46 protein-coding genes, 13 pseudogenes and 1 other annotated feature (1 of these 60 running past the window's edge) are annotated in these 57,671 nt (G+C 59.1%); of the genes and pseudogenes, 22 read left to right on the top strand and 37 right to left on the bottom strand.

Annotation, left to right across the window (positions count from 1 at the left end; translation table 11 throughout):
- Window positions 1–474: the 3' portion of an aldo/keto reductase gene (locus NKJ67_RS29500; protein WP_352584752.1), read on the top strand. 501 nt of this gene lie to the left of the window's left edge; only the last 474 of its 975 coding nucleotides appear in the window; its start codon lies off the left edge, out of view; it ends in the stop codon at window positions 472–474.
- Between the two features lie 113 nt (window positions 475–587).
- Window positions 588–2,009, top strand: coding sequence for an aldehyde dehydrogenase family protein (locus NKJ67_RS29495; protein ID WP_352584750.1), 1,422 nt, complete (start codon window positions 588–590; stop codon window positions 2,007–2,009).
- 849 nt (window positions 2,010–2,858) lie between these two features.
- Here the strand turns inward: NKJ67_RS29495 and NKJ67_RS29490 are convergent.
- The 7 genes from NKJ67_RS29490 to NKJ67_RS29460 all read right to left on the bottom strand — a co-directional run bounded on the left by NKJ67_RS29490 (window position 2,859) and on the right by NKJ67_RS29460 (window position 11,866).
- On the bottom strand, window positions 2,859–4,289 hold the full coding sequence (locus NKJ67_RS29490; protein ID WP_352584820.1) for a M20 family metallopeptidase: 1,431 nt from the start codon (window positions 4,287–4,289) through the stop codon (window positions 2,859–2,861).
- A 695-nt stretch (window positions 4,290–4,984) separates the two neighbouring features.
- Window positions 4,985–6,622, bottom strand: coding sequence for an ABC transporter ATP-binding protein (locus tag NKJ67_RS29485; protein ID WP_352584748.1), 1,638 nt, complete (start codon window positions 6,620–6,622; stop codon window positions 4,985–4,987).
- Window positions 6,615–7,439 (bottom strand): ABC transporter permease, encoded by an 825-nt coding sequence (locus NKJ67_RS29480; RefSeq protein WP_352584747.1) that lies wholly within the window; start codon window positions 7,437–7,439, stop codon window positions 6,615–6,617. The genes NKJ67_RS29485 and NKJ67_RS29480 overlap by 8 nt, the downstream gene beginning before the upstream one ends.
- An 8-nt stretch (window positions 7,440–7,447) precedes the next feature.
- Entirely contained in the window at window positions 7,448–8,398 is a 951-nt protein-coding gene (locus NKJ67_RS29475) for an ABC transporter permease (protein WP_352584745.1), read from the bottom strand.
- Window positions 8,399–8,410: 12 nt separating this feature from the next.
- Entirely contained in the window at window positions 8,411–9,991 is a 1,581-nt protein-coding gene (locus tag NKJ67_RS29470; RefSeq protein WP_352584744.1) for an ABC transporter substrate-binding protein, read from the bottom strand.
- Window positions 9,992–10,252: 261 nt separating this feature from the next.
- Window positions 10,253–10,711, bottom strand: a complete 459-nt coding sequence (locus NKJ67_RS29465; RefSeq protein ID WP_352584742.1) for a Rieske (2Fe-2S) protein — start codon at window positions 10,709–10,711, stop codon at window positions 10,253–10,255.
- 12 nt (window positions 10,712–10,723) lie between these two features.
- Window positions 10,724–11,866, bottom strand: a complete 1,143-nt coding sequence (locus NKJ67_RS29460) for an amidohydrolase family protein (protein ID WP_352584740.1) — start codon at window positions 11,864–11,866, stop codon at window positions 10,724–10,726.
- Window positions 11,867–12,098: 232 nt separating this feature from the next.
- Between NKJ67_RS29460 and NKJ67_RS29455 the strand changes: the two are divergent.
- Both NKJ67_RS29455 and NKJ67_RS29450 read left to right on the top strand, forming a co-directional pair.
- Window positions 12,099–12,400, top strand: a pseudogene (locus NKJ67_RS29455) (DDE-type integrase/transposase/recombinase); the annotation flags it as partial.
- 324 nt (window positions 12,401–12,724) lie between these two features.
- The gene (locus NKJ67_RS29450; RefSeq protein WP_352584738.1) at window positions 12,725–13,570 is read left to right on the top strand and encodes an HpcH/HpaI aldolase family protein; all 846 of its coding nucleotides are present in this window, start codon (window positions 12,725–12,727) and stop codon (window positions 13,568–13,570) included.
- 44 nt (window positions 13,571–13,614) lie between these two features.
- On the opposite strand, the gene NKJ67_RS29445 is transcribed toward NKJ67_RS29450, so the two are convergent.
- From NKJ67_RS29445 to NKJ67_RS29415, 7 genes are all read right to left on the bottom strand, one after another.
- Window positions 13,615–13,857, bottom strand: a complete 243-nt coding sequence (locus tag NKJ67_RS29445) for a DUF4158 domain-containing protein (protein WP_352584737.1) — start codon at window positions 13,855–13,857, stop codon at window positions 13,615–13,617.
- 544 nt (window positions 13,858–14,401) lie between these two features.
- Window positions 14,402–15,466 carry an ABC transporter ATP-binding protein gene (locus tag NKJ67_RS29440; RefSeq protein WP_352584735.1) on the bottom strand — a complete coding sequence of 355 codons (1,065 nt, stop codon included), beginning with the start codon at window positions 15,464–15,466 and terminating at the stop codon, window positions 14,402–14,404.
- A complete protein-coding gene (locus tag NKJ67_RS29435; protein WP_352584733.1) occupies window positions 15,463–16,473 on the bottom strand; it encodes an ABC transporter ATP-binding protein in 1,011 nt (336 codons plus the stop codon). Before NKJ67_RS29435 ends, NKJ67_RS29440 begins: the two co-directional genes overlap by 4 nt.
- Window positions 16,470–17,363, bottom strand: a complete 894-nt coding sequence (locus NKJ67_RS29430; RefSeq protein WP_352584731.1) for an ABC transporter permease — start codon at window positions 17,361–17,363, stop codon at window positions 16,470–16,472. The genes NKJ67_RS29435 and NKJ67_RS29430 overlap by 4 nt, the downstream gene beginning before the upstream one ends.
- A gap of 2 nt (window positions 17,364–17,365) precedes the next feature.
- Complete coding sequence (locus NKJ67_RS29425) at window positions 17,366–18,304, bottom strand: ABC transporter permease (protein WP_352584729.1); 939 nt, start codon at window positions 18,302–18,304, stop codon at window positions 17,366–17,368.
- A gap of 17 nt (window positions 18,305–18,321) precedes the next feature.
- Entirely contained in the window at window positions 18,322–19,905 is a 1,584-nt protein-coding gene (locus NKJ67_RS29420) for an ABC transporter substrate-binding protein (RefSeq protein WP_352584727.1), read from the bottom strand.
- A gap of 139 nt (window positions 19,906–20,044) precedes the next feature.
- Window positions 20,045–22,096 carry a CocE/NonD family hydrolase gene (locus NKJ67_RS29415; RefSeq protein ID WP_352584725.1) on the bottom strand — a complete coding sequence of 684 codons (2,052 nt, stop codon included), beginning with the start codon at window positions 22,094–22,096 and terminating at the stop codon, window positions 20,045–20,047.
- A 548-nt stretch (window positions 22,097–22,644) separates the two neighbouring features.
- On the opposite strand from NKJ67_RS29415, the pseudogene NKJ67_RS35240 reads away from it, so the two are divergent.
- Window positions 22,645–22,848, top strand: a pseudogene (locus NKJ67_RS35240) (transposase); the annotation flags it as partial.
- Window positions 22,849–23,131: 283 nt separating this feature from the next.
- Here NKJ67_RS35240 and NKJ67_RS35235 read toward each other — a convergent pair.
- From NKJ67_RS35235 to NKJ67_RS29390, 5 genes and pseudogenes are all read right to left on the bottom strand, one after another.
- A pseudogene (locus NKJ67_RS35235) lies at window positions 23,132–23,286 on the bottom strand (IS110 family transposase); the annotation flags it as partial.
- Between the two features lie 73 nt (window positions 23,287–23,359).
- Window positions 23,360–23,842, bottom strand: coding sequence for a group II intron maturase-specific domain-containing protein (locus tag NKJ67_RS29405; protein ID WP_352584721.1), 483 nt, complete (start codon window positions 23,840–23,842; stop codon window positions 23,360–23,362).
- On the bottom strand, window positions 23,814–24,806 hold the full coding sequence (locus NKJ67_RS29400; RefSeq protein ID WP_352584719.1) for a reverse transcriptase N-terminal domain-containing protein: 993 nt from the start codon (window positions 24,804–24,806) through the stop codon (window positions 23,814–23,816). Before NKJ67_RS29400 ends, NKJ67_RS29405 begins: the two co-directional genes overlap by 29 nt.
- Before the next feature lie 245 nt (window positions 24,807–25,051).
- Window positions 25,052–25,297 (bottom strand): hypothetical protein, encoded by a 246-nt coding sequence (locus tag NKJ67_RS35230; protein WP_502905246.1) that lies wholly within the window; start codon window positions 25,295–25,297, stop codon window positions 25,052–25,054.
- Window positions 25,298–25,643: 346 nt separating this feature from the next.
- Complete coding sequence (locus NKJ67_RS29390; RefSeq protein ID WP_352584717.1) at window positions 25,644–25,829, bottom strand: hypothetical protein; 186 nt, start codon at window positions 25,827–25,829, stop codon at window positions 25,644–25,646.
- 69 nt (window positions 25,830–25,898) lie between these two features.
- On the opposite strand from NKJ67_RS29390, the gene NKJ67_RS29385 reads away from it, so the two are divergent.
- Entirely contained in the window at window positions 25,899–26,051 is a 153-nt protein-coding gene (locus NKJ67_RS29385) for a hypothetical protein (protein WP_352584715.1), read from the top strand.
- A gap of 13 nt (window positions 26,052–26,064) precedes the next feature.
- Here the strand turns inward: NKJ67_RS29385 and NKJ67_RS29380 are convergent, their stop codons facing one another.
- On the bottom strand, window positions 26,065–26,208 hold the full coding sequence (locus NKJ67_RS29380) for a hypothetical protein (protein WP_352584713.1): 144 nt from the start codon (window positions 26,206–26,208) through the stop codon (window positions 26,065–26,067).
- A 258-nt stretch (window positions 26,209–26,466) separates the two neighbouring features.
- Here NKJ67_RS29380 and alr point away from each other — a divergent pair, with 258 nt between their 5' ends.
- The gene (alr, locus tag NKJ67_RS29375; protein WP_352584711.1) at window positions 26,467–27,624 is read left to right on the top strand and encodes an alanine racemase; all 1,158 of its coding nucleotides are present in this window, start codon (window positions 26,467–26,469) and stop codon (window positions 27,622–27,624) included.
- Between the two features lie 110 nt (window positions 27,625–27,734).
- On the opposite strand, the gene tnpC is transcribed toward alr, so the two are convergent.
- From tnpC to NKJ67_RS29360, 3 genes are all read right to left on the bottom strand, one after another.
- Entirely contained in the window at window positions 27,735–29,321 is a 1,587-nt protein-coding gene (gene tnpC / locus NKJ67_RS29370) for an IS66 family transposase (RefSeq protein WP_352584709.1), read from the bottom strand.
- Window positions 29,322–29,388: 67 nt separating this feature from the next.
- On the bottom strand, window positions 29,389–29,742 hold the full coding sequence (gene tnpB, locus NKJ67_RS29365; protein ID WP_352584707.1) for an IS66 family insertion sequence element accessory protein TnpB: 354 nt from the start codon (window positions 29,740–29,742) through the stop codon (window positions 29,389–29,391).
- Window positions 29,739–29,909: a hypothetical protein gene (locus tag NKJ67_RS29360; RefSeq protein ID WP_352584705.1), complete on the bottom strand. Its 171-nt coding sequence runs from the start codon at window positions 29,907–29,909 to the stop codon at window positions 29,739–29,741. Before NKJ67_RS29360 ends, tnpB begins: the two co-directional genes overlap by 4 nt.
- Window positions 29,910–30,108: 199 nt before the next feature.
- On the opposite strand from NKJ67_RS29360, the gene NKJ67_RS29355 reads away from it, so the two are divergent.
- The gene (locus NKJ67_RS29355; RefSeq protein ID WP_352584703.1) at window positions 30,109–30,705 is read left to right on the top strand and encodes a hypothetical protein; all 597 of its coding nucleotides are present in this window, start codon (window positions 30,109–30,111) and stop codon (window positions 30,703–30,705) included.
- A gap of 791 nt (window positions 30,706–31,496) precedes the next feature.
- On the opposite strand, the gene NKJ67_RS29350 is transcribed toward NKJ67_RS29355, so the two are convergent.
- The 4 genes and pseudogenes from NKJ67_RS29350 to NKJ67_RS35220 form a co-directional block, all read right to left on the bottom strand.
- Window positions 31,497–32,495, bottom strand: coding sequence for a D-alanine--D-alanine ligase family protein (locus NKJ67_RS29350; RefSeq protein ID WP_352584701.1), 999 nt, complete (start codon window positions 32,493–32,495; stop codon window positions 31,497–31,499).
- Window positions 32,496–32,581: 86 nt separating this feature from the next.
- The gene (locus NKJ67_RS29345) at window positions 32,582–33,655 is read right to left on the bottom strand and encodes a condensation domain-containing protein (protein ID WP_352584818.1); all 1,074 of its coding nucleotides are present in this window, start codon (window positions 33,653–33,655) and stop codon (window positions 32,582–32,584) included.
- 704 nt (window positions 33,656–34,359) lie between these two features.
- Window positions 34,360–34,475: pseudogene (locus NKJ67_RS35225) on the bottom strand (transposase); the annotation flags it as partial.
- Window positions 34,476–34,567: 92 nt separating this feature from the next.
- Complete coding sequence (locus NKJ67_RS35220; protein ID WP_502905245.1) at window positions 34,568–34,831, bottom strand: integrase core domain-containing protein; 264 nt, start codon at window positions 34,829–34,831, stop codon at window positions 34,568–34,570.
- A 26-nt stretch (window positions 34,832–34,857) separates the two neighbouring features.
- On the opposite strand from NKJ67_RS35220, the gene NKJ67_RS29335 reads away from it, so the two are divergent.
- Together NKJ67_RS29335 and NKJ67_RS29330 are read left to right on the top strand one after the other, a co-directional pair.
- Window positions 34,858–35,169, top strand: coding sequence for a hypothetical protein (locus tag NKJ67_RS29335; RefSeq protein WP_352584699.1), 312 nt, complete (start codon window positions 34,858–34,860; stop codon window positions 35,167–35,169).
- Window positions 35,170–36,051: 882 nt separating this feature from the next.
- Window positions 36,052–36,339: a hydantoinase/oxoprolinase family protein gene (locus NKJ67_RS29330; RefSeq protein ID WP_352584697.1), complete on the top strand. Its 288-nt coding sequence runs from the start codon at window positions 36,052–36,054 to the stop codon at window positions 36,337–36,339.
- 465 nt (window positions 36,340–36,804) lie between these two features.
- Here the strand turns inward: NKJ67_RS29330 and NKJ67_RS29325 are convergent.
- The 5 genes and pseudogenes from NKJ67_RS29325 to NKJ67_RS35215 form a co-directional block, all read right to left on the bottom strand.
- A pseudogene (locus tag NKJ67_RS29325) lies at window positions 36,805–36,903 on the bottom strand (transposase); the annotation flags it as partial.
- Between the two features lie 30 nt (window positions 36,904–36,933).
- Window positions 36,934–37,757 (bottom strand): IS5 family transposase gene (locus NKJ67_RS29320; protein WP_352584695.1). Its coding sequence is split into 2 segments (ribosomal slippage): window positions 36,934–37,655 and window positions 37,655–37,757, totalling 825 coding nucleotides; the frame shifts between segments, so codons are not numbered across the junction.
- An 80-nt stretch (window positions 37,758–37,837) separates the two neighbouring features.
- Window positions 37,838–38,690, bottom strand: a pseudogene (locus tag NKJ67_RS29315) (IS110 family transposase); the annotation flags it as partial.
- A gap of 55 nt (window positions 38,691–38,745) precedes the next feature.
- Window positions 38,746–38,910, bottom strand: a pseudogene (locus NKJ67_RS29310) (IS1595 family transposase); the annotation flags it as partial.
- 40 nt (window positions 38,911–38,950) lie between these two features.
- Window positions 38,951–39,211, bottom strand: a complete 261-nt coding sequence (locus NKJ67_RS35215; protein WP_502905249.1) for a hypothetical protein — start codon at window positions 39,209–39,211, stop codon at window positions 38,951–38,953.
- Between NKJ67_RS35215 and NKJ67_RS35210 the strand changes: the two are divergent.
- Window positions 39,210–39,630: pseudogene (locus tag NKJ67_RS35210) on the top strand (IS21 family transposase); the annotation flags it as partial. The gene NKJ67_RS35215 and the pseudogene NKJ67_RS35210 sit on opposite strands and share 2 nt — an antisense overlap.
- 358 nt (window positions 39,631–39,988) lie before the next feature.
- Here NKJ67_RS35210 and NKJ67_RS29295 read toward each other — a convergent pair.
- Window positions 39,989–40,537: a GNAT family N-acetyltransferase gene (locus NKJ67_RS29295; RefSeq protein WP_352584693.1), complete on the bottom strand. Its 549-nt coding sequence runs from the start codon at window positions 40,535–40,537 to the stop codon at window positions 39,989–39,991.
- 1,605 nt (window positions 40,538–42,142) lie between these two features.
- Between NKJ67_RS29295 and NKJ67_RS29290 the strand changes: the two genes are divergently transcribed.
- The 10 genes and pseudogenes from NKJ67_RS29290 to NKJ67_RS29245 all read left to right on the top strand — a co-directional run bounded on the left by NKJ67_RS29290 (window position 42,143) and on the right by NKJ67_RS29245 (window position 54,633).
- Window positions 42,143–42,919 carry an SDR family oxidoreductase gene (locus tag NKJ67_RS29290; RefSeq protein WP_352584691.1) on the top strand — a complete coding sequence of 259 codons (777 nt, stop codon included), beginning with the start codon at window positions 42,143–42,145 and terminating at the stop codon, window positions 42,917–42,919.
- A 107-nt stretch (window positions 42,920–43,026) separates the two neighbouring features.
- On the top strand, window positions 43,027–43,833 hold the full coding sequence (locus NKJ67_RS29285; protein ID WP_352584689.1) for an SDR family NAD(P)-dependent oxidoreductase: 807 nt from the start codon (window positions 43,027–43,029) through the stop codon (window positions 43,831–43,833).
- Between the two features lie 46 nt (window positions 43,834–43,879).
- Entirely contained in the window at window positions 43,880–44,902 is a 1,023-nt protein-coding gene (locus NKJ67_RS29280) for a hydroxymethylglutaryl-CoA lyase-like TIM-barrel protein (protein ID WP_352584687.1), read from the top strand.
- 226 nt (window positions 44,903–45,128) lie between these two features.
- Window positions 45,129–47,123, top strand: coding sequence for an HAD-IA family hydrolase (locus NKJ67_RS29275; protein ID WP_352584685.1), 1,995 nt, complete (start codon window positions 45,129–45,131; stop codon window positions 47,121–47,123).
- An 846-nt stretch (window positions 47,124–47,969) separates the two neighbouring features.
- Window positions 47,970–48,755, top strand: coding sequence for an aspartate/glutamate racemase family protein (locus NKJ67_RS29270; RefSeq protein ID WP_352584683.1), 786 nt, complete (start codon window positions 47,970–47,972; stop codon window positions 48,753–48,755).
- A gap of 64 nt (window positions 48,756–48,819) precedes the next feature.
- On the top strand, window positions 48,820–49,863 hold the full coding sequence (locus tag NKJ67_RS29265) for an aldo/keto reductase (RefSeq protein ID WP_352584682.1): 1,044 nt from the start codon (window positions 48,820–48,822) through the stop codon (window positions 49,861–49,863).
- A 194-nt stretch (window positions 49,864–50,057) separates the two neighbouring features.
- On the top strand, window positions 50,058–51,122 hold the full coding sequence (locus NKJ67_RS29260; RefSeq protein WP_352584680.1) for a Gfo/Idh/MocA family protein: 1,065 nt from the start codon (window positions 50,058–50,060) through the stop codon (window positions 51,120–51,122).
- Window positions 51,123–51,745: 623 nt separating this feature from the next.
- Complete coding sequence (locus NKJ67_RS29255) at window positions 51,746–52,960, top strand: ATP-grasp domain-containing protein (protein WP_352584678.1); 1,215 nt, start codon at window positions 51,746–51,748, stop codon at window positions 52,958–52,960.
- A gap of 145 nt (window positions 52,961–53,105) precedes the next feature.
- Window positions 53,106–53,405, top strand: a pseudogene (locus tag NKJ67_RS29250) (IS701 family transposase); the annotation flags it as partial.
- Window positions 53,406–53,457: 52 nt separating this feature from the next.
- Complete coding sequence (locus NKJ67_RS29245) at window positions 53,458–54,633, top strand: M24 family metallopeptidase (RefSeq protein WP_352584676.1); 1,176 nt, start codon at window positions 53,458–53,460, stop codon at window positions 54,631–54,633.
- Between the two features lie 212 nt (window positions 54,634–54,845).
- Here the strand turns inward: NKJ67_RS29245 and NKJ67_RS29240 are convergent.
- From NKJ67_RS29240 to NKJ67_RS29225, 4 genes and pseudogenes are all read right to left on the bottom strand, one after another.
- Window positions 54,846–54,974, bottom strand: a pseudogene (locus NKJ67_RS29240) (3-oxoacyl-ACP synthase); the annotation flags it as partial.
- A pseudogene (locus NKJ67_RS29235) lies at window positions 54,964–55,065 on the bottom strand (dethiobiotin synthase); the annotation flags it as partial. The pseudogenes NKJ67_RS29235 and NKJ67_RS29240, both read right to left, overlap by 11 nt.
- An 11-nt stretch (window positions 55,066–55,076) precedes the next feature.
- A pseudogene (locus tag NKJ67_RS29230) lies at window positions 55,077–55,522 on the bottom strand (aminotransferase class I/II-fold pyridoxal phosphate-dependent enzyme); the annotation flags it as partial.
- 145 nt (window positions 55,523–55,667) lie between these two features.
- Window positions 55,668–56,138, bottom strand: coding sequence for an enolase C-terminal domain-like protein (locus NKJ67_RS29225; protein ID WP_352584674.1), 471 nt, complete (start codon window positions 56,136–56,138; stop codon window positions 55,668–55,670).
- On the opposite strand from NKJ67_RS29225, the pseudogene NKJ67_RS29220 reads away from it, so the two are divergent.
- Window positions 56,119–57,347: pseudogene (locus NKJ67_RS29220) on the top strand (IS3 family transposase). The gene NKJ67_RS29225 and the pseudogene NKJ67_RS29220 sit on opposite strands and share 20 nt — an antisense overlap.
- Window positions 56,403–56,519 (top strand) — a sequence feature (AL1L pseudoknot). (Overlaps the previous pseudogene by 117 nt.)
- Window positions 57,348–57,671: the final 324 nt, after the last annotated feature.

The following is a 57,671-nucleotide window of genomic DNA, read 5'->3' as shown; positions in this document are numbered from 1 at the left end:
CAACTCGCTGGCAATCATGGTTGGACCCGCTTTGTCTCCATGCAACCGCACTACAATCTCCTCTATCGCGAGGAAGAACGCGAGATGCTCCCTCTGTGCGAGAGCGAAGGTGTTGGCGTCTTACCGTGGAGTCCGCTTGCGGGGGGGCGTCTCGCGCGCCCTTGGCAGGAAGAGCCAGACACCCTTCGCGGGCGGACCGACGAATTGAGCGCGGGCAATTACGCCCGAACACAAGAAGCGGACAAGATCGTCGTCGACCGTCTTACGTCGCTATCGCAAACACGGGGCCTCCCTCATGCGCAGCTTGCCTTGGCGTGGCTGCTTTCGAAGCCGGTGGTGACTGCACCCATCGTCGGAGTGACGAAGCCGCAACATCTCGAGGACGCGTTCGCGGCCGTCGGCATGAAGCTATCGGAAGATGAGGTCAAATTACTCGAGGCGCCGTACGTGCCACATCCAGTTTCAGGACTTTAGCTATAGGCGACGGGGACGGCAGCGAGAGCGCGCGACGCGATACGTTCAAATCAATCTCAATCGCGGACGGTCTTTGATTTCCCAAAAGAGTCGATCAAACTTAGGAGCGGTTAATGGTTCAGCGCATGAAATTCTACATCGATGGCATATGGACAGAGCCCACGTCGCCGAACCGAATGGCCGTAGTCAATCCTGCAAACGAAGAGACAATGTATGAGATAGCTCTCGGGTCGAAGGCTGATGTAGATGCGGCGGTCGATGCAGCCAAACGGTCATTCAACGACTTTTCCAACACATCACGCGACGAGCGCCTCGCACTCCTGGGAAGAGTTATCGATGTTTACCGTTCAAGGTTTGCAGACATGGCGGCATCCATTTCCGACGAAATGGGCGCACCTTTGGGGCTTGCAGACAGAGAACACGCTGCAGCGGGCTTGGCCCATTTTGAAACGATCCGCAGTGTCCTTGAGAAGTACAGCTTCGAGGAGACAATCGGCTCGTCGCTGATCGTGCGAGAACCGATTGGTGTAGTGGGGATGATTACGCCGTGGAACTGGCCCATGAACCAGATAGGGGCCAAAGTCGCGCCAGCGCTCGCGGCTGGCTGCAGCATGGTCCTGAAGCCTTCTGAGTTTACGCCAAGTTGCGCATTGATCTTCACAGAGATTTTGCATGAGGCTGGCGTGCCCCGCGGTGTATTCAACCTCGTCAATGGCTTGGGGCCTGAGGTTGGTGTTGCAATGAGCGAGCATCCTGACATCGACATGATGTCCTTCACTGGTTCGACGCGCGCGGGCGTAGACGTGGCCATCCGATCTGCCGCAACCGTCAAGCGTGTCAGCCAAGAACTAGGCGGAAAGTCGCCCAATATCATTTTGGATGATGCAGATCTTGAGCAGGCTGTCGCCAGCGGCGTCGCCTACATGATGCTCAATACTGGCCAGTCATGCGACGCACCCAGTCGAATGATTGTCCCCGCAGCCAAGATGCGGGAGGCCGCGCGCATAGCGAAAATGGCTGTGGACCAGATGAAGGTCGGGGATCCGCGAGCGGTAGCCACCACCCACGGTCCCGTCGTCAATCGGACTCAGTGGGAGAGAATTCAAGCGTGGATTGAAAGGGGTCTTGCAGACGGCGCGACGTTGGTCGCAGGCGGCACAGGCCTGCCAGAGGGCCTTAATAAAGGCTATTATGTTCGACCAACCATTTTCGCGGATGTAACGTCCGATATGGCAATCGCGCAGGAAGAGATTTTCGGCCCTGTTTTGGTGCTGATGAAGGCCGAGGATGAGGCGCACGCGATACGCATCGCCAATGATACTCCGTATGGTCTTGCCGGCTACGTTACGTCTGGATCGGTCGAGCGTGCTCGCAACGTTGCTCGGCAGATTCGAGCGGGCAGTGTCAACATTCAAGGGGTGTTTGCTGATTATGCCGCGCCATTCGGTGGATACAAGAGGTCGGGAAACGGCCGTGAATGGGGAAGATTCGGGATGGAAGACTTCTTAGAGACAAAAGCGATCGCGGGCTACTAAATCGGATGATCAACAGCGTCCCTTCGCGACCGATTAGCGGCGCACATTCTATCCAGCCGGCCGCGATGTCGGTGAGCACGAGGACGCATGAAACTGCGGCGAGCTATGGGCGACGAGGTCCGCCCCACGAAGCCTGACGCAGGATGGGATCTTCCCGTTCCGCCGACGTCCGAGTGGACTATCGGAGGTTCCGTGTCAGGGGGGTAGTGGGAAGAATGGAGAATAATTCCCAATGACCCGACGCTGAGAACCGAGGATCCCTGATGCGATTGTCGACAAGCTCCTGGCCGGCGCGCCTATGCGAAGACGATCTTCGACCCAACGGCTTGATGCTTGATGGACGAACTGAAGAAGGCGGCGGCGGATTATCAACGCCGAGATGGATCACCATCTCCATGGCCGGCAACAGCCGTAACGGCTACCGCAAGAAGAGGATGAAGGCGACAATGGCGCTTTCGGCATCCACCCGCCGACATCTGCACAGCTGCGGTCTCACCCAATTCCGCCGCCGACGGCTTCTCCATGGCCAGGTACTTCTTTGGCGATAGCGTCCACTTAATCGTTTGCGGATACTATCGCCTCAAAATAGGAGGCGGCCCCCGTACGGATACGAAAATACATCGTGCGTCGATTGTTTCGGATAGACGTCATGGCGCCGCAGCGGATGCGCTCTATTCGCTCGTGGTCACACGACGGTTCTACGGCGCTCAAGACAGACTCTTACGTCCGCCTCGGGTGCTTCGTCACCAGGCACCGCCTGTGCCTTGCGCATAAGGGAGCAGTTCGGCCAGCGCTTCCCTGTATCCCGTTGCGATGCTGTGCGCGTGAGCGAATATTGAGAGCTCGGCTTTATAGCGCCTTCCCACGCAAATCACTGGGCGTGACGTCCAATGGTATTGGGCAGAGGTATGGGCGCCCCCCCGTTTGTTGCTTCAACTCCGCCTTTGCACGAGCGATGATCTCTGGATTGCGTATGCAATCTGCCGCCGTAGAAGCCATGACCTTGGCAGCCAATATCATCCCCTTGTGGGCCGCCGGCAGATCGCCTTGAGTGACCAGCTGCCAACTGTGGAAGGACGTGCCAATGGCGAAACAGGCTGTTTGACACTGTACAGTGGGCACGATCCAGCTGACGTCGCCCACATCTGTCGAGCCGAAATCGAATTGGTCTGTCCCTAACGGTAGAAGGCTATCGTGGAGAAGGTTGTCCTTAAGCGAAACATCGCGACCCACGACGCTGGCCAGCGCATCTTCATCCGTAAGCGCCATCTTGCGAAGCTGCTTGGCGAACTCATAGTCAGCCCCATCAAAGGGGGGCGGGCCGACACGGCGCATGTTCTCGTACATAACATCATACAGCGCTTTGTTAGGCAAAATGTTCGAGTAGCCGCCAGTGATTTGCACTTTGACAGATGTCTCGGTCATAAGCGCAGCGCCTTCTGCAATCTTTTGCACGCGCGCGAACACCCGCTCAGCATCTTCCCAGTTCGGAGAACGAATAGAATAAGATGACTCGGCATACGCCTGCACGACGTTGGGGAACTCACCGCCAGCGTTGATAATGGCATAGTGAACGCGAGCGTTTGAGGGCATGTGCTCGCGCATGTAGTTGACGCCAACATTCATTAGCTCGACTGCGTCGAGCGCGCTGCGCCCCAGATGTGGATCCGCCGCCGCGTGCGCTGCGCGACCGGTAAAGGAGAAACGAGCCCACTTTGCGGCGTTGCAGGACTTTGTTAGCACTTCGTTAACCACCGCCGGATGCCAGCAGAAGGCGACATCGAGATCGTTAAAGGCGCCGGCTCTGGCCATAAAGGCCTTACCCCCTCCAGCTTCCTCTGCCGGGCAGCCGTAAAAGCGCACGGTACCTTCAATACGTTCGGCTGCGAGCGCGTCCTTTAATGCAACAGCTGCAAGCGCCGAGCCAGCGCCGAGAAGATTGTGCCCGCAGCCATGACCTGGTCCACCCTCGGTCGAGCTGGGCTCCGTTGCACTCGAGACTTGAGCAAGATCGGGAAGCGCATCGTATTCTCCGAGAATGCCGATTATGGGGCTGCCCTTGCCGAGTTCAGCGATGAAGGCGGTTTTCATGCCGCCGACATTCCTGGTGATACGAAAACCTTCGCGGTCGAGCATAGCGATGTGCTCTGCAACCGAGCGATGCTCCTCAAATGCTATTTCTGGCATTGCCCAGATGCGGTCGCTTAAGGCGCTGTAGTCGGCAGCTTTCGCATTCACGTGACGGACGATTTCATCAAGGCTAAGAGGGTCATTTTCCATAGTTACTGAATTCCCTGAGTCACTGCTGTCGTTCAAGCGGGTAGGTCCTGATTGTTAGAATTAGTCCGCTCTCTGAAGAGCCATGCCCGGTTAATGTACATTCGGTTCTCTCGATGAACTCGGTTCCGCCAAGCGAATTAAGCATTGAGCTCCAACACATCGGTAGATGCAGATCGCAGAAAATCGCATCAGTACAAAGCCACCCTCAGGTGCCTTAGTGACCGTGGCAGCCTGACGCCCACAGAGATAAGGAGCGCGTCTGCGTTAATCCGGTTCTTTGCTTTTGTGAGGCGAGCCGGCGGAGTCCAATAAGCTCACAGGCACGCTAACGCAGAATCTGCTTTGATCGCGATCCTACTTGAGAGTGCCAAATCAGTACACCTGCAAAACTTAGATCACGCATCGTTATAATGCCGTAGCCGAATTCATCCGAAGGGGCATCGACGCCGGAACGCCAGTAGTGCGGTTCGAGCAACGCCGTAAGAATGCTCGTCACTATCTTGCAGCCTCCCGTTGCGTAGTCACCCACGATGTCTTCACGCGCGACCGGCTTGCCATTGCGTCATTGCGTTCTCTCGGAACCGAACGAGTGAAAAGACCCGGCTCGAAGGCCGGACAAGGTTGCGCGGATGGAGGGAGGCACCGGCGCAGGGGAACTTCATTGAACTGGTGTGGTATCGCGAAGAGTCACATCGCTAATTCCCCGCACTCGCCATCTTCCGCCCGGCGGTCGCCTTCTCCAGCCAGCCGAGCTCCATCTCCGGCACGGACGACAGCAGGAGATCGGTATAGTCGTCGAACGGCGGCTTCAGCACCTGGCTCTTCGCCCCATAGCGCACGACCTCGCCGCGATACATGACGGCGATGGAATCGGCGATCGACTTCACAGTCGCGAGATCGTGGGTTATGAAGAGGTACGCCACCTGCTCGATCTGCTGGAGATTGAGCAACAGCTTCAGGATACCGTTCGCCACCAGCGGGTCCAGGGCCGAAGTTACCTCATCGCAGATGATGAGCTTGGGCTTGGCCGCCAGCGCACGGGCAATGCACACGCGCTGCTTCTGGCCTCCCGACAGTTCGGCAGGATAACGGTCGATGAAGCCCTTGCCCATCTCGATTTCCTCAAGTAGCTCCTTGACCCGTCGGTTGCGCTCGGCACCCTTGAGGCCGAAATAGAAGGTTAGCGGCCGGCCGATGATGGTGCCGACGGTATGGCGCGGGTTCATCGCCACATCGGCCATCTGGTAGATCATCTGAAGCTGGCGGAGGTCTTCCTTGGTACGGCCGCCGAGTCGGTTGGAAAGCTTACGGCCCTCGAAGCTGATCTCACCCTGCTGCGGCGGCAGCAGGCCGGTGATCGCCCGCGCCAGCGTCGATTTTCCAGAGCCGGATTCGCCGACTACAGCCAGCGTCTGGCCGGGATGGATATCGACCGAGACGTTCTTCAACACCTTTAAAATGCCATTGCCGTAGGCGGCCGTGACGTTCTTCACCGATAGGATCGGTTTCGGCGTCGGCTGCTTCTCTTCGTGATCGAGACGGTGCACGGAGACCAACGCCTGGGTATAGTCCTGCTTCGGCTCCTTGATGATCTGACGGGCGGTGCCCGTCTCGACCATCTTGCCATGGCGCAGCACCATGATGTCGTCGGCCACCTGCGCGACAACGGCAAGGTCATGGGTGATATAGAGCGCGGCGACACCTGTGGCGTGGATTGCTTGCTTGATCGCGGCAAGCACGTCGATCTGCGTCGTCACGTCGAGCGCCGTGGTCGGTTCGTCGAAAATGATCAGAACCGGCTCGGGGCAGAGCGCCATGGCCGTCATCACGCGTTGCAATTGTCCGCCGGAGACCTGGTGCGGATAGCGCTCGCCAATATTTTCCGGGTCGGGAAGGCTGAGCTTGCGGAACAGCGCCACCGCCCGGCGCTCGGCCTCGACGCGGTTGGCTAAGCCGTGCTTGAGCGAGCTTTCCACCACCTGGTCCATCAGCCGCTGGGAGGGATTGAAGGCCGCCGCCGCGGATTGCGCGACATAGCATACTTCATGGCCGCGCAGTTTGCGAATGCCGTTCGTACCCTGCTTAAGGATATCGCGGCCGTTGAGGATGACCTCGCCGCCGGTGATGCGCACGCCGCCGCGGCCATACCCCATCGGCGAGAGGCCGATGGTGGATTTGCCCGCGCCGGATTCACCGATCAGGCCCAGCACCTTGCCCTTCTCGAGCGTCAGCGACACGTCATCGACGATGGTGATCGTCATCGGCTCTTCGCCGGGCGGATAGGTGGTGGCCTCAATGCGAAGATTGCGGATGTCGAGCAGCACATCAGCCATTGCCGCGCCCTCCCTTGAGATCGGTGGTGCGGTTCAGGATCCAGTCGGCGACCAGGTTGACGGAGATGGCGAGCGCGGCAATCGCCGCAGCCGGGATCAGCGCCGCCGGGATGCCGAAGACGATGCCATCCTTGTTCTCCTTGACCATGCCGCCCCAGTCCGCTGCCGGCGGCTGCACGCCGAGGCCGAGGAAGGAGAGAGCGGAGAGGACGAGCACCGCATAGATGAAGCGCAGCCCGAGTTCCGAAACCAGCGGCGAGAGCGCATTCGGTAGGATTTCGGCGAAGATCACCCACCACTTGCCTTCGCCGCGCAGTTTGGCGGCCTCGACGAAATCCATGACGTTCAAGTCCGATGCGACCGCGCGTGACAGGCGGTAAACGCGGGTCGCATCGAGAGTGCCCATGACGAGGATCAACGTGACCAGCGTCGAAGGCAGGACCGAGAGCACCACCAGACTGAAGATCAGCGTCGGGATTGCCATCAGCAGGTCGACGAAACGGGACATCAACATATCGAACCAGCCGCCGACCACCGCAGCGGTGAAGCCGAGGATTGCGCCCATCGAGAAGGAAAGCAGTGTCGCCAGAACCGCGATAAGGATCGTCGTCTGGGCGCCATAGATCATGCGCGAGAGCAGGTCGCGGCCAAGATTGTCGGTGCCGAAGAGAAATTTCGCCGATATCGGCTCCCAGACTCCGCCGGCGATGTCGCCGAGGCCGTAGGGGGCGATCCACTTCGCAAAGATAGCCACGAGGAAGAAGAGGGTGGTGACAACAAGGCCGATCAGCGCGCCGGTGGGAATACGTCTTGGCATGGTGCTCCTTACCTCGGATGCCTGAGGCGCGGATTGGCGAGAATGGACGCCACGTCGGCCACGACATTGAGGAAGATATAGACGGCGGCGAAGATCAGGCCGACGGCTTGGACCACGGGCACGTCGCGCATGGCGACATGGTCGACCAGATACTGCCCCATGCCCGGATAGACGAAGATCACCTCGACGACGACGACGCCGACCACGAGATAGGCGAGATTGAGGATCACGACATTGATGATCGGGGCAAGAGCATTGGGGAGAGCATGCCTGCGGATGACCTCGAACGCCGTCAGGCCCTTCAGTTCGGCAGTCTCGATATAAGCCGACTGCATTACGTTGAGGATCGCGGCCCGCGTCATTCGCATCATATGTGCGAGGATGCCCAGGGTCAGCGCGGCGCAGGGCAGCGCGATCGCCTTCATCCTGTCGAGGAAGGGCATGCCGTCATAAACGGTAGAAATGCCTGGGAAGATCTGGAACTTCACGGCAAAGAAATAGACCAGCAAGTAGCCAATGAAGAATTCCGGCACCGAGGTGGAGGCAAGCGCCAAGCCCGAGATCAGCTTGTCAACCGGGCGGTTATGATGATGCACGGCGACGAGCCCCAGGATGACGGCAAGCGGGACCGCCGCGATGGCCGCCCAGAAGGCGAGGAACAGCGTGTTCCACAGCCGCTCCCTGATGGACGTGGCTATATCAAGCTTGGTCGTCAGCGCAGTGCCCAGGTCACCCTGCAGAATTCCGAACAGCCAGTGGAAATACCTGACATACGCAGGGTCGTTGAGGCCCATTTCCCTTCTGAGATTCTCGAGCGCAAGCGGCGTTGCCGTTTTGCCGAGAATGGCCTGCGCAACGTCGCCCGGCAGGAGATTGGTACCGGCGAAGATCAGAACCGAAACGGCGACTAGCAAAAGGATGCCCAGCGCAACGCGCTGGGCAATAAGCTTGGGAACCATGGTCGTGCGGCCTCAGGCCTGCAGCCAGCATTTGGACAGTGCGTAGCCGCCCATAAGTTCCTGGTTGCCATCCGTGGCCCAGCCGCCAACCTGCGGCCCTGTGGCATCGATGAAGTCGTTGAACATTGGAAGGATATTACCGCCTTCGTCGCGGACGATCTGGCCCATGTCGGAATAGAGCTTCTTGCGCTTGTCGGCATCGAGTTCACCGCGGGCCTGTACCAGCATCTGGTCGAACTTCTCGTTGGAAAAGTGTGACTCGTTCCATGGCGCTTTGGACTGGTACTCGAGGGAATACGTCATGTCCTGGGTCGGACGGCCGCCAAAATAGCTAGCCTTGAAGGGCATTTTATCGAATTCTGACCAGTAGCCGTCGCCCGGGTCGCGCTTGACCTCGATGGTGATCCCCGCCTTGGCCGCACTCGCCTGGAATAGCTGAGCAGCTTCCACCGCGCCGGGGAAGCCGACGTCGGACGTGTGAAGCAGCACCGATCCCGAGTGCCCTGACTTCTTGTAATGGAAGGCTGCCTTGTCCGGATCATACTTGCGCTGCTCCATTTCGGTAAACAGCGGATAGGTCTTGCTTATCGGCGTGTCATTGCCGAGGGAGCCATAGCCCCCCAGGATCTTCTGGACCATCTCCTCGCGGTCGATGGCATGTTTCAGCGCGAGCCGCAGGTCGTTGTTGTCGACGGGCGCCGTGTCGCACTGGCAAACAAACATATAGTGGCCACGGCTGCTAGCGTTGCGGATGGTGATGGCAGGGAAGCGCTTGAGGAGTTCAACCACTTTCGGATCGACACGGTTGATCATATGGACCTGCCCGCTTTGCAAGGCGGAGTTGCGCGCGGTCCCGTCGTTGATGACGACGATCTCGATCTGATCGGCAAAGCCGCGATCGGCGCGCCAGTAACCTCCGAATTTTTCGCCGCCAGATCGAACACCCGCATCGTGCACGGTGATCTTGTACGGACCGGTTCCGATGCCGGCGGTCGGGTTGTCGTTGCCGCCATTCGGCTGGACCACCACCTGGTGTGCGGTCATTATGAACGGAAATTCGGCATTGGCTTCTTTGAGCGTGAAGACCACGTTCTGGCCGTCGACGGCCATCTTGTCGATGCCCTGCAAAAGCGGGAACGCGCCGGATTTCGAGTTGGGCCCCGCATGGCGCTCGATGGTGGCCAGCACGTCGGCGGGGGTCAACTCCTTGCCATCGTGGAACTGCACGCCCTTACGGATCTTGAAAGTCCAGACCTTGGCATCCTTCGAGGGGCCCCATTCCTCGGCAAGTCCCGGCTGCACCTTTCTGTCTGCGTCCAGCTCAACAACCGTTTCGCCCCACTGACGGCTGAAGATAAATTGAAATGCATCCGTCAGAAGCACTGGATCGAGACTGTCCGTGGCCGCTCCACCCTGCAGCCCGGCTTTGAGCAAGCCCCCCTTCACGGGCCCTTCTGCCATTGCGGCCGTGGCAAGCAGGTTGTTGGCAAACGCTGCACTGACCCCGAGCACTGCGGCCCGACCTAGAAACTCACGTCGGGACAGCTTACCTTTCGCGACGCGCTCGCTGAGAAAACCCATTTCGTCAATCATCTTAGTTCCCCTTTCTCCGTGCATTCGTTGGTTTATTCTCTGCTACCCGCACGAGGGTTGCCTAGCTAGTTAATCGCCGCAGGTCGTGCGATCTTCCAACCTGCGGCTCGTCTCCGAAGAAGGCCTCATATTCCGATCGATAACGGCATGCGAGATTTCCACCAGCGCGCCGATGCCAGCATCGAAAGTGGCACACTTAGCTTATCGAGCTTGGCTGACATCCCATGTTTCAAACCGCTGCAATCAGCCTAGAAGGTCAACTTAGAGGTGTATGTAGAGAGTAGGTCGACGGCTACCGTTGGTTTCCTCGACCGACACACGGTAGGTGTCGACCGATGGATCCTCCTCCGTGCTCCCCACGTCGACGTCGGCGCAGTTTGAGGTCTTAAGCTCCACACTCACGGGATAGCCGCGCACGTAAATCTTGTGCGGATTGAACACGGACTGGCCCGTTTTGATCGCAAACTCCCAGCCGTGCCACGGACATCGAATTATTTCGCCTTCTTGCTCGTACTCGAACTGCCCTGGCGTTCCGCCCTTGACCATTCCGTCGATAATTCCTCTACACAGAGGCGCGGCTTTATGTGGGCAGCTGTTGCGAACGGCATAGTATTCGTTGTTGACGTTGAAGATCCCGACACTCCGGCCTGCTATATCGACAATGCGTCGTCCGCCAACCGGGATCTCGTCTGCGTAACAAACTTCATATTTCTTGGGCACCGGTACCTCTCCCTACGCGGCCTGAGAGATTGCTGGTAGCGACAGTTTGTATGTCTCGATGGCATTTTCTGCGAAGATGCGTCGGCGCAGATCCTCTGGCTGGTCGGACAACGTCATCATCGGATCATCCGAATCCCAATGCGGGAAGTCGCTCGCAAACATCAGTGTTCGTGAACCACCAATCCAGTTGATAATCTGCTTTAGCGCTTCCGGATCGGCGGGCTCATCCAATGGTTGGGTGCCAAAACGAAAATGGTCCATCAGGTACTCACTTGGCAGCTTTTTTACCCATGGAGTCCACCGGCGAAGTCCCTTCCAATCGAGATCCATCTTCCACATCAGGGGCGCCACCCAGGCAAATCCGCTTTCGACCATCGCCACTTTCAAGGTCGGGAACTTTTCGAACACACCTTCGAAGATGAAGCTCGCTAGGTGCACAGCATAAGATGGCGGACGCAGCAGACGCATTTCGATATAGTAACTTGGCCATCCGGCCGCCGAGGGCGGCGGATTGATGCCCGTCCCTTCTGAGCCGAAGTGCATCGTCACCGCTAATCCGTGTCGGGCGCATGCTTCGTATATCGGATGATAAAAGCGCTGGCCAAAGGGGCGAGGTGCACCACAACTGAGCATGACTCCGCAAACGGAAGGATGTGAGCCAAGCCTATCGATTTCAGCCGCTGCCCCAAGGGGGTCCTGCGAGTTGATGGCGAGATTAAGTCTAAACCTCGCATCCTTGGCGATCCAATGCTCCATTGAGTAGTCGTTAAAAGCGCGGCACAGAGCACTCCCATAGTCGACGTCGGCGAGCGCGCTCGCCGTTTGCGCAGGGCCGCCCGTAAGAACCCCCAAATCGATACCATGTGCGTCTAGCAACAGCTTACCGCAACTCTGCGCGTCGCCATTACTACCTAATATTTCGCCATTCTCTTGCGTTTCAAAATCCACCCGAGTTCCGTGATATCCTCCGCTAGAGGCGTGGGGGTCCATTTCAATGCCACCGAAGCCCCACTCCGCAAAACGCTCAGCATTGAACTTGCTGAGATAAGGAAATAGTTCCGATTTTGTCCGGTAGCAGTGGTGGACATCGGTGTCCACAATTGTGAGTTTTTTCCGACTGCTCTTGACTAACCCGGAATTCATCTTTTTCTCCATTGGTGTTCTCAATCGGGAGCATGAAGCGCACGCAGGTGATGTGCTTGTCAGGACGATGGCAGCTTTGTCAGCTCATTGAAATATACAGTTCGCCCCAAAGTTGGCCATCACACCAATGCAATGCTCGGCGTTGATACAGGGCCCGCTCAGCCCCCCGCGGGGGCAACCATAAGGAAATTGAGGCAGCAGCGCGCCTTATGACCTTGAGTGCACCCACCTACAAGAAGATCGGATCGAGATCGTAGCACGTGCTGTCTGGCTCTACTTCCGCTTCAATCTGCGCCTGCGCGATGTCTAGGAAATGCTGCGCTCGCGGGATCGTCGTTTCCTACGGAACCATGTGATGGTGCTGGAAGCACGGCTCTGATTATGCGCGCCGCATACGCGGCAAGGCGCCGATGAAAGACGATGTCTGGCGCCTCGATGAAGTCGTGGCAGAAATGCTGGTTGTGGAGAGCGGTTGATCAGGAGGGATATGTGCTCGACGAGATCGTCCAGACGCGCCGCAACACCAAGGCGGCCAGGCGCCTGCTGTGAAGCAGGGCCTGCCGCCGACACCGCGCTTTTCAGGCACCTGGTGTCGATGGGTTCGAATCTGTGCTGTGGAGCGGTTGGTCTGCGATGGGACCTAACGCGGCCACATTTCAAACAACGTGACAACGCCAACCTGCGGCCTACCGCGCCCCGCCGAAACCGTCCGGGGCTTTGCCGCGCCGACACGCCTCGCGCGTGGCTTTCACGATCCGAGACCGACGCTCCGCGCTACAGTATTGGGCGATACGCCCCTCCGCCAGCGTGGCCCCGTATTAACAGCGAACATCGCATTGGTGTGATAGGCAACTTCTGGACAAACTGTATATGTTATTAAGCGAAGAAATTTGCCAGCGTCCCCGCGTGAACAAATCACTTGGGTGCGCAAAGGTTCGAGAAATGGCAAAACATACGTTGGCTGAAACGATCAGGTCAGGAAAAGCCCAAATCGGCGGCTGGATGCACATTCCGCATGTGATCGTCGCAGAGACGCTGGCGCAGACAAACCTAGATTTTCTTCTGGTGGATGGCGAGCATGCACCCATTCCACCCGACGCACTTTTAGATATTCTTCCAGCGACCGAACGATACGGCATGCCTGTACTTTATAGGGTCGCCTGGAACAGGATTGAACTCATTAAAGCCGCGTTAGATCATGGTGCGAACGGCATCATGGTGCCGATGGTAAACTCCGGTGCCGAAGCCATCGAAGCTGTGTCGTCCGCAAAATATCCGCCTGCGGGCAAGCGCGGATCTGGAGCGTGGAGAGCATCTAACTATTACCAAAATGATGCGGAGTATCGCAAGGATGCGAACTCTAGCTTGGCCGTCATACTCCAGATTGAAACACGAGAGGCCCTCAACAATCTGGACGACATAGCCTCAACGCCTGGTGTCGACGCGCTTTTCATCGGCCCGGCAGATCTTGCCCTTTCCTTGGGTATGGAACCGGGAAAGCTGACGCCGGAGTTGCTGGATGCCTGTCAGGCAGTCGCGAATGCCGCTAAGAAGTACGGTATAGCATCGGGTAGTGATGTCGCATCCATAGACTATATGATGCGACTTCAAAAGCTTGGCCTCAGCTTGTTCACCTACGGAACCGACTCCAGTTTTGTTTTGGACGGCGGTCGCGCTGTAGCGAAAGATTTCCACGACGCGTTCCTCGGCACGTAGACTGTTGTCACCGAATTGCCTCAACGCAACGAGGACGCTGATATCTACGATCTGCTGCCCTTCAACTTCGCCAAAGCAACAGCAGCCTGATCAGACCAGATACCGTTCCCAATTCGAAGGCCATCCGTCGAAAGCGCCGGCGTCAACGTGCGGGGAAAATAGCGCTTACGGATTTCCGGCAAATCGGCCGGCGCAAGAGAATAGTGGCGGATCAGACTGTCTTCGTCGATCGGAATGTCGAGCAGCGTCTTTCGTTCGTGTTCTTTGAGAAGCGCACCTCTGGCCACTTTCCACTCCACGCTAGAACGGTAGTGGCCAAACCTCGGTCCAAAGCAGCCTAGCGGTACAGGAGGCAAATGGCGTATCCACAGCGAACATCCGGGCGTTCACTTTCCGTTCGGCCTTAGCGCAAGATTCTTGAACAGCTCTTGTTCCGGCCCCGGCTTGGCGCACCGCAAGCATGTCTGCCGAGTTCAGCAGGGGACAACACGATCATTGCTCTGTTTTGCAGGACAGCTACGAACTCGGCGAATTTAGACGCATCGTACAACACCATGCGGTGGTCGCTGGCTGTCTCCAATGCGGGAAGGGTCTCGGCGACATAGCTTCCGCCACCCAGACGCCCGGCAGGAGACTGAGCTCACTGCCGGGCCGGCACGCCTTGGGAGGAGGCGGCGTAAAACGAAGTTCATTCGCCCTGGATTGCCTTTCGATCAGCTATTCGTACTGGCCCCTTTGGCGCCACGACTGGCACTGCGAACACCGTGATCAAGATCACCTCGTCGACGTAGAACCTGCTTTTTCGCTCCGCGACGGCGGAGCGCAGTCTAATCAGAGCTTTTCCTGGGCTCCCGGCTCCAGGCCGGCTTTGATCCAGTCGGGAATTACCAGTTGTTCCAAGGCTGCCGCAGTTTCGCAGGAGAGTGGGAAATGGCATTTGAAGCGATGCTCCGTGTCATCCGTGGCTGCAGGTTCGGGGAAAACCCGGCTGCAGATGTCCTGCGCGTAGCGGCATCGTGTGTGGAACTCGCAGCCGGAGGGCCGTGTCAGCATGCTCGGGACCTCGCCTTTGATCTCGATGCGGTTGAGAACAGCGTCTGGATCGGGCACTGGGTTGGCCGACAGCAAAGCTTGCGTATATGGGTGACGCGGATAATCGAAAATACTTTCGGTGGAGCCAATCTCGACAAGGCGGCCGAGATACATGATCGCCATACGATCGGCCATGTGGCGGACTACGTTGAGGTTGTGGGTAATGATGAGGATCGCGATCCCGAGTTCATCCTGCAGGCGAGCAAGCAGATTAAGCACCTCGCCCTGGACCGACACGTCGAGCCCAGCTGTGGGCTCGTCGGCGATGATCAAGTCTGGGTTGAGTGCAAGGGCACGAGCGACGCCGACGCGCCGGGCCTGACCGCCAGAGAGCTGATGGGGATAGCGGCGCCCAAAGTCGGCCGTCAAGCCGACCGTGCGCAACAGCCGCTCCGCTTCGGCATCGGGATCGCGATTGCTCACGCCGTGTATGCGGAATGGCTCGGTGAGGAGCGACTGCACGGTCAGCCGCGGCGAGAGGGAGCCGACGGGGTCCTGGAACATCATCGTCATGCGGCGCAGGTAGGACTTTCGTTCGGCCGCTTTGAGGCCGATAAGTTCCTGCCCGTCGAAACGAATGCTGCCGCTAACAGCCGGCTGAAGGCCGATAATCGTGCGCGCGATGGTGGATTTGCCAGATCCGCTTTCGCCGACGAGGGCAAGCGTCTCGCCCTTGTGGATTTCAAAGGAGACGCCGCACACAGCGTCAATGAAAGGGTCTGCCGTGCCCGTGGTGAGCGCCTTCAGTGACCCCATGGTGCGGAAGCGGACGCGCAGGTCCTGGACACTCAGCAGCGCACTCATGCCGCCACCACCCCGGCTCGATCGAGCAGATGGCATCGCGCGACCTGGTCAGCAGCGACACGGTATTCGCCAGGCGTCTCATGCACGCAGCGATCGAAGGCGTGAGGACACCGAGGGTGGAAGATACATCCCTTTTTGCTTCCGAGCAGGCTTGGAACGTCTCCGGGGATGGTCGGCAAATTGCGCGTCCGTTGCTTGATCCGTCCAGGGTCGCACTCAAGCAGCGCCCGAGTGTAGGGATGGCCGGGATTATGGAAGATGTCGCGTACGGCGCCTTGCTCCACCACCTCGCCCGCATACATGACGGCAACCCGGTCGCACAATTCAGCGACGACGCCGAGATGATGCGAGACAAACAGGATGGAGCAACCGATCTCCCTTTGCAGATCCTTGAGCAGATGGATGATCTGGACTTCCAACGTTGCATCAAGCGCTGTGGTCGGCTCGTCGGCGATGAGCAGCGCCGGTCTCACCAGAAGTGCCATGGCAATGCAGATGCGCTGGCGCATGCCACCAGAGAACTGATGCGGATAATTCCCGATGCGGCTTTGCGGATCGGGAATTCCGACGCGCTTGAGCATGTCGATCGCACGAGCGCGCTTTTCACTACGTCCTCGTTGTTCGTGGTGTTGGATATCGATCATCTGGCTCTCGATGGTCCGCACCGGATTGAGCGCGGTCATCGGATCCTGGAAGATCATGGAGAGGCGATCACCCATCAGACTGCGGCGCGCCTGGGCAGTCAGCGTAAGCAGGTCGCGTCTTTCGAATATGATGCTGCCGGCAGTAACCTGAGCGTTTTTCGGAAGTAGACCCATCACAGTATAGGCAAGCGTGGATTTGCCGGATCCACTCTCCCCGACGATGCCGATTATCTGTCCGGTCGGCACGTCCAGCCTTACGTTGCGCAGTGCGTGAACACGCCCGCGTGGCGAGCCGAAGTCGAGGTTGAGGTTCCAAACCGCGAGAAGCGGAGCGGCGGGAGATGTCAGATCGTCGTGTCTCATAGGTCTTTCCGCAGCTTGGGATCGAATATGTCACGCAATGCTTCGCCAAGGAATGTGAAGCCCAGCGTGGCGACGACGATTGGAATACCCCCCGCAATGACGAGCCAAGGCGTCTGATTGATATAGCTGTAGCCATCGTTCAGGATTGCTCCCCAGTCTGGCGTCGGAGGGCGCACACCCATGCCGAGAAAGCCCAGACCTGCTTGAAAGGCAATCACCCCCGGCACGTCCATGCTCACAAGGATGAGAAGCGGCCCAACCACGTTAGGCAGCATGTGGACGGCAAGGATGCGCATCGTGCCGGCGCCCATGCTTCGCTCCGCGTCAATGTAATCGGAGTTGCGCAGGGCTTGCGTTTGGGTGCGCACGACACGCGCATAGATCGGCATACATGTTATTGCGATGACTAGGATCACGCTGGACATGCTGGGCCCCAGTAGGGCGATGATGGCCAAAGCAAATATGATCCCGGGAAACGAGCGGATCGTGTCGAAGAATAGTAGCAGAAGATTGTCGAGCCAGCGCGGCCCGAACCCTGCTATCAGGCCAAGGAAGAGCCCAACGACAAGCGAACTGCCGAGCGATGCAAAGGCAACGAGAAGCGGGATGCGACCGCCCATGATCGTACGCGAAAAAGTGTCACGGCCGAGTTGATCCGTGCCAAGAAGAAAATCTGCTGAAGGTCCTGCCAAACGAGGCCCGATCATAATGCGGATGGGGTCATGTGTGGCGATGAGCGGACCAAAGATCGCGCTCGCCACCACACCCAGGACAAGCACCGCGCCAAGTATGCCCAGACGGTTTTTAAGCAGTTGCCGCAGGAAGCCTCCGATGGCACCTGGATTGTTCCTTGGGGGAGCTGCTGTATCAAACGTGTCTATGCTCGTCATAATCAGAGCTTCTCCCGGGCCCGGGGGTCAAGGCTTGCATTGACCAGATCGGAGGCCGTTGTTGAAATGACGATAAGGAAGGTGGTGACGATAACAACGCCCATCACAATTGGATAATTGCGCGTATTCACGGCCTGCACGATCAGTGCGCCGATCCCCGGTCTTGCGAACACCACCTCGACAAACACCGCTGCCGACAGCAGCCATGCGATCCCTACGCCCAAGATGGTTACCGTTGGCAAGATCGCAAGCGGCAGAGCGTAGCGGTAAACAATGCGCCATTCCGAAATCCCGAAAGAGCGAGCCATTCGGATATGGTTCTCACCCAGCGTTTCGAGCATGGATGCGCGCACCAGTCGAGAGATGTAGCCCACCCAACCGATTCCCATTGCAAAGCTTGGCAGGACCAGGTGGACGAGCCCATCGACAAAGCCCTCGCCAGGCCCGATCGCCGGCAGCCAGCGGAGGGCGACGGCGAAGATCAGCAGTGCATAGACTGCCATGACAAACGAAGGAATGGCTATGGTGGCGACGGCAACGACCCCAACCGCTTGGTCGAGCAAGGAATTGCGCCGCATGGCTGAGTAGCAGCCTAGCGGCACGGCGATAGCTACGGCCCAAAAGATCGAGACGAGGATCAGCTCGATCGTGTAGGGCAATTGCGCAAACACGATGCCGGCGACCGGCCTCTGGCTGAACACGTCATACCCGAGATCGCCGCGCAGCAGTCCGCCGAAGAAGGTGGCGATCTGTAGGACGAACGGCCTGTCGAGGCCCATCTGCTGATGCAGCAGCGCCTTCATTTCGGGCGTGGCGCGCGGGCCAAGCAGAGTAGAAGCTGGATCACCGGGTAGCGAATGGATCATCATGAAGAGAAGTGTCACCGCGATCACGATGATCGTGACCGCGAGGACCAACCTCTTTAAAAAATAAAATAACATTGCGCAGCCTCCACTACTCAGGCCGGCTTGAAGTCGACATATACAGGGTAGCCCTGTGGGAGGTTCGCAGCTTGTGTCTTAGTCGTGCGGTACACGACGGGACGACCACCGTTCGTCAGGAAACGGTAGGCGCCCGACTCCTCCAAGAGGTCCTGCATTTCGTAATAAAGCTTTGCGCGTTCGTTAGGATCCTCGATAGTCACTGCCTTGGCATCGAGCTCGTCATAGCGATCGCTGCGGAAGCGCTCCCAATTCCAAATGCCCACTTGAGCGGTCACGAAGTTGCTCGTAGAGTAAAATGGATCAGGCAGACCGGAGTAGTCTTGAATATATAACTGCAGGTTCTTCCAACGATCGCCTGCTGTTTCCTGACCGATCGTCCAGAAGGAACTTTGGTCCTGGGCATTGACCTGGACCGCAATTCCGATCTGCGACAACTGCGCCTGGATCGTCTGCGCAATTGTCGTGTAAGGGCCAGTATTGGCACAATCGAGGGTTAGCTGCAGGTCGGTGATACCGGCCTTCTCCAGGAACTCCTTAGCTTTGACCAAGTCGCCTTCCGGTGGCACAAGTGCCTTTTCGCGATGTCCGACAATACCTGGCGCAACGATCCCGGTTGCGACGTTGGCCTGTCCCGCATAGGCGATGTCCAGGATCTGCGGCACATTGATGCCCCATTGAATCGCCTTGCGAACATTGATGTCCTTCAGCGTCGGGTTATCCATGTTCATGCCAAGCCAGGCGTAGCTCAGCGAGGGATGCTCCTCGACCTTTGTATCGGGCGGCGGATTGGTCTTGAACGTCGCAAGTGAATCGAGACCGATCTCCGTGTAATCGACATCGCCGGCTTGATAGGCACGTTCCGCCGCCTTAGTGTCAGTAATCGGTACGATGCGGATTTCATCAAATCCTGGCTTTGGCCCCGACCAGTCGGGATTACGGGTCAGCAGCGTGTATTGATTTTGCTTCCACTCCGCGAGCACATACGGCCCAGAGAATGCCGGTGGGTTCATGCCGAAATTGCCACCATCCTTGGTCGCCTTCATCACCGCTTGCTCGGAAACGATATGACCGATAGCCCAGGGGAATGTGATGACCCAGGCAGGCACAAACGGCGTTTTGTACACGATAACGCCCGTATGATCGTCCTCGATATCGACATGATCCACCGGACCTAGCAGCGACGTGGTCCAATACTTGTGTTGGATGATGCGTTCCAACGAGAATTTAACGTCTCTGGCGGTCATCTCTCCATAATCGCCAGTGAATTTAATGCCCTTTTTCAGGCGAAAGCGAATATGCGTCGGATCGATCTGCTCCAACTTTTCCGCCGCTTCCAAATTCCAGCCCCATTCAGATCCTGGCTTGAAACGCGTGAGCTTCGCGTAGAGGCACTCCATTACTGGAACTTCGTAATCTGAGGTGTAGAAGCCGGGATCCAAAGACCCAAGCTCCGCTCCGAGGGCGACCTTGAGCACTTTACCTTCCGCCGCCCAGATCACCTGCGAGAGCGGCATGCTGCTAGCGATGAGACCACCGCCCATCGCAGCTCCACCCTTTAGAAGGGTGCGGCGGTCGATGTTCTTAATAATTCTTTCCATAGCTTCCTCCCAATTTTGCCTAAAGCTGCTGTGGTTCGCCGTGTCTTCGTACCTTTCGTGCCTCCAACCTCCTCTAGCCAAGCCCGCCCTCGTCATCTTCCAGACCACGGGGTAGGCTCGCCAACGGGGCGCGGTCGATTCATGCTTTCCCGGCCCTGGATCGCGGAATGCGATCATGCCACCTGCGATGATGAACCTCCTCTCCGTCCAGAGTGGCCGTCAGTACGTACTCTGTAACGAAATTGTCGTCCTCCACGCGCATAGTCCCGGTGGCGCTGATCTCGACATCCCATCCAGGTCGTTGAAAGCGACGGTAATACTCTGAAACGCCGTGAGCGCTTGCTGGATCGTCGGAGCGAATTGAGGAGGTTTGCCGGCTCCGTCTCTCGATTCGCAACGGGCCGTCGGGATAGCTGCTTCGGTTGTAGCTTGGATCGAGAGTGGTAAGTCGCCACTCTTTCGTTTCCGGGTTGTATTGCACTTGGCGATCCGCACTCCGCTTGGCCGGGCTGGTGTCGAGGGCGCCGGGCGCAGCGTCGGCAGGGACGGGCGGCTCGAAATGCTCGGGCAGCTCGAATTGGACCGGTTCAGACGGCGCGTCGGCACGGCGCACCGGCAGCACGAGCGCGCTGCCAGCCGGGTCGAGTGCGGCCTTTGCCGGCACCGGATGCGGCCACATCAAAGGCCAATAGGCGGTGGAGACAGCCAGCCGAATGCGATGGCCAGCCGGAACCACGTAGCCGGTCGTCATCATCGGCACGGTCACCTCCACCACGGATCCGGGCGGCAGATCGACGGTTCGGTCCATTCCCTCGCGGCGCTGTAGGTTCAAATAGCCGCGGGTGACGAGCGTCGACGCGCCGTCCGGAGCGACGTCGCACAGCCGCACGATCAGGTTTGCCGCGGCCCCGTCGGCATGCACACGCAGCTTCCCGGCGGGCATGCCAAGCACGGTGATTGCTTGAGCTAAAGGCTCGGTGTCGAAGCACACCGATCTCCCGTCCTCCTCCCGCTGATCCGGCGGCAAGTCCGCCAAGCTGTGGCCGGGCATGTAGGCGCCCCCGTCGATGCCGCAGTGCTCGGGCGTATCAATCGGTACCACATCGACACCAACAGCATCGCGGCAGAACATGTCGTCGAGCCGCATGGTGCGCGTGGTGACATTCGGTGACGGCCACGAGGGCTCGGTCACCCATCGACCTTCACGCATGGGGTAGCTCGTCGCTGGGGGAGCGGCGTCCTGGATATAGACACGCAGCGCCGGGTCGTCCTCAACGCCCGTTGGCATGTCCTTGAGATAGCGGTCCCACCAGCGCAGTGTCTCCTGGAGGAACCCGATCGCCGGTCCAACTTTATCCGCCTCGTCCGGCCACTCGTGCTCCCAAGGTCCGACGATTCCCTTGACCGGCCCGGACAGATGTTCCACCAGCCGGAACACAGTGTCGCGGAAGCGGTCGTTGAAACCGCCTACCGCCAGGACTGCCGCCTTGATCGCGCCATAGTTGTCACGGACGCCACGTCCGTCCTGCCAGTAGTTATCGCGCGTCTGATGGCTCAGCCAGGTCGACAAGAACGGCCTAAGCCCGTGAAGACGCTGTAGCCACTGCTCTTTCCAACCCGGGCCGACGCGATCTGAGTCGGGTGGCGTGGCCCAATGTGCCAGCTGCCATGTGCCCCAGTCGATGGCTTCCCCGCACACTGCGCCGCCGAAGTAGTGCGAATCGGTGCCATAATTGTCATCGGAGGAGTGGATCGTGACGATCGCCTTCAGCGACTCCGGCGCAAGCGCCGCTATCTGCAATGAATTGACGCCGGCATACGAGAGGCCGATCATGCCGACCCGGCCGTTGCACCATGGCTGCGCGGCCAGCCAGTTGATCACCTCAACCGCGTCGGAACGCTCCTGCAGAGAATATTCGTCACTCGTCAGACCATCGGAGTCGCCAGTACCGCGGATGTCGACCAGAACCGACCCATAGCCATGGGCGGCATACCAAGCATGATGCGTCATGCGCATGGTCCCGTCCGCGTTGCGGTAGGGCGAATCGCCTTTTCGATAGGGCTCATACTCCAGCAGGGCCGGCAGCGGCTGATCGACCTTTGGCAACCAAATGCGGGCCGAGAGCTGGACCCCATCCGACATCTTGATCAAAACATGGTCGCGCACCTCGACCTCAGCGGTCGCCGTCACCGTGTTACTCCAGACAATATCGTCATAGTTCCATCCCATTTGCAGTCAACAAAGGTGCGGCGAGTTCCGCGATCATGTGGGTCAAGAAATGGTAAATAACCCCGCCATCTCCGCTCGTCGAGTACGATCAGGTCCACCAGTAAAACCCAAAAGGAGAAATTGTGCGCTTTTGGCAATGCTTGTCGTGACTCTGCGCACAGCATGAGAATAGAAATAGTCCGACTTTACCCGGCAGAATTATGGATGAACAGCGGTGCCAAATGTGATCTTGTTCCCACGACCCATGTCTAGCCCGGGGGTTGTTCGCATTCTCAATCGTGAACGTGAAGCGCCCTAAGCTTGGGAGGACGATTGCAACTTTGTCAGCTCATTGGAATATACAGTTAGTCACAAAATGGGCCATCACACCGATGCCGTTGCACGGCCGCCCTGGTCTGCGACCTGAGGAAGGCGCTGTCGGAGCGGATACTGAACGCCGAACTCGGCGAGCACCTCGATGACGGCGGACCGAGGGCGGCGCCAATCGCCGCAAAGGCCATTCGACAGTTTTGACGGGCACGTCGAAGATGACGCTGTCGATCCCACGCGACTGTGCGGGAACTTTCGATCCGAAGCTGATTGCCAGGTACCAGAGCCGCTTTCCCGACTTCGACGCCAAGATCGTGTCGACGTTACGCGCGCGGCATGAGCGTGCGCGAGATCTGCGGCCATCTGGAGAAACTCTACGGCATCGACGGCTCGCAGGACCTGATCTCGGCTTGACCGACGCCGTCCTGGAGCAAGTGGCCGAGTGGCAAAACCGGCCGCTGGAGATTGCTATTTGCTCGTCTTCTTCGAGATCCGGGTCAAGATCAGGGACGAAGGATTCGTTCGCAACACGGCGATCTGAAGCGGCCGGACGTGCACATCATCAACGCTTCCCGGGCGATGTCGCGATCGAGGTCAGCCAGATCCTCGACCAGGCGGTCGATCTCGCGGATGTGGCGGGCGATAGCGGCCCGCTCATCAGCTTCGGCCTGATGGCCAAGCTGGACCGTCTCGAGCCCAATGATGGAGCCGGCGCAAGCCTCCATCGCCACGACACATGCCGGCTGGCCCTCCATAAACCTGCAAAACTGCAGGCGCGACAGCTTCTTGCGAAATACGACAGTTCCGTCAGCCCCCGCTCCATGCAGCTGGTCGGGTAGCAGCGGCGCATTGCTGCGCCGCCGCCCCCTAAGAACCGGACATGCGGATCACCCCGCATCCGGCTCAAGCCATTCTTCAGCACCATGGCGTGGCACCGAACAACTGGACGGAGGGTTTCGCAACTCGACGGCGGGCGAAGTAAGTGAACCATGCCGGATCAAATGGATTAGCCAGTCCCCGGATCTTGACGTGCCTCGTAATCGGGATCGTCATTGCGCGGAAGAGCCGGCACCCGCTGGTACTGGCATCTGCCGGACCCTTCGTAGCGAAGTCCCAGGACCGGTGTCCATCGACCCGGAAGTACCTGTTCCTCACCCACCGTGCTCCTTTCGTGGGATAGCGTCGACTTGCCCATTTCCAGAGCATTTGCCAGATGTGCGAATCTATCGATGAGAAGCTCGCTTTCGCCACGACGTGACGGTGATACATGGCCCATCCTCGGATAACTGGGTTCAGTTTCTGTATCAACGCCTCCTGCGTGACGCTCGCATTGCCCTTGATGATTTCCCTGACCTTGTCGAGGAGTGCTTTAACACTCTTCCTCGCCGGCTTGATCAATAGTTTGCCGTCGTACTTGCGTACGTTCTGGCCAAGGAAATCGAAACCCTCCGCGATGTTCGTGATCCGGGTCTTCTCCTCTGAGAGTTCCAGACCTCGGGTGGCCAGGAACTGCCTGACCGCCGGAAGGACATTCGAGCACATCTTTCGATGCGCCGGTCACCACAAACTCATCGGCATAGCGGATGACGTTGAGCTGGGCCTTGCTGCGCGAGAGTTTCGACGATCCCACGCTTCCGTAGACTGCCGCCTCCAGCCCATCCAACGCCGTGTTCGCGATCACCGGCGAGATAATTCCCCCTTGCGGGGTTCCCGCCGACGTCTCAAACAAAGTTCCCTCATCAATATATCCGGCTTGAAGCCACTTTTGCAGGACCTCCTTCTCCATCGTGACATGCTTCAGAAGCCAGGGGTGACATCCTCTGATGTCACCTTCCAGAATCCACTCTGGCGAAGCGCGCTTGGCCAGAGTGATGAAGCACTGCTCGATGGCGTCGGCAGTCGAGCGTTCGGGCCGGAACCCATAGGAATTCGGGTCCGCCAGTGTCTCTGCCACCGGGCCCAGAGCGAGCTTCCATAACGCCTGCATCGCCCGGGCACCGCATACAGGGAATTCCCAGCGGACGCTTCTTGCCGTACTCTTGGGAATGTAAACACGTCGCAACGGCATCGCGCGATAATCGCGATGTCGAAGTGACATCATCCCGTTACATCTGGCCGCCGGGGATGACCATATCTTACCGTCCACCCCCGGCGTTCTCTTTCCGCGATTCTCATGCGAGCGGGTCAGCAGACGTTGCAACGCTTTCACCTTGCGCCATCGGCCTTCCTGGGTTGCCTTGGCGATACGCACCTGAAGCCGTTTCACCTCTGCCTGAATGTGCAACCAGTTCGCCTGATCCCATATCTTCGCAGTGCGCGAGGATGCACCGGCTCCAGTCGCTCTCGCGCCGATCGCCGTCATCTGCTTTTCCTCGTACAACGATTGGTCAAAGTTTCGACGTTTATCGGAAGTTCACATACGTTGGTCGTACCCGCTCATCCCTTGCGCATCGCTGGGCGAAGCTCCGGGGCGGCGGGCCCATTCTACGTCGGCGGTCTGAGGACCATGTGTAGCTTTGGGTTGCCGCCACCTCGGATCATCATCGGCAGACCCTCTGCGGGCCAGCCAATTGGGTGTGCGTTGCTCTCCCTTCCCACGTGTCCCCATCACGCCGCACGCAAGCCGACGCCCTGTGGCGCCTGGCCCGTGGTGACGAGGCGCCACAGCGCAATCAGAAGCTTGCGCGCCAGCGCCACGATCATCGTCTTGCGCGTGGCCTTGCGGCCGTCGGGCGTGCGCGCCTGGAACCATCGGCATGCGGCCTTCTGGTGCAGCCGGAGCCGCGGCGAGCCTACGCAGGCGGTCGCCCTCGATGGTGCGGATTTGCGCACGCAGGAGGTCGAGCCGCTCAAGCAAGCGGTGCGTGATCGCCGCGCGGTGGCGCGCTATGCCGGGTTCGCCCGACGAGAGCGGCAAACGCCGGCGCGAGAAGGGGCTGCCACGCGCCGGCAGTGCCCGCGTGCGGCATGGCATGATCCAGCTGGCCTGGCGCTTTCTCCTCTTCTAGAAGGACAGTGCGCTGGCCGCAATCCGCGCGACAGGATCTCGTGGACCAGCATGTCCGCCGTCTCGACACCGACGCCGATGACTCGTGCGATGAGGCGCACCATCGCAGCAACTCGGCGCGGGTGTTGTCCGGCAGCGGCGTTCCCTCCGCTATGCGGATGGCGATGAGCCTGTCCGCCGCATTACGCAGACTCAAGCGGAAGCTGCGAATGCCGAAGCGGGCGAGAATCGCTTTGCGGTTGATTGCCGCGTCTGCTCACCGACCAAGGTCTGCCGCTCGCGGTTCGGCCGCCGCGCGTCCTCTTCCTCGAGCGTCGGAATCGCCGCCATACTGCAATGGCGCTTCTCACCACTCAGCCAGCCGAGGAAGGCGCGCATCAAAAGCTCCGTGTCGAGCCTATCTGTCTTGGCACGCCGGTTCTCACGCGACACCGGAACGCTGGCAGGGTGAATGGCATAGGCCTCGATGTCGCGCGCCCGCCGCCAGCGCGCCAGCCAAAAGCCGTCGCCGGCCGCCTCATAGGCGACGGCGATCCGCTCGATCGTATGCCCGGCCTGGCCGGCTTCGTCGCGCTAGCGCTGCAGCAGCTTCAACAATGATGGCGCGTCGGCATCAATCTTCTTTAGCGGCTGGCGCTTGAAGCCCGGAAAGCGCGGCAATCAGCCACTCCGCCTTGCCCATTTCGATGACGGCGACGATCATGTTATCCTGTTCGAGAGCGGTAAGCGACCGGCTTGCGTCGAAAGACTGCGGCATGGAGCGCCTCCTTCTGAAGAGTTGGTTCTAACAGCGCCGAAAGATGCCGCACCCTCGCCGCTCGCCCCATAGCATCTACTCAGCGGGGCACGACCAAGAGCAACTTATCATTAACGCTAATTTTTTAATTTTAAACAAACCTGACGTCCATTTTCCGATATCGTCCCAAGTGGCTCTGAGCGTGCTGCAACGCAATGGTCTGGACTTGGGGGCTTGGCGGTTAACGCGCTGCGTAAGCGAGCTTGTGAGGCTAAGGAGATGGAAACTATTGGAGAGCAGAGGGCATTGCCGCAGGTACGTGCTGCCACTGCTGTGTTCGAAATCGATCTTGGCGCAATTCAAGCGAACTTTGAGGCTATTTCGGCGCTCGTTGGGCCACACGTGAGGGTGGCTGCTGTCGTCAAGAGCGATGCCTACGGACTTGGTCTCGTAGAGATCGCAAAGGCGCTCGTTGCTGCCGGCTGCAATCTGCTGTTTGTCGCCAATCTAGACGAAGCGTTGCTTCTAAGGTCATCCCACATAGACGGAGGAATTGCGATCTTTTGCGATGACTTTTCGAGATTTGGCCGATGCTACCGATCCAACGGCCTCATACCTGTCGTGAATAATTTTTCTGACTTGAAGGCCGTTAGTGCAGCAGGGACGCAAAGATACCTTCTCAACGTGGAAACAGGATTCTCCCGGCTAGGACTGGCTGTTGCGGATGTGCGTCGGGCGTATCTTCTTGGTGCTTTCGATAGGCACCCCCCTTCCTTCGTTCTCAGCCACCTCGCGTGCAGCGAACACCCTGCGGACCCGACCAATGTGTTGCAAAGGAACCGCTTTCAGGCGATCTACGATCTGCTCAAGCCCACCCCCGGTAGCCTCGCGGCCTCCGCTGGTGTCTGGCTAGGTAAATCCTATCATTTCGACATGGTACGGGTGGGCTCAGCACTCTACGGGCTCAATGACGCTGGCATTGAACCAAATCCACTGCAGCCCGTTGTACGGCTCCAAGCTAAAATACTCGACGTGCGCAATGTGGCTATGCACGAGGCTGTCGGCTATGGCGCTACATTTCGTACGGCCCGACCTAGCCGCGTAGCTATCGCCGGGGTCGGTTTCAAGCACGGCCTTCCATGGGCCTGCGCGAATAAGGTATCCGTTCGATTTGCCGGATTTTCGGCCCCTCTAATCGGAGCAATCTCTATGGAATACACAATGATAGATATAACAGACGTTCCTGAGGCGCTTTGTGGTCCGGGCGTGTTTGTGGAATTGTTAGGGAAAGATTTCACAGTTGATGACCTTGCGGCGGCCACTGGCATTAACCAACACGAGGTGTTGACGCGTCTGGGCGCTGGTTGCACAAGGCGGTATTTGGATTCTTCCTTGCGATACGCAAGTTCCGCGGGCGACTCCTGGCATCAGAACTAAAGAGCACGTCCGATTTAATCCGGGTCATATCCAGCGGCCTTGGAGGGGAGCCGAGAGGCGATAAGCGCCTCATCCTCGATGAGTTCGTCGGTAAGCGCCTCGCCGATCGCCTATGGATTTGGGCTTGACGTTTTCCGGAATCGCCAGGGCATGAGTTCCTCGATCTGGCTCTGTGGATGGCCGTTGATGATGGCGTCGAGAGTTTCGGCGAGGTAGGCAACGGGATTGACGTCGTTGAGCCTGCAGGTGGCCACGACGGATGAGAGCAGCGCCCAGTTTTCGGCCCCGACCTCATGGCCAGCAAACAGAGCATTTTTTCTGGTCAAGCATACTGGCCGGATGGCGTTTTCGACTGGGTTAGTGTCGAGCTCGAGCCGCCCGTCGCCGAGGAAGCGAGTGAGCCCTTCCCAATGGGCAAGACCATAGCGGATGTCTTCGGCCAGCTTTGAGCCCGAGGAGATCATCGACAATTGCTTTTCAAACCACGGCTTCAAGGCGGCGATGATCGGGGTGGAGTACTGCTGTCGCGCGGCGAGCCGAGCTTGTGGCGTCATGCCGCGCACCGTCGCCTCGACGGCGTAGAGCGTGGCGATCTGGCGCACGGCGGCTTCGGCGATCGGGGACATGGTGTTGCGCGCCAGCTTCACAAAACGTCGGCGCAGATGGCTCCAGCAATGGACGAGCATCCACGGTCCTTGCGGCCGTTCCAGGCGTGTCAGCCGGTCATAGCCCTCATAGGCGTCAACCTGCAGGAACTGTCCGCCGAAGCCTTGAACGAAGCGTTCGGCATGCTCGCCGCCGCGCCCCGGCGCATAGTGGAACATCACGATGGGCGGGCCTTGGCCACCATGGCCGCGGTCATCGGAGGCGATTGCCCAGAAGAAGCCCTTCTTGACCTTCCCGCGTCCGGGATCGAGCACCGGCGCCGTGGTCTCGTCCATGAACAGACGATCTGCGCCAGCCAGATGCCAGCTCATGTGACTGGCGATGGGCTTGAGATGGAAGCAGGCCCGGCCAGCCCAATTGCCCAGTGTGGCGCGATCCAGTTGGATGCCCTGGCGAGCGTAGATCTCGGCCTGCCGGTAGAACGGCAAGTGATCGCCAAACTTGGCGACGATGACCTGGGCAATCAATGCCTCGGTCGGCAGGCCGCCAGGCACCACATGCTCAGGCGCATGGGCCTGCACGACCGCGCCCGAGCAGCGGCGGCAAGCGTATTTCGGGCGGCGCGTGACCAGCACGCGCAACTGCGCCGGGATCACGTCCAGCCGTTCGCTGACGTCCTCGCCGATCCTGGCCATCTCGCCGCAGCCGCACGGGCACAGCGTGCTCTCGGGCTCGATGATCCGCTCCACCCGCGGCAGATGGGCAGGCAAATGACCGCGGTTGCGCCGGCGAGAACCGGAGGTGTCGTCCGAACGGCCCTGGATGACCCGTTGCGCCTTTTCCTGCGCGGCATCGAGCACACCCTGCGCGATCTCCACGTCTTCGAGCGGCAGGTGGTATTGATCCGGATGCAGCTTCTCGGATTTGGCACCGAACTTCTCGTGGTTGAGCTGGCTGACGATGCTCTCTAGCCGGCGGCGCGCCTCTTCGGCCTCAGCCAAGGCAGCCTGGTGCTCGGCCAAGGCCGCTTGCGTCTGGGCCAGGAGCGTCTTCAAACGCTCGTTCTCTTCCTGGAGAACCGTCAGATTCATGCGTTAAATCAAGCACATGAACACCGATAACGCCATCAGAGACAACGCCTGAGTCACTGTGCCACACTCATCCGGCAAGCTGCGGACGCCGTGCCCGGTCGGGGCGAACCAGTCTCCAATCCAGCCCTTCGAACAAGGCCGCGAACATCGCCGGCGACATCCGCATCACACCGTCGCGAACCTGCGGCCAAACGAACTTCGAACCCTCGAGCCGCTTATGCACCAGCACCAGTCCGGTGCGATCCCAGACTAAAATCTTGATCCTGTCAGCCCTTTTGGCCCGGAAGACGAAGGCCGCCCCGCAGAATGGGTCGAGGCCGAGTATCTCCTGCACCGCAGCTGCCAGCCCGTCGAGGCCGCGACGAAAGTCGACCGGACGGGTCGCCATGTAGATCTTCAGATCGGCACCCGGTGCAATCATCGCGAGGCCCGCACCGCACGGATCACCTGCGCCAGATGCTCGAGGTCAACCGCCGTTCGGATCACCATGTCGTCGATCACGATTTCCACCTGCGCTGGCGCCGATTTCGGTGGCCTCATCGTCCGCTGAGGCGCCGATGGTTCTTCCACCATCAGCGGCGCGAACATCGGCGCCATGCTTTCTGGCAGTGGAGTTGTCCCCGACGCCCCGTCGGACCTTCCAGAACCTCCAGCCGGCCTGCGTAGCCAGCTGTTGGGACGTCCAAATGGACGTCCATTTTGCCGTCTGCTCCCATGTAGGCCCTCCGTCTCTCGCGATCGGGGATTTTTGGCACATTCACCTCATGCGCCGCACGAGGGGAGCGGCGTGGCGCTTACGTTCGTCGCGGTGACCGGTTATCATCGCGAGCATGCGATCCGAGTGCTTGGTCATCGCGCGTCGAAGACGCCTGGCAACGAGAGGCACGGCCTTCGCTATGGCGGTGATGTTCGCGAAGCGCTCGTGGTGTTGTGGGAGGCATCGGAGCGGCTATGTTCCAAACGGCTGCGGCCGTTGATACCAGTCTCGCTGCCAGCGCTTGAACGGCATGGCCGGCTAGAGCTCGATGCCGCGCTCCGCGGCAAGCTGCTGACAATGAGCCCGGCGACGATGGATCGGCTTTTGGCGGAGGCACGTGTTGTGGCTCGCGGGGGCCTGCGCCGCCGAGCAGAAATGAGTTCGGCGGTTCGCCGATCCGCGCCGGTGCGCACCTTCGGGGACTGGGATGATCCGCCGCCCGGTTACGTCGAGGTCGATTTCGTGGCGCATTCCGGCACATCTTCGTCCGGCAGCTTTGTGCAGACGATGGTCTTGACCGATATTGCCACGGGTTGGACCGAATGCGTTCCGGTCCGCACGCGCGACAGCGGCAATGTGATCGTGGCGATCAAGCAGGCCCGCTCGTCTTCCCCCTGCTGGGCGTAGATTTCGACAACGACAGCGCCTCCATGAACGAGTTCGTCGTCTCCTGGTGCGGAAGTGAGAAACTGGAAGTGACGCGCTCTCGCGCCTATCGAAAGAATGACCAAGCGCATGTGGAGCAGAAGAATGGCGCCCTCGTGCGTCGTCTGGTGGGGTATGGTTGGTTTGTCGGCGCGGAGGCGACCGCCGCCCTTGACGCGGATCGGCGCACGCGTGATCAAGCGCTAACATCCGCCAGTTCCGCCTGCGGCCCGTGTCATTACACATCCGGGTGTGGCCGAGGCCAACAAGCAGCAGTTACAGGCAATGATGGAAACCGCCGATCCCGTGCTGCTGTTTTGGTATCCGTGCCTCGCAGGAGGAGCTTAGAAGGCGGGTCGATCGTCGCGCCTGAATGCGAAGATTGAGGAGCCGGCCGTTATCGATCTCAAGCGCTCGGCGCGAATCTGAAGACGGCCTGGAAGAGTGGCGAGACACGACCAACGCATCGGCGGCCGTATCGGCGGACCAAACCCTATCCGAAGAGACCCAGCATGTACGAGCCGTTCGAGGCGCATGGAAATGGCTGGGCTGATTATCCTCGAGCTGGCCCCTCTCTCCCTCAGCTACGACGGAGCGCGATAGGGGCAAATCCTCACTTCGCTTGACACAAGCTGGGCTTGCGCGCCAGTGAGGGTGCCGCACTCAGTCTTGATGATATTGTTTGGCAGTGGGGCAGTCCTCGTTCATGGCAAAGGGACGGCGCAAGCGTCCGCGATGCCCATACTGCCGCAACAAATGATGACGCAGTAGTGTCAGGGGATGCCGAATCCGAAACACCGGGTGTGGGCGATATCGAGGATATGATTGATCAAGCTTGAGTAGGTGTATCCGGCGGTTCTTGCGGCCACGACTAAGTCCGAGTAGTGCATATTGAGCCCCGCTGGGGAGTTCATCTCCAGGACAAACGGCTGGCCAGAGCGATCGAGCCGGAAATCGAGGCGCGCATAATCCCGGCAATGGCAGGCGCGAAAGGTTGCAACCGAAATATCCCGCAATATCGTCTCAAGCCGGCTCTCGATTTGCGCTGGGCAAATCGTTGGCACCGCTGCGGCCGGAACGAATTTCGCGTCCCAATCCATAAGACGCGTTTCGCGGTCGCCGAAGTTCATTTCCACCACAGGCAACACTTCGAGCTCTTCGTTCCCGAGCAGCCCAACGCAGATTTCCCGCCCCTCAATGTATTCTTCCACGAGCGCATCCTGCCCATATTGTGTGGCGATCACTTCCACGGCCTCCTTCAACTTAGAATGTTCATATACGAGTTGCAATCCGAGGCTGGCGCCTTCGTGGCGCGGCTTGACTACCACTGGGAATTGCAGGCCGGCGGCACTCTCGGTGCCGCGACGCATGATGCGAAAGTTCGGGGTCGGCACGCCCTTGTCGCGGATAAGCATTTTCGTAACGACCTTGTCGCACGTCAGCCCGATCCCGAGCGGGCCAGATCCAGTGTAGGGAACACCGGCCATTTCAAGCATGGCAGCAACGTGGGTTTCGCGTTTTTCGCCCTGAATCCCCTCCGCCAAGTTGAAGACCATACCCAAGGGGCCGCCTTGTGGGCCAGTTGGCATGAATCGCTCGATCGCGGCGAGCAGTCCTTTGTCGCCTTCACACAATAGAGTCTCGTGGCCGCCCTGTTGAAGTGCTGCCACTACGTCTTCTGGGATGCTGCGCTCCGGCGGATGCGGACAAGGCTGACCGAACCGACTAATTACTCCGTTAAAATCACTGTTGGTAACAATGGCTACTCGCATGAGCTACTCCTTTCATGTTCGCCTGCGGTCACGACGGGAAACACGGCTCGCGCTGGTACGGCCGGCCAATCGGGCAGAGTTTACCCCTATCCCAGGGGAGATAGCGCTCTCTTCATAGATAGCCGCCGGGCTCCACCAACACGGTTCCGGGAAACGCAGGAGGAGGTCCAACGTACTAAGAAAATTAACGTCACAAGGATCGAAGCTACCAACACCGTAGCGAAGGCGTTTCGCTTCCATCTCGGTCGAGACGCCGCCGAGGTCGTCTGCGCGTTCCGTTCATGATCCCTTACGCTCCGGTCCTCGCGATGAACCGCCTGCAGATTCTGCCTCGATTGCGTCCCAAGCGGTTTGTAAATGCAGTCATCCTGGGGATGGGCGGCTCCCGTCCCTTCGGCTCTGACGCGAGAACGTGGTTCATCCAGAGCCGCTGCCCGTAATTCGACCGTTATTTGACGTAGCGCCTCTTGCAAGGAGCTGGCGAATTGCTCGACTGCTCTTCGGCTAAAGAGCGACGCCGCGTAAATTAGCTTCCGACCAGTCGCCTCACCGACCTCGGCAAGCTCAAATGCAAGATCATGTCGGTCGACACGTTCACCGACGCTGACGTACTCAATTTTCAGCTCCAGCACCCCCGCTAACGCCCCAGCGTTTTTGCCAGGCAGGCATAAACTGCGAGACCGGGGTACGACCCAGGGTGCCGGGCGGGTTGATGAATTCTGCCACCTGTCTAAGTGGCAGGTCTTGGTAAGGTCTACACTAAAAACGGCGGCATTCACACGCTCCAAAGTCCCCAGTATCGAATCCCCCGACAAAGCAATCCGCAGCAAGAGGGTGTTGACGAACAGACAGATTAGCCCCTCGAATTCGTAGAGAGTCCGGTTGGCGCTCACCGTGCCGATCACTAACTCGCCTTGGCCTGACAACGGCGCCGGCACCACACCCGCTTGCACCATCGTGAAAAGCGTCGTCCCATGGCGGCAGCTCAGCAGCTTGGGTTGCGCGGTTCGCGGCTGGCGCAACAAGAACTCGACGCAACTGCCGCTGTAGTCCTGCCGAGCCGCACGCGACCGATCCAGTTTCAGCACCGGCAACGGCGTCAGCCGATCCGCGCAGCCCTCCCGGGCTACGGCGTAGAGCTCGCTGAGTTCGCACGTCATCATATGCGTGGCCAGCCGTCGGAGGCCAAGTGGTGAATGTCATCAGCAGCAACTGGTCGTCCACCGGCGGTCGTGCCATTCGCGCGCGGATCCGCGGTAGGCCGTCGGACGCCGGCCCGACCTGCTGGAACTGCTCGCCGTCGTCCACCTGAGGATGTGGTGCGCAGCAGCTCATGACTCGCCACCAACCCTTCCAATGCCCGCCGCAGCGCCGCTTTGTCAGGCTCACCGCGAAGCCCCATCTGAGAGGCCTCGCTGCCGCCCAACAGGTGGGAACGGAACCAAAGCCGCTGCTGGCTAAATGATAGCAGCACTCGCGCCGAACGCTGAAAAAATTGCGTTGGCGGGACAGCATTCAACATTGCACTATCTATCCCATTGAGTCGCATCGTTTGAGCAGTCATTCGGGCCTCCTGGCCGGGAGACCACCCGATCGCAACTCATCCCGGATCCCTACCGGATCCCATGCAATCGGCGGGCCAAATTGTGAGTAAGGGGCAAACCACTGTTTCGGGCCGGAGACGCGTAATACTTGCACGTCACTGTGTCAGGATCCGAACACTAAAATGTCGGGCGAAAAATTGCCCCCCGCATGCCTCAAGCAAAATTAACCGATAGTGTCGCTGTTCCGAATGGGATGGTCAGGTCGCTTCACCCGCCCAGCAGCGCACGACCCAAGCCGGAAAAGAACTAAAACTGGACTTGAAGTACGCCGCCTGGCTGTCCCCGCCCGACGACAGATATCCGCGACGGGGATTCCGTCCGACCCATGCTTCAGAATGAACGCCTTCTGCGCGTCCGAGAAGTTCGATGCTTTCATCGTCTTCCGCTCCTCCCAGCCAGGGATGTTACCGCGGAGAACTCCACTTTCGAACGATCCAGTTTTCAGGTCAGAGCAATCAGAGCATTCTGTTACGCCGTATGGCGCGGATTGAGCAACCGGTCAGACGCGAAGCCTGCAATGAGCGCAGCGTCGGAGCCGGTTGCGTTGAGGATCTGGCCGAAAGCCGCCGGGTTCTGGTAGCCGAGCGAGGAGTGAGGCCTCGCGATGTTGTAGTCGTCCACCCAATCGGTGATGGCGCAGCGGGCATGATCGACGCCGAAGAACAGCATCTCGTTCAGATGGCGTAGTCGGGGCTTCGGTTCCGGAGGCGCCGGTGCTTTCATGACCGGCATGTTCAACTGCCGAGAAGGAGGCAAGCATGACTGATCTTTACGTAGGTCTTGATGTGTCGCTTGAGCTGACGAACGTGCGCGTAGTGGATGGAGATGGGCGCCTGGTGCACGAGTCCCGGGTCGGATCTGATCCGGAGACGTTCGCGGCCGAGTTGGAGCGGATCGGTGGAGGCTACGTCCGCGTCGGCCTGGAGGCCGGACCGCTGTCGCAGTGGATGTTCTTCGGACTGAAGGAGGCCGGCCTTCCAGCCGTGTGCATTGAGGCCAGACGGACCTCTCTGGAGCGCCAATATCGGTCACGAATTTCAGCCAGGAAAACAGATATTTGTAAGCTTTAGCGAGCAGCTGATAACCGTCGACGTGAACGGTTGTGGCAATCCTGGTCGGGATCGGCCCTATGCTTCGATTGGGAGTTACCATGAGCTTTGAGAGGGTGAATCCGGAATTGCCGTAAGACGCGCTGCCCGCTGTACTCGAAGAGGTCGTGCACAGGACAGTTGCTACGAACGCAGTATTGGTGCGGCGTGGGGCGCGTACTGCGCTCATCACAACAGCGGATTCCGCGATGTGCTAGAATTGCACCGCATTCGCACACCGCACATGTATTATCCGTTCTAAGATAAGCCCACTCCCTTGGTGGAGCGACAGTTCCGGTTTGAACTGAACGAGCGCATCCGAAGGGACGATTCGGTAGTCCGGCCCTTTGATGATGAAGAAGCAATCGCTCGCGAGCCGGTTGCGAGAAGCCCGCGTGGAGGCGGTGGCGGTTTGCCTACTTCATTCCTACCGGTTCCCCGAGTATGAGGAGCGACTAGGTGCACATCCTCCAGGCGGAGCAACGACATCCTGCGCGAACAGCAGGAGTATGGGCGCAGTGCGACCACCGCGATGAGCGCGTACGTCGCGTCGCTGATAAGTACATACCTAATCAACATTGACGCCAGCCTCGCTAAGATCGGCCTGCAGGCCCCCTCATGATCATGCAGTCATCCGCGGCCGGCGTTCTGCGCACGCTCGCGTCTCAGAGTCTCTTTCGCTGCACAATGTGATCACGTTTCACAGGGGAGGAACCAAGGCGAAGGCATCTCTGATTGAGAACGGACGCGTATCCTATGATCGTGAAATGAGGTAAGTTCATCGCTCGAGCAGCAGCCGCCTGCCGAGGGGAAGCGGAGAACTGGTCCGTATACAGAATATCGACATCGCCGAAGTTGTTACCGGTGGCGGCAGTCTGGCCTGGATTGATCAGGGTACGGGGCTCCAAGGGGTCCACGAAGGGCAGGGTCCAACCCCGCCCGGCATGTTATAGTTGCGGCGATGTTGACCCGACCATCACTGACGCAAGCGTTGTGTTGGGTTTCATCCCTCCATGGCCGATAGCTGATGGGGGTCTCAGCGTCTCGGCCGAGTTGGCCGCCAAAGCAATGGAAGGGAGCGCGAGTCGCCTCAGCATATCGCGACAGGAAGTCGCCCGGCGGAATTCTGATCCGCGCAGTCCGGCTGGCTAGCACCGGTTAGTGGCCTGAAGTTTCACAGTCGCTTCGGCATGTTCGCAGGGCCGACCGTGTTGCCGATTCGGAGGAGCAGTGGCACAAATACTTGTTCCGGTGCTCAGTCGGTCCTCGATCTCAGAATGTGCTCACTACCGGTCCTCTGCTCATCGACGAATACGGCGCCCCAGTGGTGGTGCCTCCGGGCGGTCGGTCAGGCGTGAGGCGTCAGAAGCCCTCGTGTTGAGCCGTGATGAAGTCGCAGGCTGAAGCTGCGGCAGCTGTGCTGCCACTGGGACTTGGGTATTCGTCCGCACGGGCCGCCTAGGGGCTAGCAAATCGAGATTTGAAAAGGGACCGCAACTTGAAAGCACTCCACTCGAGAGGTCAGCACGTAGTCGCCAAATGCGCTTGGGACGATTGCGGATGAGATGGCGACAACGATCTTTCGTAGAGCGCACTCAGCGCTTGTTCGGGACGCCCCACCATCACCGTTCGAAGCCGCCGGTTCCCGGCCTTTCCGATCCCTTGCTCGCGTTCCACTCCACCACTGTTGTAAGGCGTCGCAGTAAGACCTGCATAAGTGTCTGAATCAGAATGATCGCCAGGTTTTCAGGCCCTTGCGAGCCTTCGGGTGAGCATGCGGATGTTTGCTATGAAGATCCAGGCCTGAGCGGATTCGATGGATCGCTCGAAGTCCTTTGCAAGCCTTCGGCATCTGCCCAGCCATGCGAAGGTTCGCTCCACGACCCAGCGGCGGGGCAGGACCTCGAAGCCCTTAGCGTTGTCCGTCCGCTTGACGATCTCTATCGTGAACTTGCCGACCTTTTGCAGGGCGCCCCGCAGTTTCGGTCCGGCATAGCCTCCATCCGCGAAGACATGGCGCAGCCACGGCCAGCGTTTGAGGATAGATTTCAGGACGGCAGGCGCGCCGTCGCGATCCTGAATGTCGGCGGCGTGAATGACGACGCCGACCAGCAGGCCCAGCGTGTCGACGACGATGTGCCGCTTGCGACCCTTGACCTTCTTGCCCGCATCGAAGCCACGTATTCCGCCGCTTTCGGTGGTTTTCACGCTCTGGCTGTCGATGACGCCGGCGGACGGGCTCGCCTGCCGGCCTTCCCGTTCGCGTGCCGCCATGACGAGTTCATTGTTGATGGCGCGCAGCAATCCTTCGTCCCGCCAGCGCCAGAAGTATTTCTGCACCGTCGAGAATGGCGGGAAGTCCTTCGGCAACAGCCGCCATGCTCCGCCCGACGAAGCCATGTAAAGCATGGCGTTCACGACCTCGCGCAGGTCCGTTTTCCGAGGTCGGCCAATGCGGTTCGGTGCCGCATCAGCGGCTCGATCAGCGTCCACTCCGCGTCCGTCAGGTCGCTTGCGTAGCGCGGGCAGCGCCGTTCATAGTGGGGGCGAGTGGTTTCGGTCCAGGGCATCATGATCTCCGTCGAATCTCAGCAATCCGACAGAATCACAACCCGCTGAAATCACTCACGTCTTTTTGGAGCAGACACTAAGATCCGAGCGCTTTGGCATTAGCGAAGCGACGGACGAAGGCCTCGCGGACCAATATTGTGGCACTCTGCTACCGCGCAGACTGCAGAGCTGCTGGATCATCCGACTGGCATCATCCGAAGCGGGCACCTCCGCTACCGCATCGCGGTCGTGTTCCAGCGTGGCGATCTGATCGAGAACGAGCTCCAGCCGGCTCAGCAACCGTTCGATATTGGCGAGGGCGTGAGGTGGCATTGGGTCACCCAGAGCGGTACGAAGGTCGGCCAGACGCCGCCGGCGGTTTTTCAGGAGCGGGTTGTAGTCCTCGACGCCGAGCGTCGCGAGGACAGCACCGATCCGGTTGGCAAGGCTGACGCGTTCGGACACGAGCTCTGTTCGTTCGCGGACAGAGCGCCGTGCATCCTCATCGGCTTCGTCAGGGATCGGTACCATGGAGCAGACGCGCGGTTCGCCGCGAAGCCACGCCAGCAGTGTACGCAGGAGTAACTCGGCGTCGATCCCGTCCGACTTTGCGCGACGCATGCGACGATCGACGGGCACGCTGGAAGGCTGGACGACATGGACCTCCACGCCTTGGCAATCAGCCATCTGGCAAGCCAGAACCCGGACCATCCAGCTTCGTAGGTCGCCACCACCCGATCTACCGGGTGGCCGGCAGCAGCAGCACGAGCACGATAGCCATCGATTGCGGACTGAAGAGCAAGCTTATCTGGCTCAATGGCACGCTTCGCCTTGGTCTGCGGCAGGCCGGGCACCTGGGCCGCCAAAACCCAGTTTTTGTTGCTTAGTTCGATAGCCAGTACGAGCGTACGATCGTATTGGACAACTTCTGCGCCGTTGAATGATTGCAACATGATCAGGCCTCCAGAGTTTGAGATGGCGCAGTCTAATCTGCCTGCGCCGCAAATCATGGGATCTGTGGTTCGTGCCGTCGAGAATGTTTTCCCGCGCCACCATCAGCTGCAGGGCGTGACACATGCGCCAGGCCGTCGGTTGGCTCACGCCAAGGATCTCGGGGAGCCGGAACGAGGACAAGCGCTTGTCCGACTGAAGCATCAGCCAGGGTGCCGCCAGCGCTGCAACTGCCGACTGTCTTTCGCGCCGCTACGGGACGTCAGATGCGCCGAACCCTCGATGGCGGCGTCACCATCAAATCGGCCGTAGCTGTCTTTGGTTGATAAAGGCCCGATACAGAAGGCCGAATGGAGCATGACGTCATGCGGCGTGGCGTAACCAAGCCGGAAGTCTGAGCGACCGGAAGGCCTTCAGGTATCTGATGTTCTGCATCCCAAGTGTAGATGCCGGTCAGATTGATGTGTTCCCAGCTCAGCGGCGAAACGTGCTTGAGCAGATGATCCGGAATCTCGCGATGCATTTTGCGCGAGATTCGTGAGCGCGGCCATGACGGCGCCTACACTGCCGTGAAGCGCTTCGTGGCCGCGATCCGACCGCAAAGAGCAAGTGCGTCCCTTCGAGGTGTGGTTCGGACCCCGGCCGGATTTCAAGCACAGGTCGACTTTGCGCGGTCACCGAGTTCATCGAACGCGCCGGGCGTGATGCGCCTTGTCTGGCTGTTCTCGCTTGTGCCTGACCACTCGCGTTGCATCTTCGCCCGCTACGTCATGCACCAGGACCTGCAGAGGCTGCTGCGCTGTCATATGCAGGCTTTCTACGCCATTGGAGGAGTGCCGATCGAGATCCTCTACGGCAGGATGAAGACGGCGATTACCGGCGAAAAACGAAGGCCACATCACCTACAATCGCTCGCTGGCTAAGCACCTTGGCTTCCAGCCCTCTTTCCAGCCATCTCTTGACAAAACCGCATCATGGCGGGCCGAACTGAAGTTCATCGAGCGGGCGGAGGCAGTTCATCTTCTTGCCCGCCCGGCACCGGCAAGAGCCATCGGCAACCGCGCTCGCCGTCGAAGCCGTCAAAGCCGCAAAAGAGCATCCAACTTCTCCACGCTCGCCGACAATAACGCCAAGCTCGCCAAGGCCGAGCGCGAGGGACAGCTGCACAAGCGTATCCGCGATCTATGCGCGCCTTGCACCATGCGATCGCTGGAGCCGATGCCCGCCCGCGTCGCTCAAGCATTTAGCAGCGCACCAACTATGCAGTTGGTCATCAGGATTATCAAATTGCTACGTCTGGCTACGCACTATCTAAAATAAGTAAATTGTCGATTTTTACGGCAGTTTCTGGAGTTATCTCCATTAACATTCGGTCACCTACATGTGAAAATCCAATCTTCATATTTTTTCGACGCGAACGGGTGTTTTCTGGACGAATCCATCCGGTCACTTTCTTAACCTTCAATCGCTCGAACGCAAACTGGACTACTGCCCTGCCGGCTTCGACGGCGATCCCCTTCCCCGAGGCCGCAAGGTGGAGGCAAGTTACGATATCTACATCATTCGAGACGTGGGACAGATTCGGCCCGCTGCAAATCAATCCGCAATAGCCAGCGAATTTTCTAGCTTGGCCTTTATCCTTGACGAATACCATCCATAAGCCGAAACGATTCAGCTGCCAATGATTGATAAAGTGAAGCAGTGCAGCTTTCGACTGCTCTATCGTCGGATAGACTCCATCCCCGATGGCGTTCACCACGAACGGATCGCTATGAAGTCCATGTAAAAGAAGCTCGTCGCTATGCGACGGCGGTCTTAAGATAAGACGCGACGTTTCTAGGATGTGCATGAGAGCTCCAGTTGTCTTGCTTGCGTCCCAATCGGAACCTGTGCGCCGCGAATGTCGGCCATGGCCGTTGGACTTACCCGCCCCGCCGGCATCGTCAGCACCGCCCGATTTGCAACAGTTTGTCCGAGCGTTCGTGTTGTCGGGTGTGATGCCCGCGGATTCCGGCTCCGTGTGGAGATCGGCACTTATGGCGGCGACATGTGGCGCGTGGCTCGCACCGAGAACCCGCCCGCCTCGACGACCCCGGCGTGGTCAGCGAGATGCTTTCGCAGCCTACCCTCATTGCAATTGGGGCCAGGTAGCCGCCTCGTTCGTGATGAGCCGCCCTTCGACCGGCTTGGCGACCTGCGAGGGCGCGGTCATGAATGCGGCGACAGCATTTTTCGGTGGGTTTGATCATAGGAAGATATCCGCTTGCTGCGTTCGGGAGATCCCCTGCATCGAATGTGCCAGAGCAAAACATCAGCAATGCAACGGGCACAGGTTTGCGATCCTGTCGGGTATCCGACATTGAGGCCGAAACCTTGCACCAGCGCCGATTTGGCCGTGCTTTTCTGCTTAATAGCGTTGCAGGCGCACACAGTGTTTCCAAGATGGTCGTCGGCCTCGGCCCAAGCGTCGACCCGTCGAAAAGCAATTCCGTTGCACAGAGGTCTTCTGCCTCGTGTACAGCAGCATGGCTTTGTGGCTATAGATTGGCTCGACAGCGCTGCAATGCGGCTGGCTGCAGTGCGGACAGGTTCGTCAGCGTCTTCCCCAAGGAGACGCCGGCAAAATAGGCGCGTGCGGCAGGCGCGAAGTCAGGTCGCCGACCGTCGTCGATCCCTTGGCCATCCCACCTTGCAGATATCGTCAATTGACTGTTCCAGCCGTCATGCCGACGGTTTCACGAACACCTTCGATGCCCTGCGCAGATCGAAAGCGCATCGGGCGCAGAAGTGCTGCGGCATCAGTTCGATCTGGTCGAAGAAGGCAATCCCGCTTGGACCGGTGGGACATCGATCACGCAGACCGGGACCATGTGCAAAGCACGAGATCCGCGTCGCCCGCCGCCAGGGACGGCGAAAGTACGAGCGTCGTTGTCGGCGAGGCAAGTAGGGCAGTACTGCATCCAGGTCGAACGGGTCCGCCCGGCTTTGTCTCACAACGCCAGCAGGAGCGGAGTCGCCTTCCATCGTCATCGCCGACAACGCTTCTGTTGAGCAGAGTCGCACACTCTGCGGTAACGTATGGTCGATCATGGCACGTCGGTGCGCCCCGATCACCTTCGCCTTTGGCGTATTCGAATGGCTCGAGAGTTTGGTGATATTGACGCGGCGAACGTCGATAGCGATGGAGCTGCACGCCGCCCAGTGAGGCCCGACCTCTTACATGACTAATCTAATCTAATTCGACTTGGGCAAAAAATTAAGTTGCTTACCCAACGCTGTCTTCAGAACTGGAAGGCGTATCGGCGTGCATGCGACACAAATGTCGGGGATCCGACGTAAGAGCACAACCGACATTTTATCAGCAGGGCTATCATGTTGTTGTAAGCGGATTTTTCGTTTGGCACAGCACATGCTTGGCTGACTGCAACGGTGCCAAGAAGCGTGGCGATGTCAATTGGGGGTAAAGATGGATTTAGGGCTTGACGGCAAGGTGGCAATGGTCGCGGCCGCCTCAAGCGGCTTAGGTTTGGCCACAGCTGAGGAGTTAGCCAACGAAGGCTGCCGCCTGTCCATCTGTGGGCGGGATCCGGCGCGGCTAGAAAGAGCAGTGGACTGGTTGCGCAGCAAAGGCGCCGAAGTACTGGCACGCGCGACCGATGTAACTGACTGCGCTGATGCAGCAGCTTGGGTTGCCGAAACAGCAGAGCATTTTCGATGTGTCGACATCTTGGTGACGAATTGCGGCGGCGTTTCTGCCGGGCCACCCTCGGCCATGACGCCTAAGGATTTCGACGATGCGTTTGACCGAGTGCTTTTACCTTCGATAAATCTAGTTACGGCCGCCTTGCCGCATCTGCGGCGCTCGCCGGCGGGGCGAATATTGATGCTCGCTTCCGAGGCTATTGTACGGACCCCAGTACATTTCGCGCTGTCGGGTGTCGCACGAGCAGGGCTAGTGCCTTACTGCCACACGCTCGTACAAGAATTGTCGGGTGAGAATATCACCGTAAACGTGCTGGCTCCTGGAGCACACAGCACCGCGATCCACGAAGCCAATCGCCTCGGAGACCACGCCGAAGCCATCCGTGCGCTTGAGGATAGGACCCCGGCCCGGCGCCTTGGCGATCCCTCGGAATTCGCGGCAGTTGCTGCATTCTTGGCCAGCGCTCGCGCGGCCTATGTCAGCGGCGCCCTGATCGTCATCGATGGTGGGCTGAGTGCAACCGTCTGAACAAATCATCGCACTACGAGCCATCGCATGAACGAAGCCAACGCAGTCATCGATCTCGGCCGTTCAACCGCACATGCGTGTATTCATAGCTGGATTGGGTAATCTTTATGTCAGATACCGCTCATAATTATGCGACTGGTGCAGAAGGATACCAAGAGCTCTTCGGAGTTGATGGCAAGGTGGTCTGCATTTCAGGCTCGAGTCGCGGTCTAGGGAAGTCGCTCGCCGCCTGCTTTGGACGATTGGGCGCGAAGATAGTCCTTTCCTCGCACAATGTTGAAGAGCTGACCGAAGCAGAGGCCGAACTTGCGGGCCAAGGAATCGACGTGACGGCTATCCGCGCCGATGTGCGGTCGCACGACGATTGCAAGGCACTGATCAGTGGCACGGTCGACCGGTTCGGGCAGATCGATGTGATGGTCTGCAACGCAGGTACCGACATCATTAAGCCAGCGCATTCATTTGAAGAGCGGGAATGGGGCGAAATCGTCGATACCAATCTGCGGGGCTATTATTATTGTGCGAAGTTTGCCGCCCAGGCAATGCTGGAACAAGGCGGCGGCAGCATCATCATGACTTCTTCGGTCGCCAGTTCGCTCGGCATACCGGGCCTGGCTGTCTATGCTGCGAGTAAGGGAGGCGTCAATCAACTAACGCGCACCATGGCGGTAGAATGGGCCGATAAGGGTATTCGTGTGAACGCCGTCGCACCTGGGTTCATCAACAACTTCATGGATGGAGTGCACCCTAATCTCGATACCCCTTATCAGCGCCGCGCAATGGAACTCACTCCGATGCGACGCCGCGGCGATCTGTCCGAGTATTTTGGGCCTTACATTTTCCTCGCGAGCCCAGCAGCATCGTTCGTAACAGGCGAGATTCTTTATGTCGACGGGGGCTATGCCGCGAGCTGATGCAGCATGCTTCGATGTTGTGGCGGTATTTTGAAGAGGCTGGGCAATGTTAAACACAATACCAGATGAAGTGAACTTCCTAGACTGCACCTTGCGCGACGGTGGCTATTACACGGGTTGGGATTTCGCGCCGGAACTGGTGTCGGACTATGTCGCTACCATCAACACTCTCCCGGTGCGCATGGTCGAGCTGGGGCTCGCCGGAAAGCCTGAGAGCCACGGATATTTCGCCAGTGTGACGAGCTCTAAGGCCGAACAGGTGGCTGCCGGTCTCCTAGTCAAGGCATGCGTGATGATCGATGCCAAGGACGTGCTTGCGAGCGAACTGCCTATACCTCTTGCCGTGACCCGCCTGACAGAAGGACTAGTGCCAGGACATATCACGACCGTCCGCGTGGCGACGCATTACAGCAACTTGGCTGCCTGCAGGAACATTTTCGCTGAGTTGTCTCACAGGAGCTTTTGCGTGTTTGTGAATCTCATGCAGATCGACGCAGCAAATGCCGCAGAAGTTGAGATGTGCCTGAAGGAGGTAAAGCAGGTCGACAGCATAGATGTGCTTTATATTGCCGATTCCTTTGGCTCTATGAAGCCGACCCGCGTTCAGGAATTAATCAGCCGGTTTGCCGACCGAATTGAGCCTGACATTGGATTCCATGGCCATGACAACCGCGGATATGCTCTGGTCAATTCAGTGGCCGCCGCTATGGCGGGAGCGACCTGGATTGACTGCACCATGGGGGGCATGGGCCGCGGCGCAGGAAATACCGCGAGTGAGCAGCTCCTGCCGCTACTCACTCACCTCGAAACATCCACGGAACGGGGACTCATCGAGCACGTCTTGCGTCACTTCGATCCGCTTCGCAAACGGTATGGCTGGGGCAGCAGCGCGGCATATCAATTCGCAGGCTCAAACTTCATCCATCCGTCCTATGTTCAAAAGCTTTGTGAAGGCGGGGCTTTGTCTGAGGCCGCGATCATCAGCCGCCTCTCGGAACTTCGCGCCGATGAACGGATGAGTTTTGCCGATGAAAAGCTGTCGGCTCTAATGGCGCAGGACATCGCCTGATCGCAGATATCTCTGTCGAGGTGCCTCTTTTCCCGACTTGGAGGAAGCCATGACCCTGCCAAACGCGGTAGCAAAACCATCGGCCCCCCCGTCCGATCCACGGTTTTCATCAGGTCCTTGCCGCAAACATCCCGGCTGGAGCGTGCACCCAACTATGCTGCGCTATGTTGGACGGAGTCACCGGAGCTCCGAGGGAGCAGAAAGGCTAGGAGAAGTAATCAGGCGCATGGCCTCTTTGCTAGAGCTGCCCGATAGCTGGCTCTGCGGAATCGTGCCCGGTTCAGGCACTGGGGCCTGCAGCATGGCCTTACAAAATCTGCTTGGCCCGTTTCCAGTCGAGACATTCTTGTCAGACAACTTCTCGCAGTATTGGGCAAATGAGATCGATACGTTAGCGCTTGCCCCGCAAAGCCGTCACATTTGTGCATTCGGAGATTTTCCGAGCACGAGCGGGATCGACCCCACTCACGACATCGTTCTAGTGCTAAACGGCACCAACAGCGGCGTCTGTCCACCGGATCTTGACTGGATTCTTCCTGACCGTGCCGGGCTTGTGATCGCAGATGCCGTCTCGGCAGCTTTTACGAGTCCCATCGACTACGATCGGATCGATGTTCTGTGCTGGTCATGGCAGAAGGCGCTTGGGGGCGAAGGCGGCCATGGCATGATCGCACTCTCGCCTCGGGCCCAGGCACGGTTGAAAGCCAGCGGACGTAAGCCCGTAGCCAGGCTCATGAGACTGCACAACGCCGACGGATCTGTAAACAAGGCATTCTTTGGCGGCCGCACGATCTCAACCCCCAGCATGTTCGCCGTCGAGGATATCCATTCCGCGCTCGACTGGGCAGAAGCGTGCGGTGGACTACCAGCACTTCTGAAAAGGGTTGCCAATAATTATGCTGTGATGGACGACTGGGTGAACTCTACTCCCTGGATCGATTGGACTTGCACCAATCCGGCAGCACGCTCCACCTGTTCGATTACTCTTCGGCTTGTGCGAGAGCAGCACGCTGCCGGCGAGAAAGAGGACGACGGCAAAATCGTTGCGGAGATGATCCGTCTACTCGAAGCCGAAGGCGCGGCTTTTGACATCTGGAGCTACGGTGACGCGCCGCCCGGATTTCGGATATGGGCGGGGCCTACGGTCGAGGCAGAAGACTTGGCGATCTTATGCGAGTGGCTGGCCTGGGCGTATAGCGAGACGTGCGCGGCCAGCATACCACCCGAAGCGAGGGTCGTGCGTCACGGCTACTTTCCGCCCTCTAAGGCGCCCGCGGTTCAGCCAAGGACGGAATCGGCTTGTCCTCAAACCGCGGTCCTCGAAAGCCCACCTGCCCAGACACTGGCAGATTGCTATGACGCGATACTTTTCGACGCGACCGGGGTCCTGGTCAGCGAAAATGAAGCCCTGCCTGGCGCTGCTGATATCTTGGCCCGACTTAATACGTCCGGTCAGCCATACTACATCGTGACGAATATCAGCAGTGGGTCGGAGGAAACGATATTAGCGCGTCTCCGCGGCGCGGGACTTCCGATTCCGGCAGTCGACCGTATCGTCTTCGCGGGAGGTGTTGCGCGGCATCGCGTACTCGAAGAGCTGGCGTCCGGGCGGCTAGTTTCCTATGTGGGCAGTGCACACGCTGCGCTTGAGATCTTGGGTAAGCATCCAAATCTTCATTGCGCTGATACGGCCGCGACATTCGACACACTCGTAGTGCTCGATGATGAAGGTTTCGATTTTAAACGGGCTGCCGATAACATCCTGTCGACCTTTCAACGCAGACTGATCGAGACGGGTGAAATGCCCCGTATTATAGCGGCAAACGCGGACATCATTTATCCTGGCAAAAACGGCACACTCGTCTTTGGACCAGGCATAATAGGACCAATGCTTAAAGCTGGACTAGCGCCTTTCGGAGCCCCTCCAATCTCAGTAGAGAATATGGGCAAGCCAGGAAGAGCGATTTTCGAAGAGTGCATCACTCGGGCTGGTAGCGACCGTCTCTTGATGGTCGGCGATCAGGTTGATACCGATATCAAGGGCGCAAAGGCTGCAGGGCTCGACGCACTTCTGGTAACGACTGGCCTCAACAGCTGCGGCGAGTTGCGTCAAGACGAAAGCGGCGCTGCCGATTTTGTCGCGAAGAACCTTAATCAAATTTTCGACGGCAGTTTGTTTCCACACCTTCGGTCGACGACGCATTCCAATAAAACAGACTAGGTTTGGGCGGCTTGGAGCGAGAATCGCGGAGCGGATAAGACGGCACCGGTTGAACGCGGCAGCATGGTTGGCGCCGACGAAAGACGATGTCTGGCACCTCGATGAAGTCGTCGGCACGCACGCAGTCGGTGGCTGTGTGCAGGTCGGAAGAAGAACTTAAGGAATCGAGGAGGCCGAACGATCCTTCCGCGTGGAAGACGTGAGTGCACGGCCTGCCTGAAAAGCGCGGTGTCGGCCTCATGCGGCCACATTTCAAACAACGTGACAACGCCATTCCGAGCTCCGCCACAATATCCTCAACATCTCTTTGCCGCGCACCTACACTGAGGGGTTAACTGCCGGCTTGGGCAGGGCCCTGCGGCCTCGGACAACATGAATCGGTTGAGGCCAGCGACCGACACTTACTGTCGGGTTTGTCGAGTCTGAGACACGGTCGTGTTCCACGTGGCTTCGTTGCGCTGTCATATTTGAACATTCAAGCCATTGAGCAACAGGCGTAAAACTCTTTCAAAGGATATTTCTGCGCAGTTGGCACGACTCTTGAAACTCCCTAAAGCGACAGGTTTTGGCGACGGCCTTATCATGGGGGACAGTGCTCCCTTCAATTCATCCGCACCTTGATGGAGAAATATGCGTTGCATGACGTGTTCATGGATTATGGCTTCCGCCCGGTGCAGCACTGGACCGATTCTAACATGCAATATGCGGTATGCCTGTTTCAACTGTCGGATGGGCCGGACGAAGTTTAGCTCAGAGTTACTGTCGCTCCTCACCAGAAATGGCGACGAACGGCGCGCTAATTCTTACTCACGATGGCCATTACATTCTTAGCTTGGGAGTCATATTATGTCTGGGAACCGCGACTTTGGGATCGATGTCATTCACGCCCAACCGGGTACATATGGTTGTGGCATGGGTTTGGGGATCATGCTGTTCGATGAGGTATACCCTGGTTTTCCCGGCTCCGTACGGAACGCAAGTGCGTATCAATTCCCCGTCCAATACGACGTAGTCGAAGGTGTCGACTTCGATCGGCTCGGAATTCAGTCGGATAAATCCACTTGCCTAGAACCCATACTGCAGGCCGCGCGTCGACTCGAACGTATGGGGTGTCGAGCCATCGCTGCTGAGTGCGCTCACTTTGCGTATTTCCAAAAAGAGGTGGCGGCCGAAGTATCGGTTCCTGTATTTATGTCGAGCCTTTTGCAGGTACCTCTGGCGCAGCGGCTGACCGGAAGCACGGGACGCGTTGGGATTGTGTGTGCCTTCCCTCGGCGGCTGACAGAGCACCATCTCGTCAGCGCCGGAATCGATCCGGCGTCAAACCTTGCGTTCATGGGAGTATCCGAGGACTATTCGTGCCCGGAATTCGAGAATTTGTGGAGCGCAGACAAGTGGTCTTCGGTTCCCAGGGCCAGTTTCGAACGCGCCGAAGCCGAGTTCGTTAGTGCGTGTAAGGACTTTGTCTCCAAGAACGCCGACCTGTGCGCATTGATTTTCGTTTGCACAGGACTTCAGCCGTTCGCGCGCTGTGTGCAGCGCGAAGTGAGGTTGCCTATTTTCTCCTGGAGTACGCTGCTCGACTACGCCTTTTCAGTTGTCGTTCATCGCGAGCACTATGGCCACGTCTGAAACGACACGGCCCGCTCCTATTTCCGTCATGTCATTCAATCCTTCTCTCGGGAAAAATTCCATCATGCGCTACAACCAGCTTGGCAGTACCGGCATGTTCGTCTCCGAACTCTGCCTCGGCACACTGACCTTCGGCGCCGCCGGGGAGAACGCTGAATGGGACGGGATCGCCAGCCTCGACCAGAAAGGCGTCAACGAGATCGTCGCGCGCTCGCTGGCCGCCGGCGTCAATTTCTTCGACACCGCTGACGTTTACTCGTACGGTGAGTCCGAGCGGCTGCTCGGCCAGTCGCTGAGGGATCTCGGCGTCGACAGGCAAAAAATGGTCATCGCCACCAAGGTCCACGGGGCGATGGGCGAGGGCCCGAACCAGCGTGGCTCGTCGCGCGGTCACATCATGGATTCGGTCGATGCCAGCCTCGAACGTCTGCAAGTCGACCATATCGATCTCTACCAGCTGCATGGCAACGACACGGTGACGCCGATTGACGAGACGCTGCGGGCGCTCGATGACCTCGTTGCCAGTGGCAAGGTTCGCTACGTCGGCCTTTCCAATTGGGCAGCGTGGCGCATCGCCAAGGCGCTTGGCATTGCCGAACGCAAGGGCTTTGCCCGCTTCGAGACAGTCCAATCCTACTACTCGATCGCCGGGCGCGACCTCGAGCGCGAGATCGTTCCGCTGCTCAACGAGGAAAAGCTCGGCCTTATGGTCTGGTCGCCGATGGCGGGCGGCCTGCTTTCCGGCAAATACGGTCCCGGCGCGCCGAGCAATGGCGAAGGCCGCCGTGCCTATTTCAACTTCCCGCCGGTCAATGAGGACTGCGCCTGGGCGGCGGTCGCCGTGATGCGCGAGATGGCCGCCAAGCACGACGTCAGCGTCGCCACGGTGGCGCTCGGCTACCTGCTGGCCAAGCCTTTCGTGATGAGCGTCATCGTCGGCGCCAGCCGCATGGACCAGCTCGAACAGAACCTCGCGGCCACCGGATTGAAGCTCGACGCCGACGATCTCGCCAGGCTGGATGAGGTCAGCGCGCTGCCTTCCGAGTATCCCGGTTGGATGCTTGAGCGGCAAGGTGCCGGCCGGCGTCCGGCGCCTTTCGTGCCGTAATCGCTCAAATCTATCTGGCTTCTCCTGGGCCGAGTGTCCCTTAGACGCGCGGCTTACCCTTAGAGACGCACGGTCTGGCGAGGAGATCGATGCCCTGACGCGCGCCGGCAGGTGCTTGCCATGGCCGACATAGACGGCATGCGTCAGTTCCTCGTCGCCGGGATTGAATTCTAGTCTAAATAGGAGGTGGTACCATGCCAACTAGGATAGTTCAGGTTGGGCTTGGTGAATGGGGTGCAGACTGGGCTGAGACGGTCGTACCTTATGTGCCCGAAATCGAGGCGGTAGGTTGGGTCGACCCGAATCCTGAGGCGCTGGAGCGAGTGGAGCTGCGGCTGGGGGCTTGCCCGGACCGGTGCTTTCCAACTTTGGAGGCAGCACTCTCGAATATCGATGCCGACGCTGTCTTGGTTACGGCGGACGTCCGGGCCCATGCTTCTCTCGTTGAACTTGCTCTGGAGGCCGGGAAGCACGTATTGGTGGAGAAGCCGTTTGTTTCAACGACCGTCGAGGCGGAGCGCCTCGCTGATTTGGCGGACCGTTACCACCTAACACTTATGGTCAGCCAGAACTTCCGCTTCTTTCCTGCAGCTATCAGTGCTGCCCGGCTTGTCAGAGAGCAAGTACTCGGGCCGGTAGGTGCAGTCCACATCGAATTCCGGCGGTTCCTGAACTGTACGCCGGCCGATGAACCTTTTTACGCCTTACGACAGCCCCTTCTTGAGGATCTTGGTATCCACCACTTTGACTTGATGCGTATGGTGCTCGGGCAGGAACCCCGGCAGGTATATTGTACCGCTTGGCAGCCGCAAGGGAGTTCGTTCAGAGAGCCCCCAGCAGCGGCTGCGACGATCATCTTCGATCGAGGCACCGTCGTCACTTATCGCGGCAATTGGCTTAGTGGTGGAGTGGAGACGCCGTATGGCGGCGAGTGGCATTTGGAATGCGCCGAGGGCGAGATCATCTGGACCTGCCGCGGTGACCGTGATTTCACATTGGGGGGCGATCACGTCAGTATCCGAAAGCGCGGCCATCCCGTAGTGCCGATCGACCTTCCTGCGATGGCATCGTTCGGACGTAGAGAAAGCTTGGCGACCTTTGCGCGCGCCGTCGAGATCGGCACGGTCGCACCGTTCGCCAGCCTGGGGCGTGACAATATTGGCAGTCTCGCTCTCATGCAGGCCGCGATCACGTCGGCGACGACGGGGCGAGTGATATCGGTCGAAACGATCAATAGCACGCCCGAAATCGACCGCTGACTAAGGCTAGAGCGCGCCTTGTGATCGATGAATCATTGTGATGTGACGACGGTGTTCGCGGGTGATTCAAATCCACTTTCATGAGGCGGATGATGGAGGAGCCCTTAGCGAAGATCTTTGGCCCGGGAGCTAAGGCGTCGGATAACGGCAGGTCGTCCGCGTGAGTGCGCCATCATCGCCGCACCGTCAACCTGCCCGTGCTGCGGCTCGGCCAAGCTGGCACAGCTTGGCGAGGACGCGCATTTTTGCCCAATATGAAGGGGCGTAGCAGATTGAAAAGGGCGACATTGTTCTCCTTCAGGTTCTCCTGATAACGATTTGACCGCCTTGGCCGGCCCAGTTTCTTGACAGGCTCGAGGCCGAAGCAACGCGAAGCCAACCCAATACAGGCCCGATCGCCGCGCGGGAGCGGCTCGTTGCAAAGACGAACACAAAGCTTTGAACGGCAGCCGTTGCAACAAAACTCGAAACAAAAATTCGCAGATTCTTAACACCGCAAAATCGTTGACGATGCTAGCCTCCGTGCAAGGTCCGAGGTCAAGCGTGGCTACCAAGCGTGGCTACACAGAGGCCGAGAATCGTCCAGACCGCCGCACGGCACGCACAGAAGGGGTTCACAGCCAATGGCAAGAGCGCTGATTCTACTTGGAGGCTCGATAATGGGCTCGGGTTTGCTTTACGTCCAGGCTGCTCAGCGTCTTGGCCTTCAGCCAATTACCCTTTCGGCTGATCCAACTCGGTATGACTATTTCGCGGCGAAAGGGGTTGAGACAATCCGTGTTGATACAGACGATCTGGATGCGCTGATCCGCGAATGTTCCCGGCTCCAAGCGACCTATGACATTGCTGGCATCACAGGTGCTGAGGATTCGTTCTACGCGACAGCCAGCAAGCTCGGTCGCCACTTCGATCTACCTGGACCGAACCCGGAAGCTATTGAACAATGCTGCGATAAGTACACTCAGCGTCAACTTCTCGCGGCCTCAGGCGTTCCGATGCCTGCTTATCGCTTGGCCGCCAATGCAGCGGACGCAGAGGATTCTGCCGCGGAGATCGGACTGCCGGTGATAGTTAAGCCTGCGGTGGGCAGCGGTAGCGTCGGCGTCCGGTTGTGCCGCACTGCCGATGAGGTAGTCGAACATACGAACTCCTTGTTGGGCGGGCAGTGCGGCGCGGCGATCAGGATACTGGTCGAAGAATTCGCACAAGGCCCACATTATTGCATTGACATAATGGGCAATGAGCTCGTTGGGGTTAGCACCCTTGACTTCGACGGCCCACCGCATTTCGTGTATCGTGGGGGCGCCTATCCGGCACCGCTGACTGATGACGAGTATGAGCGTCTCGCCGATGTTTCGCTGAGCTGTTTGCGCGCTCTCGGCCTTGGCTGGGGGCCAACGAACGTTGAGCTCCGATGGACGAAGTGTGGACCAGTCGTCATTGAAGTCAATCCGCGTCTTGCTGGTTCGCCCGGTCCTCAAATGGTTCAATTGGCTTACGGTATCGATCTCGTCACGGAGCACATTAAGCTTGTCACCGGTGACGAATGGAATTTGAATAGAAGCCATTCCAAGACTGCGGCCGCGCGATTCCTGGTTGCTGATCGCGATGGCATCCTCAATTGGATCGATGGCGACAGTCGGGCGGCCGCGATATCAGGTGTCTCTGAAGTCAAATTTTATTTTAAACCCAAGGCGCCGATTGTTAGAAAAGGCGATTTTCGAGACTGTTTGGGACATGTCATCGCCGCTTCATCCAGTCTTCCTCGCACCGAGGCGATACTTCAGCATGCCGTCGACTTGATTCATTGGTCCATCACGCCCATTGAGGACCGATAGTGGAAAGTGACTCAAGAAGTATTTGATTCGAAGCTCACATGCCGATGCTGGGATCAATAGGGCGTTAGAGTGGCATCGTGCTCCTTTAGTTGGCTGCGGAATCCAGAGCTGGGCTCGATTGCGGGACGCGGCGGCTTAGGTCGCCATGATTCGGAGGACATGGATGACGGGTGCATCAATCAAGACCACGCTGGAACTGTGGGCATAGTGCTGCGTGACAGAAAGCTGGTATGCGCGGACTGTTCACGCAGGAGCGAGTTGCGGCGTCGGCGAGCCTTTCCTGAAGGGTTTGCTGGGTGGCGAGCGCCGTAAGACAAATTGGATGCGCGCTGAGGGGCCGGTAATCCCGGCCCGTGGCGGCACAAGCCATTCTGGGACTCGGACGACTTCGCGACATCGTGCGAGAGATGTTGTCGAGAACCTCCCGACAGATGATGCGGTCCTTGGACCTTGGACAAGCTGGTAGCGGATAACGAAACTAGGAGAGGACGTTCTGTATGAACGGCCAGAACATTGTGCAGTCGTTTGAGACGTCGGAGTATCGAGCTCGGGTCAATAAGCTGCGTGCGTTGATGTCCGATGCTGGGATGGACGCGCTGGTGGTCAGCTCGGGATCGAGTCAATGCTATTTACTAGGGTATGACGCCTTTTCCGATGCCGAACCGCAGGCTGCGCTCGTGACGTTGGATGACGACCCGTATTTCATCCTGCGTAAGATGGACGCCGACACGGCTACCGACGCCGGATGCTGGCTTCCGCAGGATCGGGTTGTCGCATATGCCGAAAGTTATGTCGGCGGCTCCGGAGACGCCAGTGCGTGGGAAATGATCGGCCAGTTCGTCAAGGACAAGATGGGCGCATCTGCGCGTGTAGCCGTCGAAGTGTCTGGACTGGGCGTGCAAGCCTACCACAAGCTTATCGGCGCGTTGGGAGTTGAAGTGCCGCTTGATGGTGGCGGCTTGGTATCGAAATGCAGGCTGGTCAAGTCCGAGCGCGAGCTTTTGTACATGACCGAGGCAGCTGCGATCGCGGACCGGGCAATGCTTGCTGGCATGGACAAGATCGCTGTCGGCGCGCGGCATTGTGAGGCAGCTGCCGCAATCATGTCGGTGCTCTGCGCGGGGACAGAGAGCATTTTCGGCGGACCGCCGCCGTTTCCACCATACATCCGAGGTGGCGAGTTCGCTAATGCGCCACACCAGATATGGATGGACGATGTATTTGCAGCCGGGCAGCAGTATTATCTGGAGTTTTCCGCTAGCCGGCACCGGTACCCGGCTCCACTGACGCGGATGGCTCATCTCGGCCCGGCGACACCGCACCTGAAGCATCGGCACGAGGGTGGCATGGCGGGATTCCACGCTGCCATCGACGCGATGCGCCCGGGCGCGACCTGCGCCGATGTGGCGCGCGCGTTCCAAGCGGCTATCCGGCCGTACGGCCTCACGAAAGAGGGGCGCATCGGCTACTCCGTTGGTCTTGACTTCCTCGACGGCCCAAGCCTGACGACCAGCAATGACACCGAGATCGTGTCCAACATGACTTTCCACTTCCAGTCTAATTTCGTCGAGCGCGGCGAAATCTACATGGTGAGCGATACCGTTCGGGTAACCGAAAATGGCGCGGAGCTGATGAGCGCCTTCCCGCGCACCCTTTTCGAGCGTCCCGCATGAACCACCACTCAACTCGCGCAACAAAGTCGCCGTTCCGCCACTTCTTGGCTAATGTAGCTCAAGGACACCGCTCCCGAGCCGGGCGAATGCGCGGGCTGCAGCCAAAGCCTCGAATATTCCGCCAAGTCGAACATTGAGGATCATTGTCCTCGAATGCGGCGGCAAACCCCTGGGACCCTCATGGACGAGCTGAAGGAGCCCGGCTTGGTCGTTGCCCGGCCGAGCCCGAGCCGGTGTGCGACCAGCGGCGCACTGGGCGGCAGAAGGCGGTCGGGCGTCGAGGTGGCGAGCAACAACAGACCGATGTCGCCGCGATCGATGCCGGCGTTCGCCAGCGCCATGTGGCTTCCAGTAGAAACCGTCGAGCAGCCCAGCGAGCCCGGCCGAAAACACCGTCTTGTCTGTTCCGGTGATGACGATGCGCTTGGTCATGCCGCCTCCGGTCATGTCTGGGCCAACACCTCGACGAGCGCCTCGACCATGGCCGAAATGGCGGCTTCGTCGACGTTGAGCGTCAGCGAAATGCGCAAGCGCGATGTGCCCTCGGGCACGATCGGCGGACGAATGCCGCGTATGTCGAAGCCGCGGGCCTGCAATGCCGCCGCGACCGCCATTGTGCGCCTGACATCGCCGATGACAACTGGCTGGATCTGCGAGCCGCTGGGCTTTACTGCGCAGCGATCGGCCAATTGGCGGCCTGCGAGGGCAACGCGTTCATGCAGCTGAACACGGCGCATGGGCTCGTCGGACAGCATGGCGAGGGCTTCGCGCGCCGCGCGACCGCCATCAGCGGCGATGGCGCGGTAGCGTAGATGAATGGCCGGCAACGGTTGACGAGATAGTCGCACAGCGTTCGCGGTCCGGTCACGAGCGCGCCTGTTGTCGGCAATCTGTTCGGGCGTCCCGGCCTGGACCCAATGCCCACGTGCCGCGCATCGATGGGATCATCCTTCGGCAACACTCGTCCCCAGATTGAGGCCTCGACCGGGTCGAGCACTGCCAGTGCCCAAGGCTGTTCGAAACTCGGGGGCGGGCTACCGGTAAGACGCGCCCGGCGCGCCCAAGCTCTCGAGGTGGGGCTCAACCCCCAGTCCAGGCGCGTCCGATGCAAACATCTTCCCCTCACTGGTTAGTGGGCCAGGGGTGCCGGTGCGCTCGTTGTTGTAGTTATGCAGATCCGTCGTATTGATCAGGAACTCATTGGGGGTGGAGGCAGCAAAATGCGCTACGGCTGCCGTAGTGATTTCGCCCCCCCAGCTATCTTCGGAAACGACGGGCATGCGATTATCTATAAGCATATCCCGCATGCGGCGCGCCTTGGATAGACCTCCTTGCTTCGAAATCTTTAGACAGACGACTTCCGCAGAGCGATCAGCAATGACGCGCCTCACCATATCGAAGCTATCAATGCATTCATCGAGCTTCATCGGCAGATTGAACCGCCATGGGTTGATCGGAGGCTCCAACTCCTGAGAAGGTGGAGCCATGACAAGCAAGACGACCAACAAGTTCTCTCCCGAGGTCCGAGCCCGTGCGGTGCGGCTGGTTCTGGATCATGAAGGCGAGCATGCCTCGCGGTGGGCGGCGGTCTCGTCGATCGCCGCCAAGATCGGCTGCACGGCGCAGACGCTGCATGAGTGGGTGAAGAAGGCCGAGCGCGACAGTGGCGTGCGAGCCGGTGTGCCTACGGATGTGGCGACGAAACTCAAGGCTTTGGAACGCGAGAACCGCGAGCTTCGCCAAGCCAACGAGATCCTTCGCAAGGCTTCCGCGTATTTTGCCCAGGCGGAGCTCGACCGCCGGTTCAAGCCATGATCGCGTTCATCGACGATCACCGCGAGGCGCATGGGGTCGAGCCGATCTGCAAGGTGCTGCCGATCGCCCCGTCGACCTACCACGACCATGTCGCCAAGCGCATCGATCCCTCCCGGCTGTCGGCTCGGGTGAAGCGGGATGAGGCTTTGAAGGATGAGATCCGACGCGTGTTCGAGGCTAACTTCCGCGTCTACGGCGTTCGCAAGATCTGGCGGCAGTTGCAACGCGAGGGCTTCGATGTCGCCCGATGCACGATTGCCCGCCTGATGAAGGCCATGGGCTCGAAGGCATCATCCGCGGCAAGCCGATCCGCACCACGGTGAGCGACAAAGCCGCACCATGCCCTCTCGATCGTCAATCGCCAGTTCCATGCGCCGGCGCCGAACATGCTGTGGGTCTCCGACTTCACCTACGTCGCGACCTGGACGGGCTTCGTCTATGTCGCCTTTCTCATCGACACCTATGCGCGAAGGATCTTCGGCTGGCGGGTGAGCCGGACGGCGCATGCCAGCTTCGTTCTGGACGCTCTGGAACAGGCTCTCCATGATCGGCGGCCCGTGCAGGGAGGCTGGCTCATCCATCACAGCGATAGAGGCAGCCAATACGTCTCTATCAGATACACCGAGCGCCTGGTGGAGGCCGGCGTCGAACCTTCGGTGGGCAGTGTCGGCCACTCTTACGACAATGCTCTCGCCGAAACGATCAACGGTCTTTACAAGGCCGAGGTGATCCATCGGCGCGGACCCTGGCGCTCATTCGAGGCCGTCGAGTTCGCCACGCTCGAATGGGTCGACTGGTTCAACAATCGCCGGCTGCTGGAGCCCATCGGCAACATCCCGCCGGCCGAAGCCGAAAAACGCTACTACGCCATGTTGGATGAACCAGCCATAGCCGCGTGACTCAAACGAAACGGCCTCCGGAAAACCCGGGGCAATTCAAGCCACTGCGCAGGCCTGTCTCGCAGGGCAGCCGCAAATTGGTGTGGTCGCGCGCGATCGCCTCGGCGGCTAATTGTAAGACGCGCCGGATGGATACGGCGAGATCAAGTGTCTCAAGCATTGTCAGACTTGGGCTCGAGAGGGCGGGCATCGACGATGCTCCTTCCCGAGGCGCCAATCTGCTCCGGCACTCCGTAGCGACTAGGGTCGGGACCCATAAAAGGGGTTCCTCTGACGGCGGGATTGTGATTCACGGGTCTCTGAGGGGGACCACTCATGAATCGC

This window comes from Mesorhizobium sp. M0088 (assembly GCF_040322895.1).
GTDB lineage: Bacteria > Pseudomonadota > Alphaproteobacteria > Rhizobiales > Rhizobiaceae > Mesorhizobium.
Note: the sequence above shows the minus strand (reverse complement) of the source record. Positions and strands in the feature narration are given on the sequence as shown.

Excerpts from the sequence above, each read along its gene's own strand:
- NKJ67_RS29270 (WP_352584683.1), top strand. The coding sequence starts at position 47,970 with ATGTCTGGGAACCGCGACTTTGGGATCGATGTCATTCACGCCCAACCG.
- NKJ67_RS29275 (WP_352584685.1), top strand. The coding sequence starts at position 45,129 with ATGGCCTCTTTGCTAGAGCTGCCCGATAGCTGGCTCTGCGGAATCGTG.
- NKJ67_RS29490 (WP_352584820.1), bottom strand. The coding sequence starts at position 4,289 with ATGGAAAATGACCCTCTTAGCCTTGATGAAATCGTCCGTCACGTGAAT.
- NKJ67_RS29475 (WP_352584745.1), bottom strand. The coding sequence starts at position 8,398 with ATGGTTCCCAAGCTTATTGCCCAGCGCGTTGCGCTGGGCATCCTTTTG.
- NKJ67_RS29350 (WP_352584701.1), bottom strand. The coding sequence starts at position 32,495 with ATGCGAGTAGCCATTGTTACCAACAGTGATTTTAACGGAGTAATTAGT.
- NKJ67_RS29495 (WP_352584750.1), top strand. The coding sequence starts at position 588 with ATGGTTCAGCGCATGAAATTCTACATCGATGGCATATGGACAGAGCCC.
- NKJ67_RS29425 (WP_352584729.1), bottom strand. The coding sequence starts at position 18,304 with ATGTTATTTTATTTTTTAAAGAGGTTGGTCCTCGCGGTCACGATCATC.
- NKJ67_RS29390 (WP_352584717.1), bottom strand. The coding sequence starts at position 25,829 with ATGCGCGCCTTCCTCGGCTGGCTGAGTGGTGAGAAGCGCCATTGCAGT.
- NKJ67_RS29265 (WP_352584682.1), top strand. The coding sequence starts at position 48,820 with ATGCGCTACAACCAGCTTGGCAGTACCGGCATGTTCGTCTCCGAACTC.
- NKJ67_RS29380 (WP_352584713.1), bottom strand. The coding sequence starts at position 26,208 with ATGCCGCAGTCTTTCGACGCAAGCCGGTCGCTTACCGCTCTCGAACAG.
- NKJ67_RS29245 (WP_352584676.1), top strand. The coding sequence starts at position 53,458 with ATGAACGGCCAGAACATTGTGCAGTCGTTTGAGACGTCGGAGTATCGA.
- NKJ67_RS29450 (WP_352584738.1), top strand. The coding sequence starts at position 12,725 with ATGTTATTAAGCGAAGAAATTTGCCAGCGTCCCCGCGTGAACAAATCA.
- NKJ67_RS29470 (WP_352584744.1), bottom strand. The coding sequence starts at position 9,991 with ATGATTGACGAAATGGGTTTTCTCAGCGAGCGCGTCGCGAAAGGTAAG.
- NKJ67_RS29285 (WP_352584689.1), top strand. The coding sequence starts at position 43,027 with ATGTCAGATACCGCTCATAATTATGCGACTGGTGCAGAAGGATACCAA.
- NKJ67_RS29260 (WP_352584680.1), top strand. The coding sequence starts at position 50,058 with ATGCCAACTAGGATAGTTCAGGTTGGGCTTGGTGAATGGGGTGCAGAC.
- NKJ67_RS29430 (WP_352584731.1), bottom strand. The coding sequence starts at position 17,363 with ATGACGAGCATAGACACGTTTGATACAGCAGCTCCCCCAAGGAACAAT.
- NKJ67_RS29460 (WP_352584740.1), bottom strand. The coding sequence starts at position 11,866 with ATGGAGAAAAAGATGAATTCCGGGTTAGTCAAGAGCAGTCGGAAAAAA.
- NKJ67_RS29295 (WP_352584693.1), bottom strand. The coding sequence starts at position 40,537 with ATGCACATCCTAGAAACGTCGCGTCTTATCTTAAGACCGCCGTCGCAT.
- NKJ67_RS29480 (WP_352584747.1), bottom strand. The coding sequence starts at position 7,439 with ATGCCAAGACGTATTCCCACCGGCGCGCTGATCGGCCTTGTTGTCACC.
- tnpC (WP_352584709.1), bottom strand. The coding sequence starts at position 29,321 with ATGAATCTGACGGTTCTCCAGGAAGAGAACGAGCGTTTGAAGACGCTC.
- NKJ67_RS29420 (WP_352584727.1), bottom strand. The coding sequence starts at position 19,905 with ATGGAAAGAATTATTAAGAACATCGACCGCCGCACCCTTCTAAAGGGT.
- NKJ67_RS29255 (WP_352584678.1), top strand. The coding sequence starts at position 51,746 with ATGGCAAGAGCGCTGATTCTACTTGGAGGCTCGATAATGGGCTCGGGT.
- NKJ67_RS29280 (WP_352584687.1), top strand. The coding sequence starts at position 43,880 with ATGTTAAACACAATACCAGATGAAGTGAACTTCCTAGACTGCACCTTG.
- NKJ67_RS29335 (WP_352584699.1), top strand. The coding sequence starts at position 34,858 with ATGACTGATCTTTACGTAGGTCTTGATGTGTCGCTTGAGCTGACGAAC.
- alr (WP_352584711.1), top strand. The coding sequence starts at position 26,467 with ATGGAAACTATTGGAGAGCAGAGGGCATTGCCGCAGGTACGTGCTGCC.
- NKJ67_RS35220 (WP_502905245.1), bottom strand. The coding sequence starts at position 34,831 with ATGCCGGTCATGAAAGCACCGGCGCCTCCGGAACCGAAGCCCCGACTA.
- NKJ67_RS35215 (WP_502905249.1), bottom strand. The coding sequence starts at position 39,211 with ATGCATCGCGAGATTCCGGATCATCTGCTCAAGCACGTTTCGCCGCTG.
- NKJ67_RS29485 (WP_352584748.1), bottom strand. The coding sequence starts at position 6,622 with ATGGCTGATGTGCTGCTCGACATCCGCAATCTTCGCATTGAGGCCACC.
- NKJ67_RS29400 (WP_352584719.1), bottom strand. The coding sequence starts at position 24,806 with ATGACGGCGATCGGCGCGAGAGCGACTGGAGCCGGTGCATCCTCGCGC.
- NKJ67_RS29440 (WP_352584735.1), bottom strand. The coding sequence starts at position 15,466 with ATGAGTGCGCTGCTGAGTGTCCAGGACCTGCGCGTCCGCTTCCGCACC.
- tnpB (WP_352584707.1), bottom strand. The coding sequence starts at position 29,742 with ATGATTGCACCGGGTGCCGATCTGAAGATCTACATGGCGACCCGTCCG.
- NKJ67_RS29360 (WP_352584705.1), bottom strand. The coding sequence starts at position 29,909 with ATGTTCGCGCCGCTGATGGTGGAAGAACCATCGGCGCCTCAGCGGACG.
- NKJ67_RS29345 (WP_352584818.1), bottom strand. The coding sequence starts at position 33,655 with ATGACGTGCGAACTCAGCGAGCTCTACGCCGTAGCCCGGGAGGGCTGC.
- NKJ67_RS29435 (WP_352584733.1), bottom strand. The coding sequence starts at position 16,473 with ATGAGACACGACGATCTGACATCTCCCGCCGCTCCGCTTCTCGCGGTT.